Below are 57,671 nucleotides of genomic sequence, written 5' to 3'. Positions count from 1 at the left end.
GAAGACGCTGATCCTCAAGTACCAAGATTCCTTCTACAATAAAGACATCTTGAGGGTCTTGACGATAGGTTTTGTCAGAACGAGTGTGTTGGGTATAGTCATAAATCGGAATGTCCACTGCTCGACCTGCTAACAGTTCTCCTATATGATAAATCATGAGATCTGTGTCAAAAGCCAGTGGATGGTCGTAATTGGTTAAGATACGTTCTTCAAATGTCAGGTGAGATTGATTCTTATAGTAAGAATCATGTTCAATCATTGAAATTCGTGCATCAGGAAAATTATCCAAGATCGCGCGAGACACACTGGTCTTGCCGCCGCCCGATCCACCTGTTACGCCAATAATAATCGGTTTCTGTGTCATATCAACTCCTTCTCTTATCAATACTATTTTAACACGAAACGTGCTATAATGAAAAGAATAACACATAAAGAAATGAGATTTTATGCTTAAATTTGGAATTATTGGAACTTCATCCATTTCTCATGAATTTATTAAAGCGGCCCAAAAAAGTCAAGCCTATCAACTAAGCGCCGTCCTGTCTAGAAATATTGAGACCGCCAGAAATTTTTCTGCTCCTTATGAAAATGTAATTTTATACACAGGTATGCAAGAGTTTCTGGCATCGGACTTGGACCTGGTTTATATCGCCAGTCCCAATTCCCTTCATTTTGAACAGGCCAAGGCCGTGCTGGAGGCTGGTAAACATGCCATTGTCGAAAAAACCATGGTATCACGGCCTGATGAATTGGCTAGGCTGAGACAAATAGCCAAGGAAAAAGGTATCTTTCTCTTTGAAGCGGCCCGTAATTACCAGGAAGAGGCATTTGCCATTATTCGTGACTTCCTGGCTGATCAGACTATTTTGGGTGGCTACTTTGGCTATGCCAAGTATTCATCAAAAATGCCTGAGTTGCTGGCGGGCCAGACACCCAATATCTTCTCGACAGATTTTTCAGGTGGGGCCCTCATGGATTTGGGTGTCTATACTATCTATGCGGCTATCGGCTTGATTGGCACTCCCAAGTCTGCTCGCTACACAGCCCAGCAATTGCCGTCCAGCTTGGATTTGAACGGTAGTGGACAACTCATTTATGATGACTTCTTCGTGACCATTCAGGCTGGAAAAAATGTGACCAGTGACCTGCCAAGCGAAATCTATACAGCGGATGGTACCTTGGTCCTGGATGGTTGCCAACGGATCAGCTCTGCTATTTTCAAAAAACACGATGGTAGCCAAATTGCCCTACCTGTCCAAGTAGCTCCGCACCCCATGCTGGAGGAGGCGGTCAACTTTGCTCGGGTCATCCGGGAGCAAAACCATGAACTGGCGGACCAGTGGCTGGATGTGGCCCAGGCCGTCCACCAAACTCTTTACACCATGCGCAAGGACGCAGGAATCACCTTTAAGGCGGATACGATATGAAAACTAACTTCCCAACTAGCTGGCTGGACCAGCTGACACAGGCCGGATTTGAAGACTTCACTCCGGTTCAAACCCAGGCTTTCGAGCCTATCAAAAATGGACAGTCCCTGCTGGCTATCAGCCCAACAGGCACCGGCAAGACCCTGGCCTATCTCTGGCCTAGTTTGCTGGTCTTGACGCCCAAGAAAGCCCAACAATTGCTGATTTTAGCACCAAATACAGAACTAGCTGGACAAATTTTTGATGTCTGCAAGACCTGGTCGGAGACGATCGGCCTCACTGCCCAGCTCTTTTTGTCTGGCTCCAGTCAAAAGCGCCAGATTGAGCGACTGAAAAAAGGACCTGAAATCCTTATCGGAACGCCCGGTCGGATTTTTGAGCTCATCAAGCTGAAAAAAATCAAGTTAATGAATGTTAACACCATTATCCTGGATGAATTTGACCAGCTTTTTAGTGATTCCCAGTACCATTTCGTGGAAAAAATTATCAACTACGTCCCTCGGGACCACCAGTTGGTCTATATGAGTGCGACAGCCAAGTTTAACCGGGAAAAGATTGGTCCTGATGTGCTGACCTTGGACCTGTCCGAGAAGAAATTGGACAATATCCAGCATTGCTACATGATGGTGGACAAGCGAAATCGTCTGGAAGTCCTTCGCAAGTTTGCCAATATCCCTGATTTCCGAGCCCTTGCCTTCTTCAACAGCCTATCGGACCTGGGTGCTAGCGAGGATAAGTTGCTCTACATCGGTGCCAATGCTGTTTCGCTGGCATCTGATATCAACGTCAAGTTCCGCAAGGTTATCATCAAGCGGTTCAAAAACCATGAAATCAACCTCTTGCTGGCTACAGATATGGTAGCGCGTGGGATTGACATCGATAATCTGGAATGCGTCCTCAACTTCGAGGTTCCCTTTGACCAGGAGGCCTATACCCACCGAGCAGGTCGTACCGGTCGTATGGGCAAGGAGGGTTTGGTTATCACCCTGGTATCCAGCCCAAGCGAGCTCAAACAGTTGAAAAAATACGCCCAAGTGCAAGAAGTCATCCTAAAACAACAGGAATTGTATAAGGTCTAAGAACTAAGCTATAATAAACAGATACTCCCTAGCCAGATTGAAGCTAGGGAGTTTTGATTATTTCCACAGAATGCTGATTAAAATCAGGCTTAATCCTGCAACGATGTTCAGATAGGGATTGCCATACAGTGGACTCACTGCAATGAGAAAGAAACCAACCGAGAGCAAAAATGGATGTTTATTTTTCTTAAACATTATTCTGTTCCAGCCTTCACCTTGTTTGCTGAAATAACAAACGGTGTCCAGATCAGGAAGGCAATGAAGAGGTTGAAGAGTGATACAAGGGCTGCCATCACATTACCACCAGTTGCCAAGTAAGCATACAAGCCTGGAGGTGTAATCCATGGAACCGCTAAGAAGACAGGCGGAATCAAGCCCATAGAGGTCGCTAGATAGGCAATTGTTGCACAAACAGGCGGTACAATCAACCATGGAATAACAAAGAGTGGGTTCAGTACCATTGGAATACCAAATGTGATTGGTTCGTTGATATTAAAGATTCCCATTGGTGTTGAAAGACGAGCTACTGTTTTATATTCTTCTCGTTTAGAGAAAATGAAGATGGCAAGGATGAGCGCCAATGTAACCCCTGAACCACCCATTTGAGCGTAGGCATCAAAGGAACCACGAGTCCATAACCATGGTAAGTCTGCCGCGCTTCTTGTCGCTTCATAAACGGCAGTATTCTCATTGAGGGCAACCCCGTAGATACCATCCATAACTGGTGCCAAAACGTTGTGACCATGTAAGCCAAAGAACCAGAAAAGCTGAACCAAGAAGGTGAGCAAAATAACTGAGCCAATACCTTGAGATAGACCCATCAATGGCATCTGGATATAGGTTGAAATCACATCACTCAAGGCTTGACCAGTCGCAGCGTAGACTGCATAAGCCAAGATTGAAGATGCGTAAATAGCTGCTGTACCAGGGATGATGGCTACAAAGGCCTTGTTTACCGCAGGCGGTACTGTATCTGGTAACTTGATAGTAATATTCCGTTTTACCAGGCTGGCATAGACAAATGTTGATAGGAAGCCAATGAAGAGGGCGGTGAAAAGACCGGTAGCTCCCGCATATTTCAAAGCAATGGCTCCCCATTCACTTGTTTCAAGTACAGATGCACCATCATTTGTTGCTATTGTCAGCCCCAAGTCTTTCAAAGCTGTTATAACTGAATTATCTAGTCCATCGAGAGCTGTGGAGATTGTCAAGCTCTGTGGCATAGTAGAAATAAAGGAAGCAAAGGAAATCAAACCACCTGCCAAAGGGTTGACCTTGTGCATATTAGACAAATTGTAGCCTAAGGCAAATGAGAAAACGAGGGCCATTATACCAATGGTACCAAAATAGACATAACCATTGACATTTATCAGTGGTTGCATAGCCTCTGCAAAGCCAGTCCACCCCATATTATTTGGGATGTCCCTCAGAAAAACATTGAGCAAGACTGCTACTGAACCGGCCATGGTAACTGGCATCATAGAAATAAAGGAATCTCGAATCGCAACTAAATGCCTTTGCGAGCCGATTTTCCCAGATATTTCCATAAACTTATCAGAAATATTTGACATAATCTGTCTCCTTTTTATTTTTTTCTTCCGCTTTAAACGGTTTTGTGACAAATTTGTTAACAAAGAAAATCAAATCATGATTCATTCCTAAAAATAGTCTTTTGCAGAAAACCTACCTCTATGAAACTAGTGGGCAAATGATTTGATTTCTGAAAAATATTATCCGGCTTCTTGTGTGGCATAACGAACCAAGGCATCTAATTGTGCCTCTGTCTGCCGTTCTAGACTTTTTGCCATCAATTTTTCCATCAGGAAATAATTAGCCTTGGTAAAAAAATCCGCAGCTTCCACTCCATAAGAATACTGAATACTGGTATGTCCCTTATCTACAGGAGTCAATTGATAGGTCATCGTTTCCTTGCCTCGATTAGATGAGAATCGAACAGAATAGAGGGATGGACTGGCCAACTCCAGCAGGGTGACTTGGACACTATGCTGATGTTTCTCGCCAAATCGTTTTTGGTAGGTTAAGCCAGCTACCAAGTCAACTTCCGCCGGCTCCTCACAAGTATTTTGTCGATAATCTTCTTTTAAGGACGTCACTATCGCCTCGAAAAGTCGATCAATAGAAACCGGATAAGTTTTTGTGATTTCCATTCCTCCTCCTTTCTATATACCCGCAGATGGCTCTGTAGCATTGTTTAGCTGTCCAATCGTTCGTACAAACTAACAATCTCTTTGGCCATATCAATGAAGGTAATGGCATTCATCAGATGGTCTTGACCATGCACCATGAGCAAGGATACCTCAACATATTGTCCACCTGCTTCCTGAGCCAACAGACTTGTTTGTGACTTGTGGGCAATATTCAAGGAATCATTGGCCTGTTCAAGCTTTGCATGCGCATCTGCAAATTCGCCTTTTTTAGCAGCCTGAATGGCTTGGACAGCCAAGCCTTTGGCATCACCACCATACATGATTAAACCCATAATGGATTCTAAATTGCCTGAAGAATTCATATTATTCTCCCATTAACTTTAGCGCGGCATCTAAAACATTAGCACCATTCATAACACCATAGTCCATCATATTGATGGAATCCACCTTGATACCTGGCTCAAATTTTCCTTTGTATTCATTCAAGAGGAATTTGACCTGTGGTCCTAATAAGAGAACATCAATTTCCTTTTGAGCCACTTCGGAATCAGCTTCAGAAACAGGAACCGCCCAAATAGTAGCTTCAAGACCTTTTTCCTCTGCTGCTTTTTGCATCTTAGTTACCAACATACTTGTTGACATACCTGCATTACATACTAACATAATGTTTTTCATTATCTTTTCCTCCTATTTCTGTTTTTGTATTAAGGGAATAAAAATAGTTACTAATTCATCATAGGTTGGATTGTTCAACAACCGTTTTTGTAGGTCTTTGTCTTTGACAAACTCGACCAGACAGGGGGATATATATTTTATGTGAGAATTTCGCCCCGTTGAAGGGGATAGTAAGAATACAAAATGAACGATTCCCTCCTCACCCCAACGGATACCTTCTTTAGAAATACCTACTACAATCTGTTCTGAATAGCTCATTGCTACCGCAGGATGAGGGAAGGCCAACGTTTCTTCAAATACTACAGAGCTATAGGTCTCCCGCAGATGAACCTGGTCTAAAAATATTTCTACAAAACCTGGCTGACTAGCTTCATTCAGCTTCATTGTCAACTCTTCCAACAGGGTCATTCGTTCCCTATTTTCATCGACTACCACAATCCGACTCGGTCCAAAGACCGCCTCAGCAATCTGACGCGCTTGAGCATGGTCCATATTTTCCCCATGTTCCTCACCCATCGAAAAGGTCAAACCTTGTTGCAAATGTTGCTTTATCTTTGCGACATCCTCTCCGGATAGAAAAACGGAAACCGTGATAACCGGTGTCATAAAGATAAGATTGGATAGACTGACAGATGAGATAATCAACTCAATATCAGACAATCGCTCCTCGGTCACCTCGTAATAGCTGACCACATCTACAATTTCTATACTTGAAGAAAATTCTTTCTCCAGCCGATTTTTCAACATCAAGGCACTACCGACACCTGTTGAGCAAACGACCAATACCTTTGTCTTTCGCTGTGGATTGTACCGTTCAACTGCCGCCATCAAGTGCAGGGAAAGATAAGCCCATTCATCATCTGAAACTTTATAACCTTGAAAGAGGGGCATTTGTCCAAAGACCTCCTTTGTGAGGTCAAAGACTTCCGCATAATCCCTACGAATCTCCTCCGTCAATGGATTATCCAAGACAATCCCATTTTCCAGTCGGATTTTTAGGGGTAACATGTGGGCTAGAATTCCTTTAAACAACTGCTGATCGGCAGAAAGTTCTAAACCGATCTTACGAGACAAATGGAGCAAACTATCTTGAATTTGCTGTCTCAAGGCCACTTCTGCCTGGTCTATTTTGGCCAGATTTTCCGTCAGCTTAACCTTCAAATGAAGGGCAATATAATTTGCTTCTTCCTCAGGAATCAATAGGTCAAAGGCTCCTTCAATTTTCCTGAGAATTTTTTGGGCAACCTGATATTCCTTAGAGCGACTAATTTGTTCTGAAATGGGAAAGCGTTCAATTGCAGAGCCAGCCCGCATCCGCTGCAACATCAGGGCGATATGAAGGACCAAATTTTGCAATACAAAATCTGATAGACGAAGACTTGCATCCCGACATTCATCAATCACAATCCTCATAATTTCTGTGAAATTGATGGATGGAAGGAGGTTATTCTCAACGAGTCCATATAAGGTTTTCCCTAGCTGTTCGCTGAAAAAATAATCCATGATAAAATGCCGAATCGCCGTCTCTTTACCAGTGATTTCTAAACCTGCTTTTGTCATATTTAATTCCATATCGTAGGATGACAATAGGTTTCGGATATCAACAATCACCGAGTGCAGGGTTGTTTTACTGATAAATAAGTCCCTTTCCAATTCCGCCAATGTTGGCGACTGTCCTTCAAACAAGAGCTTATTGAGCACAAATCTCTGCCTGTCCACAGCTTCTTCCACCGAATGAAGATTGGTCAGCTGCCTTTTGGAAGAAAGGGAGGATTGCCAAAAGGTTTCAAATGCACGAGAATCATCCACTTGCAGATGATAACCGAGACCAGGCTTTGATAGCAATTGACTCCCGCTATTTTGTAGCGAAGCCGTTAACTGCTTCAGATAGGTTCTAGCCGTACGGTCGCTAATATGCAGCTGCTGAGCAATTTCCAAACTAGAAACGTAATCATCTGGATGGTCGATTAGAAATTCTAATAATCGAATCTCCTTTTTTGATAGCATCTCGTCCTCCTTTCCAAACTTACAATCTGTATTCAAAAGCCCTGTAGCTCTATAGATTTATAATAACATACACACAAGAAATTGACTATTCTTCTTTTTTCCTTAGCATTGATGAAAGATTGCGACTAAACTACTTTTAAGCGAAAGGCCTGCCATGGCTTCAAAAAGGAAACCAACGGCCAATCCTCAGGATGTATGGTTCCAACGATATTTGCCTTAGGGGATAGCTCCAGTTCCTTAATGACAATGTGGAGTTCTCCTTTGTAGCGACCGTAGAGGTCATTATCAATGATGACAGTCCCGGCTTCTACCTTGCGATATCCATCTGTCTGAGCAGGAATAGAGTTATCTTTATATACAATTCGTGGCATGGTTGAACGAATAACATAAGCAGAGATATCCCCACGATAATTGTGACTAAAATCAATAATCTCTCTCTCAATATCGGTCACGTGTTCTGCCAATTGCACTCTGAAAGTCAGAACATCTTCATCGAGCACCTCTTGAATAGACTCTAATTCTTCTTCTATCACGAACTGATTGGAAATCAATACCCAATCAATCAAACCAGTCGCTTTTATCCACGCAATTTGACGAGCTAATTCTTGATGACGGTGTTCTTCTAGAGTTGGTAACCCTTCAGACAAGGGCCATGGGCCCTCTGTTGCAGTCTGCGAGGAGACAAAGGCTGCCGATGTAATCCCCTCTTGTCTATAAAACTCTGACATTTCGAGAAAGTAATCTTCCGAAAGTGCCGTATATTCATGGGGATAAAAATTATGACAGGCAATTATATTCTCTCTATTAGCTCCTGCTTGCAAGAGATCTGTCAATAATCTCTTATCTGTACTCATGTTCAACTCAATTTTCAGCTGATAAGGATTTTGTGTCAGAGAAACAATTTCTTCCAAGGGCAGAGCTTCATCCAAGCGAATCCCTGCAACTCCGAATGCATGCGCTTTTTCAATAAGGGAATCTTTCCAACCACAGGATTCAATGAAGCCTGGACTGATATCTGCAATCACTAGCATCCCCTTTTGGTTGGCATAGGAAATAACTGAACGATACAGGTCAAACACCTCGGAATTATCTGGCCCAATCTGGAGCAAGCTGATAAAAATCCTCCTTGCACCATATCGTTCCATCAAATCGATGTAGCTCTGACATTTCTCCAAGCCATGTCGCTCCGGATAGATTGAAAATCCAAAGTTTGTCATATTCCCCCTCCTACCTACTAAAGCCGTTGGCTTGACTGACTTCCTTAAACCAATAACCTGATTTTTTGATGATTCTCTTTTGAGTGCTCAAATCCAGCTCAACCAAGCCATATCTATTTTTATAAGCATTTAACCAAGACCAGCAGTCAATAAAGGTCCAAAGCATGTAACCCTTACAATTGGCGCCTTCTTGAATGGCTCGATGTAGCTCAATCAAATGGTCTTGAATAAATTCAATCCGATAATCATCCTGAATATAGCCATCCTCTTTGAAGGCCTCTTCTCCTTCCACGCCCATGCCGTTTTCCGTGACCAGCCAAACGATATTGCCATAGTCCTTTTTCAAATTCATGGCAATGTCATAAAGGCCGCGTTCATAGATTTCCCAGCCACGGTGAGGGTTGATTTTCTTGCCAGGCATATCATAAGAGGCAAAGAAATGTTCCGTCGTCAACAAGTCACCCTCCTCAAAGATTACTTTCGGAGCCTGTACTCGGAGAGGCTGATAGTAGTTGACTCCAAGGAAATCAACCGTATTTTCCCTGATGATAGCAAGTTCCTCTTCTGTAACATCTGGTCTGAGCCCGTATTCATCGATAATGGCTACCAATTCTTCTGGGTAGGCCCCCAATACAGACGGATCCAAAAAGCTCTTGGTCTGGAAAAGTTCGGCAATGCGGGCAGCTTTCTGGTCTTCAGGACTGTCACTCCTTGGGTAGGCAGGAGTCAGATTGAGCACAATAGAAATCTGATGGTCTGGATGCAATTCATGACAGGCCTTGACTGCCAAGGAGCTGGCTAATTGAGTATGGTAAGCCACCGCTACTGCAGCCTTAGCATCAACTTTACAGGGATAATGGTAGGAGCCCAAATAGCCACACTCTACCGGCACAATCGGCTCATTGAAGGTCACCCAGTGGTCAACCAAATCCCCAAATAATTCAAAACATTTCCGAGCGTAGGCTTCATAGGCCCAAACCGTTTCCTTGGATTCCCATCCTCCTTTTTCCTGCAAAGCATAAGGTAGGTCAAAATGATAGAGATTGACCAGCAACTTGACACCCAAGGCATTGACCTGCTGAAAAACATCCCGGTAAAATTCCACAGCCCTTGGATTGACCTGACCGACACCGTCCGGGATTAAACGTGACCACTGGATAGATGGCCGAAAAATCGTATGCCCCGTTTCTTTCAAAAGCTCAATATCGGTCTGATAGTTTTTATAAAAAGTGGAGGTCACATCCGGACCAATCTGCCCATGGAAACGCTCCGGCTCAATCCCAAACCAGTAGTCCCAGTTGTTCAAGCCCTTTCCGTCACCTGGCTCTATCCCCTCACTCTGTGGACCAGAGGTGGATGAACCCCAGAGAAATCCTTCTGGAAATTGATAAAATGTCCCTTTTTCTGTCATTATACTTTCCTTTCTGCTTTGATGGCTTCAATGCTGGATGCAAATTGCGGTAAATAATCCGCATGTGCAAGCAATAGGTCTTTTAATAGTTCTTCTGCTTTAGGCCCGTTGGCAATCAAGGGATTGAGATAGAAGGCTTGCAAGAGCAAGTCATAATCACCTGTCACCGCAGCTTCTACCGTTGCTAATTCCATCTCCTTCATAAGCTTCAAATAAGCAGTCACCAGAGGTGGACTTGGCGGACAGCCGAGCGGAATAGCCCCATGAGCTGTAATAATAGCAGTCACCTCCACAACACAATTTTCTGGTAGATAGGGAATCACACCCCGATTGACCGTCGAAACGGTTAACTCCTGGTGGCTGTCATTGTAAATGGCCACAATCAACTGGCAGGCAATGTCGCTGTAATAAGCTCCGCCCCGTTTCTCCAACTGCTTGGGCTTTTCTTGTAAATGAGGGTCGGCGTAGAGCTGGAACAGTTCCTTTTCTACCTCTTGGACCACTGCGGCACGCACCCGCCCAGCCTGGTATTGCTGGAGGGCATCATCCAACATCTCCTTTTCCAAAAAATAATAGCGGTGATAGTCACACGGCAGCAGGCCAATTGTCCGAAGTAAGTCAATTGAAAATTCCAGATTACTGATATTTTTCACCGCATCTGCTGGACGGCTTGCCTGATTTCCATAGAGTTTCTCCATCACTTCCATGGTCCGATTTTTTCCAAAACGGTCCCAAACCTGATGAAAATGAAAATGATTCAAACCGATATGGCGGGTCATAACCTCAGATTCCTGAAGACCAAGCACCTCTGCGGCAGCTTTCTTTTGCCCAATCGGAATATTGCATAGACCTATCACCTTTTCCCACCCCAGGTAATTGACAATAGCCTCCGTCACCATGCCAGCAGGATTCGTAAAGTTAATCAGCCAGCCATCTGGACAGAGCTCTTTCATATCAGCAATGATGCTCTTATAGGCTTGAATGGTCCGCAGAGCCTTAAAAATACCTCCAGCTCCGTTAGTCTCTTGACCTAAAAATCCATGACTGAGAGGAATGGCTTCATCCAAGTATCGCGCCTGCAATTGACCGACCCGAAATTGAGAGGTCACAAAATCTGCATTTTTTAGAGCGCTTCTCCTATCCAAGGTCGCATGAATTTCCCAGTCAAGACCAGCTTTTTTGACCATGCGCTTGGCAAGTTCTACCACGATTTCCAATTTTTCTCGGCCATCTTCGATGTCTACAAACCACCATTCTTTGATAGGTACCTCGGTATGTCTTAGAATCATTCCTTCTACCAGTTCCGGTGTATAGCTTGAGCCACCACCTATTGTTACGAGTTTGACCATAGGCATTATCCTCCATTTTACTCTTACTAAAAGTATACTCTTAATATACTGGATTTGTAAACGGTTTCCAAGACCAAACTTTTCCTTTTCCCTACGGAAAATCCTTGGGTTCTGGGCAAAGAAAAACCTATGCTCATGGTGAACATAGGTTAGATATGATTTTATTTAAGCGCCGGGTCCGGCATCAAATTGATTGTAATAAATCAATTGAGGATTTAGTTCTTGCCCCAGTAATTCACTAGAAGTCACCAACTTGAAGCCTTGGCTCGCAAAATACTGGAGCGTTGGTTCGACACTTTCTACACTGGTAGGATGGATATCGTGGAGCAAAACGATAGATCCAGGAATCGTATTGGCCTTAATGGTTTCCAGAATGACCGCAGGATTCCGGCTGGACCAGTCATTGGAATCCACTGACCAATAGATAATGGGCATATTAATGATATTCATGGTCGCTTGATTGACTGCTCCGTACGGCGGCCGCATGAGCTTGGGCTTGTAGCCCAGAATCTTTTCCAGAGCAGCCTGGGTGTCACCAACTTCTGACTGAACAGCCTCTGGACTGATGCCTGTTAACTTCGGATGGTTCCAGGTATGGTTACCAATTTCATGACCTTCTGCCACCATTCGCTGGATAATATCCTCATTACCAGCAATATTTTTCCCTAAAATAAAGAATGTTGCCTTAACATTGTATTTCTTCAAAATATCCAAAATCTTTGGTGTCGTCTGGCGGTTGGGACCGTCGTCAAAGGTCAGAGCAATCCGTTTTTGATTGGCCAATTCTTCTTTTTCCTTTTGGTACTTGTCGTAGTTTTCCTGATCTGTGACTGTCAAATGCTGGCCGGACAAGCAATCATAGAGCTCTGAGATGGAAATGGCTAGGGTCTCCACTTGATAGCCTTCTGGCAGGTTTAACAGAAACTGACTCTCTCGGTAGCTGAAGGATAGATTTTCCACTTCTTCCTGGCCAAATTTCTGGAGAAGCTGGTCGATTTCTGCCTGCTCCATGCCTTGACTAGCCAATTCTCTCTGCAGGTGAGATGAGACAATGGCACGAAAAACTCCCTGGTCCTCAACTAAATGTTTCAAACTAAAGACCTCTTGCTCCGCTGTCAGTAAAATCTGCTCCACATCCTGTTTTTTCTGAGAAACCAACTTGGTTCCCCGTACCTTGTAAGGCCTTGTTCGAATCCGATAAGCTATGATGTCTTTGTACTCAGAGTTTTCCTTATCCACACTGAAAAAATGCAGTCCTGTCGTTCTAGATTGAGGCCCTTCCTGGCCGAATTGCTTTTTCACCAGTCCTAGGACCTCCTTCTGAATCACCGAAATCGGATTCCCAGCTTCATCTTCTGGAATGGCAACTTGAACAAATTCTGAACCGATTTTCCCAGCCTGACGATAGACATTGCTTTCCTTGGAATAGTTTAATTTTAGCTGTTTGACGTCATCTCTCAAGGCCTGTTCCTGGTATTTTCCATAAGCAAAGACCAACATGCCAAGGCACACTAAAAAAAGAATGCTATTGACAACCAACAGCGCAACATTTTGTTTTCTCATACAAGTAAATCTCTTTCATAGATATATATAACTATCATAGTATAAAAACGACTTTTTTTCAATCAATATTCGGTTTCTGAAAACAGTTACATAAAACAAAAAAGAGCCGAACTTTTTCGACTCCTTTTCATCTCTTAGTCTGCGCGGATAACTTCCACACGGTAGCCATCTGGATCCGTTACAAAATAGTAACGTCCTGGATTGCCTGGCAATCCACTGAGGTCTGTCGTTGGATAGCCAAGCGCCTTGTGCTTAGCATTGTCCCCTTCCAAATCATCGGAAGAGAGAGCCAGGTGTGAAAAACCATCCCCAACCACATAAGGACCATGATCGTAATTATAAGTCAATTCAATCTCAAACTCATCACCTGGAAGTGCCAAATACACCAAGGTAAACTTGTGGTCCGGATAATCCTTACGACGGGTTTCTTTAAATCCAAAGGCTTCTTCGTAGAACTTTTGAGAAGCTTCTAAGTTTTCAACACGCAAACAAGCGTGCAACATTTTTTTACTTGCCATGTTAGACTCCTTTTATTTGATACTTAAATTCTATCATAAAATACATGAAAAATCTGATATCTGATATGAAAAGTGGACCATCACAAGGACGGTCCACCTTATATAGTTGATGCTCAATTCCTATTGCCCCTGAGACCAATGGTCATGAACACTCCCTATCAACTATGTTTTCTTTTGCGAGCTACAAATCCTAGAAGACCCAGACCTGTCAGACCAATAAGAGCAAGGCCTGATTGACTATCTCCGGTATTTGGCAAGCTAGCAGATTCTGATTGAGTTGCTGAAGCTGGGCTTACTGACCCAGTTGGAACTGGGAGTTCAGAAGTTGAAACCGGTTCTGGACTAGCTACTGTTGAAGTAGTAACAGGCGCAGCTGGTACTTTGAACTCAAAGGCTGGCAGATAGTGATAAGCTGGTTCCCTTTTTCCGTTACCAATTCGTCTTCAGCAATTGGGTAAGAAGCTGGATCTGCATAGTCTGTACCTACTAGAAGTTCTGCTTCATTGCTGAATCCATCTTGACTAATTTCAAGGCTCAATCCAGTAATATTTCCATTACCAGCGTTATCACAAGGACGATAAATTAGGTGATCGACAGCTGTACTTTCTCCCAAATCAATAACTAGACTTGACGGAACAGCACGATTATTGTTCCAATCACTATGGTAAAGTGTATTATCATCATCATCGTAAAGATTGGTTAATGGTTCATTTGCTTGTTCTGCCGTGCTTGCAGTTGCATTGACAATTGCTACTTTCAAGCTTGGCTCTTTAGCAATTGTATCGGTTTCGAGAACCTCAGATGCTTCTGAAGAACCTAGTGGATTACGGGCTGTCACACGGAATCGATAACTTGTAGTTGGCAAAAGACTGTGCACATCAAAGTGAGCATTTTCTGTCCGACCAATCGCAACCGAAGCCATACCGACAGTAAAACGTCGAATAGAAAAACGTTGCCGCTTATCAAATAGTTGCTTTGAAATTTATTCATTTAACATAGACCTCTCTTTTTTATTATATTAATTATATTGTGTTCACTTTTGATGCATCCTCCTAAACCTACATCATCCATATTGGAACGCTTACAAAAAGAGTCTTTCATTGAATGATTTTAATCACAAGCATTTTGTGGATATATCCACTTGATAATTTATTGATATACGAATTCAGTTGTCATACAAACATAGTTATAAGTTGTGATAATTCTATCCGAGCATCAAAAAACACCTAGACCGAAGTCCAGGTGTCCAACCAATTACGCTTCCAAGTAGTACTCTTTCACGATGTTGAGGTTTTCGTCCAATTCGAACACAAGTGGTGGGAAGTTAGGGATTTCCACATCCATGATTTCATCGTCAGACAGTTGCTTGATGTGTTTTACAAGGGCACGGATAGAGTTACCGTGTGCACCTACGAAGACATTTTTGCCATCTTTCAAGGCTGGAGCAATCTTGTCTTCCCAGAATGGAAGAGCGCGCTCAAGCGTTACTTTTAAGTTTTCAGCATCTGGGATAACTGAGCCATCAAGGTGAGCATAACGACGGTCAGTGTGTGCTGAATGCTCATCGTCTTTTGCCATTTCTGGTGGCAATACATCGTATGAACGACGCCAGATGTGTACTTGCTCATCACCATATTCAGCAGCAGCTTCAGCCTTGTTTTTACCTGTTAAACCACCGTAGTGACGCTCGTTCAAACGCCATGATTTTTCAACTGGTACCCACAATTGATCTGCAGCTTCAAGAGCCAAGTTTGTTGTCTTGATCGCACGTTTCAATACTGAAGTGAAGGCCAAGTCAAACTCGATACCAGCTTCTTTGATCAATTTACCAGCGTCGATTGCTTGTTGTGTACCTTTGTCAGACAAATCAACATCAGCCCAACCAGTGAAAAGGTTAGCTTTGTTCCATTCAGACTCACCGTGGCGAGCAAAAACCAATTTTACCATTAATGGATTCTCCTTTTTATTTTGAGGTTTCCCTCTTATACTTCTCTATTTTACACGAATTGCGTAAAAAATGCTAGTTTTTCCACAAGCTGTTTACGCTTTCATTATTTTTTCTTGAAAATTCAGCCCTCAGACCTATCCTTCTTCTTATCCATTATGCCAAAAACATGATATAATAGTTAGGCTGAACACGACAGATCCAAGAGGAGATTCCGCACTCTAGAAATGCCGGACTTTTTTATCCTTTACGAACTGAACGATAATAATGAACACGGAGTACTCATGAGTAAAGTAGCTATCGTGTCTGCCTACCGCTCTGCCATTGGCAGTTTTGGAGGTAGTCTAAAAGATATAGAAATCGCCGACTTGGGAGCCCAGGTTCTCAAGCAGGCGCTAGAGAAAAAGAATATCCCAGCGGAGAGCATTGATGAGGTCATCTTTGGCAATGTCCTTTCTGCTGGTCAGGGGCAAAATATTGCCCGCCAAATTGCTGTCAAAGCAGGACTTCCGCAAGAAACTTCTGCTTATTCGGTTAATAAGATCTGCGGTTCCGGTCTCAAATCCGTCTTGCTCGCAACCCAGTCTATCATGCTAGGCGACAATGACGTCGTCGTTGCAGGTGGTATTGAAATCATGAGCCAAGCACCCTACCTGTCGAAGCACAGCCGATTCGGTGCTAAATTCGGACACTTGGAATTAGAAGATTCTATGCTGACTGACGGTCTGACGGATGCTTTTGAGGGCTACCACATGGGCATTACCGCTGAGAATGTTGCAGAGCGGTATCAGGTCACTCGTGAAGAACAGGACGCCTTCGCCTTTGCCAGCCAAGAAAAAGCTGCTCAGGCTATTGCCCAAGGCACATTCGTAGATGAAATTGTCCCAATTAGCCTACAAACCCGCAAGGGAGAAGTCATATTTGACACAGATGAATACCCACGATTGACCCCACTTGATAAATTAGCAACACTCCGCCCTTCTTTCAAAAAAGATGGTACGGTGACTGCTGCCAATGCCTCAGGTATCAATGACGGCTGTGCAGTTCTCGTTCTCATGTCAGAAGAGAAGGCTAAGGAGTTGAATGTCCAGCCTCTAGCCTTCATCGAGGCCTATGCGACTAGCGGATTGGACCCAGCCTACATGGGCTTGGGACCAATTCCAGCTAGCCAGAAAGCTCTACAAAAACTCGGAAAAACAGTGGACGACATTGATTTGTTTGAAATCAATGAGGCCTTCGCTGCCCAGTCCATTCCTGTTGTCAAGGAATTGGGCATCCCAGCAGATAAGGTCAACGTCAACGGAGGTGCAATCGCACTCGGACACCCTATCGGTGCCAGCGGTAGCCGCATCCTGGTGACGCTGATCCACGAACTAGAAAAACGCAATGGAAAACTAGGCCTCTGCTCACTCTGTATCGGAGGCGGTCAGGGAATTTCCCTCATCATTTCCAAGGCGACCACAAGATAAATCACTTGTAAACAAAGGAATTTTTATGAATATTGGTATTGATAAAATCGGTTTTGCGGCACCTGATTTTGTATTAGATTTGGCTGACTTAGCCCAAGCCCGCTCTGTTGATCCTAATAAATTTAAAATCGGATTGCTCCAGTCTGAAATGGCTGTGGCTCCTGTGACTCAAGACATCGTGACCTTGGGGGCACAGGCTGCGGCTAGCATCTTGACCGAAGAAGATAAAGCAACTATTGACATGGTCATCGTTGGTACCGAATCAAGTGTTGACCAGAGTAAGGCTGCAGCCGTGGCTATTCATGGACTCCTCGGTATTCAACCCTTTGCACGGTCTATCGAAATGAAAGAGGCCTGCTACGGTGCAACTGCTGGACTCAGCCTAGCCAAAAGCCACATCAACCAATTCCCTGACTCCAAAGTTCTGGTCATCGCCAGCGATATTGCCAAATACGGTATCGCATCAGGCGGTGAACCAACTCAAGGTGCGGGTGCTGTTGCCATGCTGGTCACTGCTGACCCACGCATCATGGTCCTCAACAATGACAATGTCTGCCAAACCCGCGACATCTACGACTTCTGGCGTCCCAACTATGACAAATATCCGCGTGTTGATGGCAAATTTTCAACCGAACAATACACTGATTGCTTGACTACTACCTTCGACCACTACCAAGAGAAAACTGGACAACAGCTCAGCGACTTCGCGGCTATGTGCCTCCATATCCCATTCTCAAAGCAGGGGCTCAAGGGCCTCCAAGCCATTGCCAAGGATGAGGAAACCCTGACCCGCCTCTCTGACCGCTTCCGAGAGGCCATCGTTTACAATAAGGTGGTCGGCAACATCTATACTGGCTCGATTTTCCTTTCTCTCCTTTCCCTTTTGGAAAATAGCAGAGCGCTCAAGGCAGATGACCAAGTCCTCTTTTATAGCTATGGTAGCGGAGCTGTCTGTGAAATCTTTAGCGGCCGCCTAGTCGAAGGCTACCAAGAGCACTTGGAAATGGACCGCCTAGACAAGCTCAACCAGCGGACACGCTTGAGCATGGACCAATACGAACAAATCTTCTTTGAAGAAATTGAATTGGACGAAACAGGCACTTCTGCTGACTTGCCTGCTGACCAAAGTCCATTTGCTCTAGCTAAAATCCAAGACCACAGACGAATCTATATCAAAAACTAATCAGTAACTGGCACCCTTGGCCAAGCCAGGGTGCTTTTCTCATATAGAAAGAGGAAATCATGTCCCATTTCTCAGGATATTACAAAAAAACGCGGCTTGAACGCATTGACTTGCTAGCTCAAGCTCGTCAGCTAGATGAGAAAACCATTGCAATTCTCCAGCAAGATGATAATCTCCCAGAAACCGTTGCAGGAAAAATGGCTGAGAACCACCTTGGAACCTTCTCCTTGCCCTTCTCGGTCGTACCAGAATTGCTGGTTGACGGTATCAGCTACAGTATTCCCATGGTCACGGAAGAACCCTCTGTCGTTGCCGCTTGCTCGCTAGGTGGAAAAATGATTGCCAAGTCGGGTGGTTTCAACACTACCGTCCACAACCGCCTTATGATTGGTCAAGTCGCACTCTACGACGTTCCTGACATAAACAGAGCTAGTCAGCTCATTGGTCAGGCGGAAGAAGAACTGCTCCAACTAGCCAACGACGCACATCCATCTATTGTCAAACGAGGCGGTGGCGCTAGAAAGATTACCGTCGAGCAAAAGGATGAATTTCTGATTGTTTACTTGCAGGCCGACGTCCAAGAGGCCATGGGCGCCAATATGTTAAATAATATGTTGGAAGGGATAAAAGAACATTTGGAAACTCTATCGCAAGGTCAGGCCTTGATGGGGATTCTGTCCAACTATGCAACGGAGTCCCTAGTGACCGCAGAATGTCGGATAGCCATCTCAAGTCTAGCAATCAGCTCTGCCATTGCCCAAGAAACGGCAAAAAAAATAAGCCTTGCCAGCAAACTGGCTCAGGTGGACCCTTATCGGGCAGCCACCCACAATAAGGGGATTTTTAACGGCCTTGACGCCCTTGTACTTGCGACGGGAAATGACTGGCGGGCGGTTGAGGCAGGCGCTCACGCCTATGCCAGTCGCGACGGACAATATCGCGGTCTTTCGACATGGACAATCCAAGGCGAGGAGCTGGTGGGTTCCATCACACTGCCCCTGCCTATCGCTACCGTCGGTGGTTCAATTGGCCTCAATCCTAAGGTTCAAGCAGCTTTTGCTATTTTGGGACATCCACAGGCGCGGCAACTAGCCTCTATCATAGCCGCTGTCGGTCTCAGCCAGAACTTCGCTGCTCTGCGCGCCTTGGTCACAACTGGTATCCAACAGGGACACATGAAACTCCATGCCAAATCCCTGGCCCTGCTTGCCGGCGCCCACGAAAAGGAGGTCGACCACCTAGCCCACCTCCTGCGCCAAAAAAAACACAGCAATCTGGAGACAGCACAGAAATTGTTAGAAGAAATGAGAAGAAACTAAAAAAAGAGGGGTGACTCTTTTTTTAGCCTCCACTAACCAGTCTAGCAGGCTCATCTTCTCGATACCGCCATAATTTGCATAGGGTTGAATAGTATCCATAGTCAGTATATACTTGGGGTAGTTGTCTGAAATCTTCTGCAGCGGACGCAATTCCCTTTCAAGTATTTCAGGCGCAAGAGTTGTTTCACTGACTTGGTAGTAGGCAAAATGCCCCTGCTCCGTGACGGCAATGAAATCCACCTCGTACTTATCGACATTGCCAACATAGACCTTGCTATAACGTCGACATAGCTCCAGAAATACAATATTTTCAATCATATTTCCAATATCTTCCTGATGATCTGGGAGCAATAGGTTTCTAAAACCAAGGTCTACTGTGTAGTATTTTTCTAGACGCTGTAAGAGACTACACCCTTTTACATCAAACCGAGGAACTGCGTAAAAGAGCAGGCTATCTGTAAGGCTGTTCAGATATTGTTCCAAGGTTGCATGTGCGATTTTTACACCCTGACTAATCAGGGTATTTTTTATACTAACATCAGAGGGGACTGTCAATCGCTCTACCCACTTCTTAAAAGTCAATGGGCGTTACCGCCTCATTACACCTATTGAAGCAGAACGACTGCATGACTTTCCAGACGATTGAACAGCTAAGAAAAAACTTTCTGACGGAACTATTGTTGACGTTTCTGATAAAATGCGAATGTTTTTCATGGGTAATGCCTTAGTAACAGAAATTGTTAAAAAAATAGGAGAATTTATAAAAGAACTCGACTGAAATAGTTGAGTTCTTTTATAATACTTCCTCCATCCGTATCTTCTGCGGTTTCAATTCTAGTTGCTCATAAAATGCGACTGACTTTGTATTATCCGCCCAAACATCCAACGTTATATTGTAGCAACCACTTTCCTTGGCATAAGAAAGAGCAAAAGCATAGAGTTCCTTACCAATTCCCTGACCGCGAACCTGCGATGACACACACAAATCATCTATGAAGAGCGTTTTTACAGGCTGTAATACCTGACTCTGGGCCTCTTGAATTTGGCAAAAGAGATGCCCAACTACCTGTCCCGCCGTTTCATAGACAAAAATTAGCTGGTCTGGATTTCCAATCATGGAGGTCAAGTCTGCCTGCGAATATTTTTGCCCACTTTCCCTAAAAATATCAGGTCTCCCCACATGATGAAACTGTAAAATCTCCTCAAGCAGGCTTTCCAGTGCTGGAATGTCTTGTAACTGAGCTTGTCTAATCATCTTTTTCCTCCTTCAAAAAAAATAATACAAATCGGTCCTAAGACCGATGAATATTCTGAAAATTCCTTTATACTATAAGTGTATCCTAAAATTTTTCATAAATCTCCTAAAAGTCAGTCCTCTGGGCTGATTTTTTGTGTTTAACGGATGATTTACAGAAAAATCCCCTTGTCCCGCAAATTGACCAGACATTCTTCCAAGTAAAATGCGTCGTGCTCTGGATAAATAGGACTGGTCAGTGGAATTTCTTCAACCTCACTATAAGACGCTTCCTTCTTCCCACGATAGGTCGACTCCTGCCATTCGGCCGACACCTTGTAACCTCTATTCTCCATCTCCTGCATGTTCATCTTATAATATTGAAACAATTTTATCGGAGAATGGGTAAAGACATAGTTGACCGTCGCATGAGGACGTCCCCAACCTGCACCTCGTAAGGCACAACATTTTCTATGCTGTCCCAACAATTGCTGGCGCGGAAGTACAGAAATTAAGTCTTGATGCCAAAGTCGCATTGGATACCCTCCTGTTATGGCACAGACCAATACATGTCAAACCACTGGCCGCCGCCAAACTGTGACTGGGATGGTCCCATATCCTCAAAGCCATTACGCTCATAATAGTTGAGCAAATATTCCTTACAAGTTAAAGCAATCCCCTCCATATCTCTTGACCTTGCGACTTCTTTCAAGGCAGCCGTGAGTAGGGTACCAAGCCCCTGACCCTGGTAGGCATTGTCCACTGACAGGCTAGCAATGTGCAAGTATCGTCCTTTCAAGTCAGCAGAGTTTGTCAGCTCAAAAATAGCATCCGTCACCAACTTCTCTTCTGCAGGACAGGCTAACAAATAAGCCGCTACTTCTCCCTCGTGAATCATAACGAGACTGGACTGGCTACTATTTGCAGCATAAGCCGCCAAAACAGGCTCTGAAATCTGCTCCTCAGGAATAAAATTTTCCCGCTCCAGCCGCAAAATACCAGGCAAGTCACCCGGCTGCGCAAAACGAATTTCCATGTTATTTCCCCCAGTATCAGAAAAGGGACTGCAGTCCCTTTTCTTATTGTACATTATGTGTCAAATTTGACAAGAGACGCTCAAATGAGTATTCATAGGACTGAATATCCCCTGCCCCCATGAAGACATAGACTGCATTGTCATGGTCCAAGAGTGGAGAAGTATTTTCAACCGTCACTAGCCCACCTTTTTTCTTTATTTTAGCTGCCAGATCCTCTACTTTGACCTCACCGTTATCTGTCTCACGCGCTGATCCATAGATTTGTGCCAAATAAACCGCATCAGCCCCATTCAAAGCCTCTGCAAATTCATCCAAAAGGGCAATGGTCCGCGTAAAGGTGTGCGGTTGGAAAATAGCCACCAATTCCTTGCTTGGGTACTTCTGACGGGCCGCATCAATGGTCGCAATGATTTCCGTTGGATGATGGGCGAAGTCATCAATGATAACCGTATCGTTGACAATTTTCTCCGTAAAACGACGCTTGACACCAGCAAAGGTCTTGAGGTGTTGAGCTACCAAGCTCAAATCAAAACCAGCAATATGGAGATTGGCAATAACCGCTGTCGCATTCATGACATTGTGCTTACCGAAGGTTGGAATTTGAAACTCACCCAATTCCTGGTCCTTGTAGCGCACCTTGAACTGCGAACCTGTGGTTGACGGACGCAAATCATAGGCTACAAAGTCATTCTCATCACCGAAACCATAGTAGTAAATCGGCGCATTGGCTGTAATCTTACGCAATTCCTCATCCTCACCATAGAGGAAAAGACCTTTTTTAACCTGCTTGGCATAGTCATTGAAGGCATTGAAGACATCCTCAAGGCTAGTGAAATAGTCCGGATGGTCAAAGTCAATGTTGGTGATAATGCTGTACTCTGGGTAATATGGAGCAAAATGACGCTCATACTCATCTGACTCAAAAACAAAGTATTGGGCATTGGCAGAACCACGACCTGTACCATCACCGATTAAGTATGAGGTATCCGTGATATTGCGCATAACATGGGCCAAAAGACCTGTAGTTGACGTCTTACCGTGGGCACCAGCCACACCTAGGCTAGTAAATTCCTTCATGAATTGGCCCAGGAACTCGTGGTAACGCTTGTAGCTGTAGCCATTCGCATCCGCATAGGCGATTTCCACGTTATTGTCTGGACGGAAGGCATTACCAGCAATCAGCTCCACATCAGCAGTAATATTTTTTTCATCGAAGGGCAGGATAGGAATTCCAGCTTGCTCCAGCCCACGCTGGGTAAAGTAATACTTATCTACGTCACTTCCTTGAACCTTGTGGCCCATTTGGTGGAGCATAAGAGCCAGCGCACTCATACCCGAACCCTTAATACCAATAAAATGATAGGTTTTTGTCATCTTAATCCTCTTCTATCTGTGTCAAATTGAGTTCTTGAGCAACCTGCTTTTCACGAAAGGCACGTCTTTCCGGATAATTGTAGACCTGACTTCTCTTGAGGAAATCAAAGGACTGGTTGCTTGATGTTTTTTCCTGCACCCGGTCCTCTTTTTTCAAAGAATAGACTTCTGGCAGATCTGCTAAAATATAGCTCTCTTGGCGCAAACGGTCAGCTAGATTGGCCAGAAGATCGCCAGTCGCTTCCTTGCGAGGAGTAGGCTGGACAGTTGGAACTTTTTTAGGCTTGCTTCCGATAAAATCATCCTTCAAATAGCTAGCTGAACGTTTCTTTTTAATATCTTCTTTGGCTACTTCCCTGGCTAACTGCCCCTGGGTCTTCCGCTCCGCATGCTGGACCGGTCTGTGAAGATTTCGGTCCCGTCTGGAATAATGCGACCTCTTGGTAGCAAATAAAGGGGGCAAGAGCTCGTCTTCCGTCTGCTCTGGAACAGGTTTCACCGCTGGTTCCTGACTGCCACTGGCTTCAAACACCTTGTCCTGATAAGGGCCCTTAATATTTGAAATCAAATCGCTCTCCTCATAGAGAAGCATCTGAGGGCTGGCCTCAATCAGGGGCTCATTGTCTGAAATGATGGGAAATCGAGTATCTTCTCTTATCATAGCACATTCCTTTCAACTACTCATTATATCATAAAGGCACAGGGTTTTACCACACAAGAGGAAGTCTGCTTCAGATTTTCAGCCTTATTCTGCGATACCAAGAATGTCACGAATATCTTCAACCGTCAGACTTGAACGACTTTCTTCGCCGTCCAGCACCGTCTTGACCAGATTTTTCTTACTTTCCTGCAGGGCAAGGATTTTTTCTTCAATCGTTCCCCTGGTAATCAATCGATAGCATTCGACCGTTTCTGTCTGCCCCATTCGGTGGGCCCGACTAATGGCCTGGGATTCCACCGCAGGATTCCACCAGAGGTCAACCAAAATGACTGTATCGGCACCAGTCAGGTTGAGCCCCACGCCACCTGCCTTGAGGGAAATGAGGAAGGCATCTCGGCTACCTGCGTTAAAGGCTTGGGTCATTTCTTGGCGCTGACTAGCAGGGGTCGAGCCGGTCAATTTGTAAGAGGTCAGGCCCAACTCATCCAGCTGCTGCTCAATCTTATCCAGCATTGTTCTAAACTGTGAAAAAATCAATACCCGATGCTCACCCTCTTTAAGCTGTTGCAGGAGCTCGCTCAGGCTATTGAGCTTACCACTTTCTCCGGTAAAATCATCCATAAAGAGGCTGGGAGTGTCACAAATTTGGCGGAGACGGGTAATGCCTGATAGGATTTCAATCTTATTGCGGTTAATCTGGGCATCATCTGCTCCCAACACCTTGGACTGCATTTGCTGGAGTTGCCCCAGATAGATGACCTTTTGCTCATCTGTCAATTCATTTAGGACATTGACCTCAATCAAATCTGGCAATTCATCCAGAACCTCTTCCTTATGCCGTCTGAGGACAAAGGGCTGGATCATACGGGCAATTTCCTGGGAAGTCATCTTGCTAAATTCCTGCTTACCTGGCAGGAGGCCTGGTAGGACAATCTGGAAAATAGACCAAAGCTCAGTCAGGTGATTTTCAATAGGCGTACCAGACAGGGCAAAACAATTCCCTACCTCAAACTCTCTCAGAAGCTGGGCAATTTTTGACTGAGAATTTTTCATGACCTGGGCTTCATCCAAAATCAAATAATCAAATTGCTCTTCTTTATAGAGGTCAAAATCCTGTCTGAAGGATGGGTAGGAAGTCACATAGACCTGATGGTCCTCATTGATAAGCTTTTCCCGGTGGTCCTTATTGCCATAGACCACTGCCACTTCCAAGTCCGGCGCAAATTTGGCACATTCTTCCTGCCAGTTATAAATCAAACTAGATGGAGCCAAAATCAAAACCTTGGAACTTGACTTCAGATGGCCTGACAGGAAGGCAATAGTTTGCAGGGTCTTCCCTAGACCCATATCATCTGCCAGAATGCCCCCGAAACCATAATGGTTGAGCATGGAAAGCCATTTGACGCCTGTCTCTTGGTAATCCCGTAGTTGCTGATTAAGGGGCTGTTGGGGAAGAGGAAAGGTATCTGGTGCCGCCAAATGAGCCGCCATGGTTTGAAATTCTTCCGAAAAATGAACCTGGTCCAAGCCTGACAATTGCTGAGCCAATCGGAAACCATTCAAGGCATCCAAATGAAGGGTCTGCCCCTTTCCAAATTTAGCTCGGAGATTGGTCAGAGTCTGGCTGATGCGCAAGGCCTCTTCGTCGAAGACCAGCAACTTGCCACTTGGGCTGGTATAGTGGTCCTCCTGGTTTAAGAGGGCCTGGATGGCCTGATCCACCTCAGATTGATCAATGCCTGTCAAGTCAAAGGAAATGTCCAACAAGGAACCATTTTTCACGATTTCAAGACTTGGCTTGGCCTGAATAAGATTATTTTCTAACTGCTGGTCCAGGTAAACCTTACCCATTTTTTCCAACAGGGCTAGATGTTCCTTGTAGAAGGTATACCATTCGGTCTGGACCAAGGGCTGGCGGTAGGCCAGGAATTTCCCATGAAAGCCTGCTAGCTTGATCGCCTGGTGGACAGCTTCCAGATGTTGAAAATGACTTGTAAAAGGTAGTAAGTCCAGCTCCTCTTGCGAGGCAACCTTGCGACCTAAAAAATCCAAGACCAGCTGCAGGGTCAAGCGACCACTTGCCTCCATGCCCAGATGGAATTCCGGCTGAAAATCCTCAATGGCAAAGCGTTTGGGTGCCTTGACTTTCCCCAATTTTTGCAGTTCCAATAAACTGAGGGCCAATTTGCCCTGATCTTGAAAATCCACTTGAACCTTGCGTAGGCCTGATTCAGTCGGAACCAGATCATTGATCCGCATCAGCAGATTTTCCTGCTGGCGATTCAGGCTATAGATAGTACCATGTTTGAGCAGATAACTTCCATAAAAGAGCTGGCGGACAGGCTCTTCATGAATCACCATTTCAATCATATCCATATGAACCGTTACTTCAAAACAAAAGAGACCGTCTTCTGGCGTTAGGTGTTTAATAGTCAACTGTGAGTAGCTGGTCTGCTGGTGGGTCAGTTGAAATTCATCCAAGTCCCCCAGCAATTCCAGCCCCTCCTCAAAGTGAGACTTGGGCAGGCGAAAATGACGACCGAAATGAACCAAGACTTCCGAGTCCAGGCGGGCTTTTTCAGGCACCAGGACCCATAAAAATTCCAGAAGAGCCTGACTTGCCGGGTCAAAATGATCAAAGGACACATGCTCAAAGTATTTTTTACCGATTTGATACTGGCCATTGGTTTTGACCACCTTCAAAAAGGCCCCAATATCGCGAATAATATAGTAACGCTGGTCTGGCAAACGACCGATTTTGAGGGTCCAGTCAATCTGGCGGTCATAAGCCACTAACTGCCCCTCCACCGCCAATTGGTATCGGATACCCAAATCAAGCGGAAGCGGTAAAATTTCATCCAAAAACAAGCCGCCAAAGTAGGTTCGCCTAGCGGTCTCCTTCTGATGGCTGCCCTCCTCCTTGAGGGTCTGACCAGCCTTATCATTCTTCAAAAAATACTCCGTAGCAGCCAAATGCTGGCAGTAACCCTTGTTTTGAAATAGCAGACAGCTACAATTAAGCTCACTATCGTCATCGCTATAGGAAAACAACTCCCCGGCAATTTCCAGCGTCATCTTTCCCAGCTCGCTCTCAACGACTCTCAACTGACCCGATTCGTATAAATCAATTCCTTCCTGGCGAGTCCGCCCCGGCATCATCCTACTCATCCATGCTCCTATTCAACATTCATTCCTAACAAATATTATCTCTCTATTATAGCATAATTGAAACCGAATTTCCCTCCCCAGGCATCAAAAAAACACCAGCTCAAGCTGATGCTTTCTATTTCCTCTTCCAATAATAGTTGGTTGCGCGACACATCCTGACCAGGTATTTGCCAAGTCGCCAAAGCGAAAAGAGCGCAAGCCCAAGGAGGAAGGTAGCAAGAATCATATGGCCCAGATGAAAGTCTTTCAGCAGCTTAGCTAGGCTAAAGAAACTGATAAAAGCAAGCAAGCCGACCAGGACCAGATGAAACAAGATTCCGAGCCAGCCCAACCAGTAACGACTGCCAAAGGGCGCCTGTTTTTCTGGCTCAAAAACTGGCAATTCCAAGAGCCACCCTCCAATTAATTCTGCTAAAAACTGCATAGCTAGTCCTTTCGTCACCCGTCATGGCAAAAGAGAGAAGGTTGCCCTCCTCTCCTATTCGTTTATATAAGAAACAGTATTTACAAGTAAGGTAGATTTAGATGAGAGATAGTTTTTTTTACAAATCAAGACCGTTTTTTGATGGAATACTGACTGTATTTCGAGAAAAACGAACGATGAGTGGCAGAAAACTAGTCTTAGCTAAAGATACTGAACTGTGAATACAAGTTCTGAGAATTACTGACGCACTTCCAAGAGTCCCAAATCGCCATCTTCACGTTTGTAAAGGACATTGGTAGTACCATCATTGGCATCTGTGTAGATAAAGAAGTCATGTCCAAGCAATTCCAATTGAAGAACCGCCTCTTCCATATCCATTGGTTTCAAGTCTACCTGCTTAGTACGAACTACTTTTACTTCTTCTTCAGCTTGCTCTACCAACTCGTCTGTAAAGACTTGACCAGTAGCCACTTTTTGACGGTGTTTGCGCTCGATTTTTGTCTTATTACGACGGATTTGACGTTCAATCTTGTCTACGACAAGGTCGATTGAGCCATACATTTCTTGTGAAATGTCTTCTGCACGTAGGGTTACACCACCAACAGGGATAGTCACTTCAACCTTAGCACGCTTGTCACGGTAAACCTTCAAGTTTACCTTGGCATTCAACTCTTGGTCTGCACTAAAGTACTTCTCAATCTTAGCAACTTTCTCTTCTACATAGGCACGGAGTGCATCTGTAACTTCAAGGTTTTCTCCACGAATACTGAATTTAATCATATTAGTACCTCTTTCTTGGCTTTCGCCTTTCTTCACTATCATTATAACATATTTATAAAATATTGCAACCGTTTTCTCAACGTGAAAGTGAAAATGTTTTGATTTCTTTCTGACCAGTTTTCATGAAAAGTCCCGCAGCAAGCTGGATTGTGGCACCTGTTGTGTAAATATCGTCAACTAAAATTATTTTTTCTGGAAGCTCATCTTCCTCCAACAAATAAAAGACCTGTTCTGCATCAAGACGCTCCTCCCGACTTTTTGAAGACTGTTTCTGGCTATCAATTTTGCCCAGGAGCTCTTTATATGGAAGACCAGCCGCATCAAGTAGCCCCGTTACCTGATTGAAGCCTCGCTCCTCCAACCTCTCTGGACTAAGGGGAATGGGAACTAAGGTATAGTCCGAATAAGCTGACAGGGCTACCTTGATTTGCTGGGCAAAGACCTGTCTGAGCAGATAGTCCCCTTGAAACTTGTACTTGCTGAAATAATCTGCCATGGCTGGATTGTATTGGAAAATGGCCCTGTGGTCAATGTGTTTGCCCCTGGCCTGCCAGTGCCGACAATCACTGCAAATATCGGAAGTTCCTGACTTATAACAAGACGGACAGTGGAGCTCTGCTATTTCCTTAAAAGAAGCCTGACAGCTGGAACAAATCCCTAGCTTTTCCTGCTGGAAAAAGAGGATAGAGCTAAATGTGGTGCGGGTCCGCAGGCTTTCCACACAGAGTAGGCAGTTAGACATAGCCGGCCTCCTTGTTCATAAATTTGATTTCAGCGATTGCTTTTTCAATGGCACGGGTCGAACCCTCATGGAAAAAGAGGAGCAAGCCTGTGGGACGATCCATGGACCGCCCGACTCGACCCCCAATCTGCACCAAACTGGACGACGTATAGAGATAGTGGTTGGCCTGGACTACCATGACATCAACCATGGGAAAGGTCACACCTCGCTCCAGAATCGTTGTTGAAACCAGGATGGTAATGGTGCGGTCGCGAAAACCTTGAACAATCTCCAGTCGATTTTCCGTCTGACTAGAAACAAAACCGATTTTCTCATCAGGAAATTCTCTCTCCAAAATCGCTACAAATTCCTGGCCTTTGGAAATTTCTGGCAGAAAAATCAGCAAGGGAAAACTTGTTTTTCGCTGCTTTCTGATAGCTTGCTTGAGCTTGACAACCAGCTTGTTCTTTTTCAGGCTCTGGTCAAATTGGCTGAACCAGACCTTTTCTGGCACAATCAAGGGATTGCCGTGAAAGCGTCTGGGCAAACTGAGCCGTTCTAATTGGCCGGATTTTACCTTCCTATCCAGCTCATCCGTCGAGGTCGCTGTCAGGAAAACCTGGAGCCCGTCTGCTTTGACGGCATTGTCTACTGCCCGGTAGAGCATGGGATTGTCCGCATAGGGAAAGGCATCCACCTCATCGATTAAGACCAAATCAAAGGCCTGGTAGAACTTGAGCAACTGGTGGGTGGTAGCGACCACAAGCGGCGTCCGAAAATAAGGATCCGACTGGCCATGAAGGAGACTGATGGGAACAGCGAAATCTTGTTGCAGCCGCTTATAAAGCTCGATACAGACATCAATTCTGGGACTGGCCAGACAAACTGCTCCGCCCTGGTCAATGACTTGCGCTACTGCATGGTAAATCATCTCCGTCTTTCCAGCCCCCGTCACGGCATGAACCAAGGTCGGCCGCCTTTTTTCAATATTGGCACAGAGCCCGTTTGAAATCTTCTGCTGCCAATCAGTCAGCTGACCAGACCACTTGAGACAGGCATTTTCTGGGAAATCCTGCTGGGGAAAATAATAGAGTTCCTCATCTGACCGCACCCTGCCTAGCAGGATACATTCTCGGCAATAGTAGGCCCCGTTTGGTAAACGATGGCGGTCCGAAAATGCAGTCGAACAACGAAAACAAGCGCCCCCCTCTGTCATGCTAGGTAAGGTCTGAGCTGCTTGGCGCTCTTCAGCCGTCAATTGATACTTGGTAAACAGTCGTCCATAATAATTTTCTAGTTCTTTCATCACTTATTTATTCGGAAATTTTTGTCAGTTTTTGGAAAAACGTGTATAATTTTGGTATGAAAGAATTTAAGACCATTAAAGAAGACGGTATTGTCGAAGAAGAGATTAAGAAATCCCGCTTTATTTGCTTTATGAAACGGGTGACAACCGAGGAAGAGGCCAGGGAATTTATCAACGGTATTAAGAAAGAGCACTACAAGGCCAACCATAACTGCTCTGCCTTTATCCTTGGCGAAAATATGGAAATCAAGCGATCATCGGACGACGGCGAGCCTTCTGGTACAGCGGGTGTTCCCATGCTGACAGTGCTGGAAAATCATGAACTGACCAATGTCGCAGCGGTTGTGACCCGCTATTTTGGAGGTATCAAATTGGGTGCCGGTGGGCTGATTCGGGCTTATGCTGGGGCCGTGTCCAAGGCTGTCAAGGAAATCAGCATTGTTGAAGTCAAGGAGCAAAAAGGCATTTCTATCACCCTTTCCTATGCCCAGTACCAGGAATTTGCCAACTGGCGGGCTGAGTTGGGACTGGAAGAACACGATACCCAATTTACAACGGAAGTTCAAACCATGATCTATGTTGACAAGGAACTGGTTGCGCCGACTCTGACTAGTCTGACCGAATTTTACCATGGCAAGGTCACAAGCCAAGAGACTGAGCCAAGAATTGTCGAAGTTTCTGTTCATTAAAAAAAGCTATCATAATGATAGTTTTTTTATATTATACATTGGCTGGGACTTGGTATATACTAGAAGTAACTATATTTGGAGGTATTAGCAATGGCTATTTATCAATCGATTACAGAACTTGTCGGAAAAACACCGATTATCAAACTCAATAACATTGTTCCTGAAGGTGCTGCGGATGTCTATGTCAAACTGGAGGCCTTCAACCCTGGTTCTTCTGTCAAAGACCGCATTGCTCTGGCAATGATTGAAGATGCTGAAAAGGCCGGCACTATCAAGCCTGGTGATACGATTGTTGAGCCTACAAGCGGAAATACTGGTATCGGTTTGGCTTGGGTTGGAGCTGCAAAAGGTTACAAGGTCATCATCGTCATGCCTGAAACCATGAGCATTGAGCGTCGTAAAATTATCCAAGCCTATGGAGCTGAGCTAGTTCTCACACCAGGTAGCGAGGGGATGAAGGGTGCCATTGCCAAGGCCAATGAAATCGCTGAAGCACAAAATGGCTGGGTACCTTTCCAATTTGCCAACCCGTCCAATCCAAAAGTTCATGAAGATACAACAGGACAAGAAATTTTGGAGGACTTTGGACCAACTGGTCTGGATGCATTTGTGTCAGGCGTGGGTACTGGTGGTACCGTCAGCGGTGTCTCTCATGTCCTCAAGGCAGCCAATCCCGATGTAAAAATTTACGCTGTGGAAGCAGATGAGTCTGCCGTCCTCTCTGGTGAAGCACCTGGTCCGCACAAGATTCAAGGAATTTCAGCTGGCTTCATCCCAGACACCCTGGATACCACTGCCTACGATGGCATTGTCCGCGTCAAATCAGATGATGCTCTGGCAACCGGCCGCGCTATCGGCGGACAGGAAGGTTTCCTGGTCGGCATTTCATCTGGCGCTGCTATTCATGCTGCGATTGAAGTCGCTAAGGAACTAGGAGCTGGCAAAAAAGTCTTGGCTATCCTGGCTGACAACGGTGAACGCTATCTGTCAACTACCCTCTATGAGTTTGAAAACTAATATACCAAAAGAGCCTGGATTTCCAAGCTCTTTTTACTATTGGAAAGCTAGACTAGCAACTAGTCTAGACCTTTCCTTCTTTCATTTCCTTCAAATACTCCTTGGATTCAGCAATCCAGATTGGGAGAGCCTTGGCCAGAGGCTCAAAGCCAATCTTATAGCGGTCGTTGGTAAAGCGGTGGTGTCTTGGGATTTTTTGGCGTTCTTCTTCCAAGGTCCGCATAGATAGACTAGCCTTGTGCGAATATTCATCATAGTCAACGACTTGGACCAGAACTTCCTGGCCCATTTTAATAAAATGGTGGATATTATCAACAAAGCCTGTCTTGATTTCAGAAATATGGATAAGCCCAATCTGGCCGTTCTCTAATTCAACAAAGGCACCGTAGGGCTGAATGCCCGTCACTTTTCCTTTGACTTTATCACCAATATTCATCTTAGTCCTCGATTTCAATACTTTCGATGACAACATCTTCATTCGGACGGTCTGAACCATCTGTCTCTACAGCCGCAATGGTATCCAATACCCTATAAGATTCTTGGTCCATCAAATGTCCAAAGACCGTGTGGCGTTGATCCAGGTGCGGTGTTCCACCATTTTCAGCATAAAGAGCCGCAATTTCCTCAGGCCAGCCACCGCGCTCCAATTCCTTGGCATTGTAAGGGAAATTCTGGTTCTGCACGATGAAAAATTGACTGCCGTTGGTATTGGGACCTGCATTGGCCATAGAAAGAGCACCACGCAGGTTGAAGGCCTCCATAGAAAATTCATCCTCAAAGGACTCACCGTAGATAGACTCACCGCCCATACCTGTACCAGTCGGGTCGCCACCTTGAATCATGAAATCCTCGATAATACGATGGAAAATAATGCCATCATAGTAACCATCTTTTGACAGGGCAACAAAGTTCGCCACTGTTTTTGGTGCAATTTCTGGGAAGAGCTTGATGGTCATGCTACCGTGATTTGTCTTGATGCGGGCAACTGGTCCCTCTACATTTTCCAAGTCTAATTGTGGGAAGTATTTTTCTTTTTCTACCAAACCTAATTTCTCCAAGGCATCAAAAATGCCGTCTTCTTCTACAGTTTTTGTAATATAATCTGCATGTTTTTGCAGTTCTGGGTGGGAATGCCCCATGGCAATACTGATGCCAGCATATTGGAAGAGCTCTATGTCATTAAGACCATCGCCAAAGACCAAGACATTTTCTGGTTTGAGACCAAGCTTTTCAACGATTGCGGCTACCCCTGCTGCCTTAGAGGCAGACTTGAGGACAATGTCTGATGAAATGGCATGCCAACGGACACTGCGTAAGTCGCTCTGCAATTCCTCCGGTAAGACCACTTCCTGACCTTCCTGCTCAAAGGTCCACATTTGGTAAATATCCTGGCCCTTGTAAAAATCAGGGTCTGTCTCCAGATTATCATAAATGGGGTCAATGGCCTGACTAATCCGCTGGTCACGGAAGGACAGAGTGGCTTTTTCAGCGCTCATAACCCCATAGTCAATCCCCACTTGCTTGGTCCAAGCAATATATTTCTCAATCAAATCCGGTGCAATCGGAGCCTTACGAATGACATTGCCTTTGGCATCTTCTACATAAGAGCCGTTTATCATAGCAAAGTAATCCGGCTGCAAGGCCTGGATTTCTGGCACAACACCATATTTGCCCCGACCAGAGGCAATCCCTGTCAAGATGCCTTTTGCTTTCAGTGATGCAAAGACCGTCGGAATAGTGTCCGGAATAAATCCAGTCTCCACCAAGCGCAAGGTATCATCAATATCGAAAAATACCAACTTAATCTTCTTGGCCTTGTATTTTAATTTTGCGTCCATCTATTCTCCCCCACTTTTGTTTTTCATTGAGTATGACTGCCTACCATTATATCACTAATCTTCATCCTGTGCCACCAGTCCATGTTGAAAGGCATAGACGACAGCCTGGGTCCGGTCGCTGACAGCTAGTTTAGACAGGATATTGGAAACATGGGTTTTCACCGTTTTGAGGGAAATGAAGGATTCATCCGCAATCCGCTGATTATCATAGCCCTTGGCAAGCAGGGCCAAAATCTCCCGTTCACGTACGGTCAAATCATCATGCAGGTCTGGATAACGCTTGTGGTGCTCGACCTTCTTCTCCACTTCTGTTTCAATGGCAAATTCCCCACGCGCCACCTTGCGAATGGCAGAGAGAATCTCGTCTGCACTAGAGGTTTTGAGCATATAGCCCTTGGCACCAGCCTCAAGAACTGGATAGATTTTTTCATTGTCCAAATAAGAAGTCAAAATCACAATCTTGACATCCGACCATTCCTTCAAGAGGGCCAGAGTCGCCTCTACCCCTGTCATCTTGGGCATGACCAGGTCCATAACAACCACATCTGGACGCAAATCCAGTGCCTTAGCCAAGCCTTCCTCGCCATCGCTGGCTTCTGCGACAACCTCCACATCAGCCTGTAAATTTAAATAACTTTTCAATCCTAGTCGGACCATCTCGTGGTCATCAACCAGCATCACTCGAATCGTCTTCATCTTCTTTTCCTTTCAGTAGTGGGATACGAATATCAATGGCAACCCCCTTGTTAGGAGCCGTCCGAATCTTGATAGTCCCTGCCATATCTTCCACCCGCTCGCGGATGTTTTGGAGGCCATAGCTGAGCTCCCCATCATCTTCCTGCTGGAAACCAATGCCATCATCTGTCATTTTAAGCTGTAATTCTGTCTCCTTCTGAATCAAGTAGACATCCAGTTGCTTGGCCTTGGCATGGCGCAAGGTATTGGAAATAATCTCCTGGGCAATGCGGAAGAGGTGCTCTTCTATCAGCTTAGGCAATTCTTCCACTTCATGCTGGAAGTGGACCTGGATACTACTCTTGTCGCTGACTTCCCGCAGAATCACATCAAAACCTTCAACCAGGGTCTTACCTTCCAGCTCACTAGGTCGTAAGTGCAGGAGCAAAATCCGCAAATCCCGCTGGGCCGACTCAATCATGTCCTTGACCAAGACCAGCTGCTCTTGCAGGGTTTCTTTCGGTATGGTGGACAGATTTGATGCCAGACCTGATAAAATCATGCTGGTCGCAAAGAGTTCCTGGCTGACCGTATCATGCAGGTCACGGGCAATTCGCTTGCGCTCCCCCTCGACAATTGCTTCCCGTTTGACTAGGTCCTGGTTGTCAATCAATTGGACCTGCCTGGTCAAACTGCGCATTTTCTCAGATAGGTGTAGGAGCAGTTGGTCCTCGTCGCTATCAACCCTAATGGGCTGGTGATTGCTGATTTGCTTAATCTTCATTCTCATGGTCTGCGTGGATAGGAAACTGACCGTCTGAACTAAGATAGATAGAAAGATTGTCAAGAGTATCAGGAGCGAAATCAAGGTCACATAGAGCTGGTCATTGGCCGTCCAAAAGGACATGTCAAATAAGGAATAGCCCAACAAGGGAAGGACTGAGGCAAGGATGACGATAACAATCAGCCCGGCATACCAAATGAGAAAAAATAGCGTTCCTTTCTTCATCATACCCGCACGACCTCCACATCGCCATAGAGGCTATTGATGACAACCTTGACCCGCTTATTGGCAGAAGAATAGTCAGGGGTCGCAATCGAAAAACTCTCATTTCGCAAATCCCAATGTGCATCGCCTAAAAAATAGACACGTCCATACAGACTAGAGGCAGACAGGGATAGCTCGACATCAATAGGAATGATAATTTTAGTCTTACCAAAAGTCTTACGGATAACAACCACATTATCCCGACCAATTAGAACCGTCTGATCCAGGTCAACAACGTCATTGCCAAACAGGCGGATAATATTGATATCCTCAAAACCATACTGGTCCTGGGAATGATCTTTATGACCAAACCACTGGGACTTTTGATGCTGGGATTGAATATGCTGGTCCCCCAGAACTATCTGGGAATACTGGTACTGCTTCTCATAGCGTGAAAAGAAATTAACCAAAATATAGACCACCATCAGCAAAACACCGATAATGAAATAAATATTGAGGAAAAAGACTAAAAATATGAGAGAAAGGGCCGTTGTTAGTAGGGCATTAAGCCCCTTTCTGCCTGTGATATACCAGAATAGAATTAGTATCACTGCGATTAGGAGAAGAGTCCGTGCCGTCTCACTGGCTAGGGTATCAAAAAAGGCCAGCGTAAACAAAATACTCTCTATCAGTATAAAAAATTGGATTTTTTTCATGTAAGGATCCTCTCCCAATATTCTAACAGATTTTAGCAGGATTTGTCTCCTACCCGGGTAGGAATTTTAAGAAAAAAGAGAGGACAATGCCCCTCTTAGTCTGAATTATTTGATGAAGACGTACTAGTCGTCGTTGATTCTTCTGTCGAGCTAGTGCTGCTACTGCTGGACTCTGGTGTCACAGTAGGAATGGATACATAAATTGTGACAGAGTCAGTAATAGGTTGACCTGGCAGAGGACTTTGTCCTACGACCAGATTTCGCTCACTAGTCGAATAACTCGAATCTTCCACGCGCTCAATACTTTTAATTCCCAAAGCTTCCAGCTGTTTTCTAGCATCTGAGTAGGAAGTCGTCAAGATACCAAAATCTGGCATGAGTGGTCGTTGACCTTTTGAAACAATGAGAACCAGGCTAGAACCCTTAGAAACACTGGTATTGGCTGCAGGGTCTGTTCCGATTACCTGACCAGCTTCTAAGTAGTCGCTGTATTCTTCCTTGGTCGAAGAAACCTTCAAACCGACAGCTTCTAGGGCATGGGTAGCATCATTCACACTACGTCCAGATACATCCGGTACATCAACTGGCTCAGCCCCTCTGGAAACAACCAAGACAACGGTTGAACCTTTTGGCTGACTGGTCTCCCATTCTGGCTTAGTCCGAATCACCCGGCCCTGTTTAACCTTCTCGCTATACTCTTCTTCCACTTCCACTTTGAAGCCAAGAGCCTCTAGTTTTTCCTGGGCTTTTGCCAATTCATCACCAGACAAATCAGGAATGTTGACACCTTCTTCCATGGCAATGACAATATTGACACGGGAACCTTCTTTGCGCTTGGAATTAGCAGCAGGTGTTGTCCGAATAACTTGACCTTCTGCGACTTCCGTCGAAGCTTCATTGGTCACCGTACCCACGCGCAATCCGGCTGTCTCAATCTCCTCCGTCGCAACTTCCAAGGTTTGCCCCACAACATTCGGCACTGTCACTGTGGCTGGAGTGTTAAAAAGAATGGCGAAGAAGGCCGCCAAGAGAAGGCCAATAGCAATCATCAACACCTTATAGCGGGTACGAATCCTCTTTTTTGCCTTGGGCTTCTTGGCTGATGACGTCGGCTTAGTTTTTGGAGCAACTGCTACTGGAGCTGGTGAAGACTCCACTGGTGTATCTACTTTTTTCTCTGAAGCAACCTGGGATAATTTAGGCAGGGTTTTTGAATCCACCTTGTTTTCATCCAACACCACCCGCTGCTCATTGCGGCGATTGTAGGACAAGGCTGAAGCCATATCCGTGTACATTTCCGCAATGGACTTGTAGCGGTCTGTCAATTTCTTGGCTGTTGCTTTTAAGACAACATTTTCCAGAGCCTGCGGTACGTTTGGATTGGCCTCGCGAACAGATGGCATGGGCTTTTGAAAATGCTGGAGAGCAATGGTTACAGCGCTATCGCCATCAAAAGGAATTCGTCCTGTCAACATCTCAAAGAGAATGACCCCCATGGCATAAATATCACTTTGCACTGTAGCCTTGGACCCCCGCGCCTGTTCTGGCGAGAGATAGTGAACCGAGCCCAACATCGAATTTGTCTGGGTCAAACTGGTCTCTGCAAAGGCAACCGCAATCCCGAAATCCGTTACCTTGGCCACGCCATCTTGCGTTAGAAGGACGTTCTGAGGTTTCAAATCCCTATGGATAATACCGCGGGTGTGGGCCATACGGATAGCCAGCAAGATTTGCCCCATGATACGGACCGCATCATCATTATCCAAGGGTGAATTTTCCTGGATATAGCGCTTCAAGTCCAGGCCATTAACATATTCCATGGCCAGGTATTGCTGACCATCTTCCTCACCAATATCCGTAATCCGTACGATATTTGGGTGATTGAGATCAGCCATGGCTCTGGCTTCACGCTGAAAACGTTGAACAGCAATTTGATCTGTCTGGTAATTGGTCCGGAGAACTTTTACAGCAACCTCCTCACCATCCAAAATCAGATCCTTTGCCAGGTAGACATCAGCCATTCCTCCTCGGCCTATCTGCCGAATGACCCGATACCGACCGGCAAAAATCTTACCGATTTGGATCATTAGTTAGCCTCCTCCGTGATATGAAGGATGGCAACCGTGATATTGTCCAAACCGCCAGCATTATTAGCGAAACGAACCAGGGTCTCTGCCTTGCTTTCCAACGAAACATCACTCAAGAGGATATCGCGAATATCCTCTGTCGAGACCATATTGGTCAAGCCATCACTGTTGATTAACACGTAATCCCCAACTTCCAAGGTCTTCAAGGCAATATCTGGTTCAACCGGGTCCGCCTGACCAATGGACTGGGTCACAATATTCTTCTGAGGATGGTTCTGCGCCTCTTCTTCTGTCAATTGACCCGCTCGCATAAGAGCTCCAACCAAGGAATGGTCACTGGTCAAGCGTTCATATTCTTCATTATGAACGATACCGATTCTAGAGTCCCCGATATGGGCATAAATCATCTGATTGTCAATAACCACAACCGCTTCTAAGGTTGTTCCCATGCCCTTGTATTCTTCGGTCTGACCCAATTGATAAATCTTTTGATTTTCCTGCTCAATGATGTCAACCATCCATTCACGGACTTCGTTGAGGGTCATAATTTGAGTATCTACCCAGGCAGCACCAAGGTCTGTGGCTGTCATTTCACTAGCAATATGGCCTGCGCGATGACCTCCTAGTCCATCTGCTAGAATAATCAAATCAATTCCTGCTCGGTTGACATAACGATTGACATAATCCTGGTTATTTGATCGTTTTTGTCCAACATCTGTAAGTAATGCAATTTCCATAAGTTTCTTGTTGCTAAGCAACAGCCTCCTTTTCTAGAATCGTCTTCTCAGCTGACCAATGAAAAAGCCATCTGTCTGAAAAAGTTCAGGGGTAATCAGTATCATTCCATCTGTCACAATTGATGATTCTGGATGTGTTAATGCAACTTGTTCAAAATCAGGATGACTGTCTAAAAATTCTCGAAGAACTTCCTGATTTTCTTTTGCAATAATGGTACATGTGCTATAGGTTATTATACCACCTTTTTTAATGGTTTGGCAAACGCTGTCCAGTATCTGCAGCTGTATTTTTTTCAATGCTTCAAAATCCTGACCAGCCTTATTATAGCGAATGTCTGGCTTACGACGGATAAGCCCGATGCCGGAGCAGGGAGCATCCACCAAAATCTTGTCAAAACTATCTGGACCAAAGACTTCATGCACCCGACTGGCATCCAATTTTTGAGTTTCAATCTTATCGGAAAGGCCCAGGCGGTCCGCATTTTCCTGGATAAGAGCCAGCTTGTGGTCATATAAATCCAAGGCCACCACTTTCCCACTATCCAGGTAAGACGCCATGTGGCAGGTCTTACCACCAGGTGCCGCACAAGCATCCAGTACGACTTCATGGCCCTCAAGTTGCAAGGTCGGAGCCACCAGCTGGCTGGTCTCGTCCTGAATGGTCAAAAGACCGGACTTGAAAGCCTCCGTCCCAGCAAAATGTCCATGGGACTTGACTAGGCCAACAGGAGACAAGTGCGACCGCTCCGCTCCCAATGCTGCCTGCAAATCATCCAGACAGCTAGTATCTGTTACACGGACACTAGCCTTATTACGCTGGTGCAGGCTGGCAAAAATCTTCTCCGCCCTCTCATCACCATATTCCGCAACCAAGGTCTGAACCAGCCAGACTGGGACAGAATATTGAACTGACAAACGCTTGTTCTTCCGCTTAATACTAGCTGGGTCAGGCAGGTCCACCTGGCTGATTTTCCGCAAGATGGCATTGACAAATTTGTCCGTTCCCTTGCTACGCTTGGCTAACTCTACCGCCTCATTGACCACGGCATGGACAGGCAATTTGTCCAAGTAAAGCAGCTGGTACAAGCTCAGCATGAGCAAGTAATAGACCCAGCTGTCCAGCTTGTCCCGGTCATCGATAAAGTGGGCCAGATACCATTCCAGCGTAATTTTTCGTGACACCGTACCATAGATCAATTCCGTAGCCAGCCCCTTGTCCTGGGCTGACAGGTTGGTTCCTTCCAAGGCCTTGTTGAGGGCGATATTGGAGTAGGCTCCCTGTTCAAAGACCTCTGTCAAGACCGCCAGAGCCAGTCCACGCGCTGTTTGCTTATTGTTCACCAAAGACATCTCCTACCTCAATCTCACGGCCAGCCCCATTCAAAAAGTCCGTAATCGTCATCTTAGGCTTGCCCGCTGGCTGAACGGTTTTTAGGGAAATAGCAGAGCTGCCACAGGCGATGACCAGTGTTTTCTTAGTCTTTTCAATGACCTGACCTGGTCTGCCAGACCCTTCCACTTCCAAAGCCTCCTGAATTTTAAAGCGCCCTCCCTGCCAATAGGTATGGGCAACCGGCCAAGGATACATACCACGAATCTGATTAAAAATCTGGCGGGCAGACTTGGCCCAGTCCAAAACTTCCTCCTCAGGCTGAATATTGGGCGAGAAGGTCACCTGTTCAGGGTCTTGTGCCACCGGCTTGATGTCGCCAGCCATATAACCCGGTAAGGTTTTCAAGAGCAGGTCACGACCGACCACCGCTAGTTTTTCAAAAAGGGTGCCGACATTATCTGTCTCTTCAATGGCAATGCTGTCGCTTGAAATCATATCGCCCGCATCCATTTCCTTGACCATTTCCATAATAGTCACTCCGACTCGCTCATCTCCGTTGATAAGGGCATAATGAATGGGCGCGCCACCGCGGTACTTGGGCAAGAGCGAGGCGTGGACATTGACCGCAAAGTCAACAGAGGCCAGCAGCTTGGTCGGTAAAAATTGACCAAAGGCCGCTGTCACAATTCCGTCCGCTCCCAATTCCATAATGTCCGCCATTTCCTGGCTGCCTGATAATTTTTCCGGCTGGTAAACAGGCAAGTCGTACTCCAAGGCCACCTGCTTGACCGGTGTCATTTGGATGGTTTTCTTGCGCCCAACCGCTCGGTCAGGCTGGGTCACCACCGCCAAAACCTCATAGGAGCCCTCTGCCAAAATACCTTTCAAAACAGTCGCTGAAAACTCAGGCGTTCCCATAAAAATCAATTTTGTCATCTCTGCTCCTTCATCCTCTATTTAGTATCCCTTAATTATACCATTTTTATGGATAATTGCCTTAACTGGGACTTGAAATCTAGATAGCAAAAAGGCTGGACACACCTGTCCAACCTCATATATTGTAACTCAAGAACGGATACTGTCGATGTTCAAAGAGTATCACATCATATTTTGCGGTTCATTATCAATCACCAAGCGCAAGTCCTGGTTGTCCCGCTCCTGGGTCCAGTCCAAAATCCGATTGAGGACCTGCTCCAGCTGCTCCTCCCGCCGGTACTTGAGAATGATTTGATAATGGTAAAGATTATGGGTACGGGCGATAGGCTTGGGCGTCGGCCCCAAAATCTGAATCTGCTCCGTCAAGTTCTCCCGCAAGAGCTGCACCGTCTCATAGGCCTTTTTGATGACAAGATCCTCCGACTTATGAGAAAAGGTCAAGCCCACCGTGAAATAGTAAGGCGGATAGCCCAGACTTTTCCGAATGCCCATCTCATACTGATAGAAGCCCTCGTAGTCCTGGTTCTTGGCAAAGGCAATGGCATAATGATTGGGATTATAGGTCTGGATAATGACCTCCCCCTCCTTGTCTGCCCGACCTGCTCGACCAGCCACCTGGGTCAATAATTGGAAGGTCCGCTCGGATGACCTGAAGTCTGGCAAATTCAGCGCCGTATCCGCATTGAGCACCCCTACCAAGGTCACATTTGGAAAGTCCAGTCCCTTGGCAATCATCTGGGTCCCCAGCAAGATATCTGCCTCCTGTCGACCAAATTTCTCCAAAAGGGCCTCATGGGCACCTTTTTTCTTGGTCGTGTCCACATCCATCCGAAGGATACGAGCATTCGGCAGCAATTCCTGCAACTCATCATAGGCCTTCTGGGTCCCCGTACCGTAGTAACGAATGGCCCGACTCTGACAGTTAGGACAGACCTGGGGAATGGGCTTTTGAAAATTGCAATAGTGGCAATTCATAGACCGGCTGTCCATGTGCAGGGTCAAAGAAATATCACAGTTTGGACACTGGTCCACCGTCCCACAATCCCGACACATGACAAAGGAAGAATAGCCACGGCGATTGAGCATGAGGACCACCTGCTCCTTACGAGCCAGCTTTTCCTGGATTTTTTCTATCAAAACCGGCGTAAAATTACTAGCCTCATGCTGGCCGATATAATCTCTGAAATCAATGACCTGGACCTCTGGTATCCTGGCCTGCGGATTGGCTCGCTGATTGAGGACCAGCCTACCGTAAAGACCGCGACTGGCACGGGCACGAGTTTCTAGGCTTGGCGTAGCCGACCCCAAAACCAGGACAGCCTGGTTGTAGTCCGCCCGCAGCTTTGCCACGTCTCTGGCATGGTAGCGAGGATTGGAGTCCTGCTTATAGGTCGCCTCATGCTCCTCATCGATGATAATGGCTCCTAGATTTTTTAAGGGAGCAAAAATCGCCGACCTGGCACCGACCACCACCTGGGCCTCCCCCCGCTCAATCTTACGCCACTCGTCGTACTTCTCCCCGTCTGACAGGCCTGAGTGCAGGATGGCCACCTGCTGGCCGAAACGCGCGATAAAACGATTGGTCATCTGGGGCGTCAGCGAAATCTCCGGCACCAGCATGATAGCCGTCTTACCCATCTTGAGGACCTGGTCAATGACCTGCAGATAGACCTCTGTCTTGCCAGAGCCTGTCACCCCCTGCAGCAGATAGGTCTGGCTCTCCTGGCCGACCTTGGACAGGATTTCCTTGACCGCTATGGCCTGCTCTGGATTGAGGGAAAGCGCCTGGCTGACCCCTACCTTATCAAAGAGAGCTTGGGTCCGCGAGACCTCCTCCTCCCAGACTTCTATATAGGCATTTTCTTGGAAATAGCGGAGCGTATCAGCTGAAAAGTCCTTTTTCAAGCTGGCTAGAGGCTGTTCATCAGAATGTTCCAGTAAGTAGGCCTTCAAAGCCAGCCGTTTCTTGGCACGGGCGGGTATCTCTGCTTGCATGAGCTGGTCCCGATTTACCCGGTACCATTTTTCAGTCTTGATTTGCTTTTTGTCCTTGGCCACATAGTCTACCAAGATTTTGCCTGCCTGGGCAAGCCGCATGATGCGGGCCTGCTCAGACACATCCAGGTCTGAAAAACGGACCTGGTCCCTACCGCCAAACAGGCTTTCCTGCTCTGCTATTTCCAAACCAAGCCCAGGACGGAGAATTTTGTCATAGGTCGAGTTGAGGAGGCTGGGTAGCATGGCCTTGAGCAGGGTGATTTTGTAGGCGAATACCGTTTTGCGCATCTGGTCTGCCAGCCAAAATTGCTCCTGGTTGAGGACTGGCGAATAGTCCAGCACTTCCACAATGGGCTTGATGTCCTGGGTCCCCTCTGGCAATTCCTCAGTCAAGCCGACCACGATGCCCTGAATCAGCCGATTACCCTTTCCAAAGGGCACATGGACTCGGATACCAGGTACAATTCCCGCCTCAAATTCTTCAGACACTAGATAGGTATAGGCTTGGTCCGTCTGCATGAGCGGCACGTCTACGATAATCTGTGCGTACATAGGTCCTCCTTTCGTGATGGTTTGGATAGGTTTTACTCTCTTATCAATGGTTCAATAAATACTTCAAAAGACTGTCAAATGGAAAAGAAACCCGGATGGTCCCCCAGCCGAGTTTTGAATTTAGATTTTCTCGCCGTCTTCTTTTTCTTTGGCGATTTGTTCTTTGATTTTGCGCTCTTCTTCTTCAGCCAAGCGTTTTGCTTCTTCAGCCTTGCGACGAACAGCCTCACGTTTCGCTTCTGGGTCTGGATGGATGACCACATTGCCTGCCTCGATTTCTTCCAAGGCACGGAGGGTTGATTTTACAGAAGTAAATTCTTGCGTTGGCTTAGCGCCTGCCTCCAATTCGTGAGCACGCTTAGCCTCTAAAATAACCAATGAATACTTAGATGGTACCTTATCCAGCAAGGTATCAATAGACGGTTTTAACATCATAGGACTTATTCTCTTTTCTAACTTAAATATTTTTAATCATGTCGTTGTACTTGCCAATCACACGGTCCACACGGAAATGTTCCGCCTCAATCACGCGCTTGACCAATTCCGCTGCCTTTGGCACCTCATCATTGACAATGGCATAGTCATACTCACGCATGAGAGCAATCTCTTCCTTGGCACGCTCAATCCGCTGGACAATAACCTCTTCCGAGTCTGTCCCACGACCGACCAAACGGTCTTTGAGCTCTTCCAAATCTGGCGGAGTTAGGAAAATAAAAACTGCATCTGGCACTTTTTTCTTGACCTGGAGGGCACCCTGAACCTCAATCTCAAGAAAGACATCGATTCCCTTGTCCAGGGTTTCATTGACATAGGTCAAGGGTGTACCGTAGTAGTTGCCAACATACTCAGCGTATTCCAGCATTTGTCCCTGACGAATCAACTCCTCAAACTCCTCTCGGCTCCGGAAATGATAATCAACCCCGTCCACCTCACCTGGACGCTGAGCCCGGGTCGTCATAGACACCGAATACTCAAATTTATTACCTGGATGGCTAAAAATTTCCTGCCGAACTGTTCCTTTCCCTACACCAGAAGGACCGGAAAATACGATGAGTAAGCCTCTTTCCTGCATGTTATCTCCTTTAAATCTTTCATTCTAGTGTAGCAAAATTCTCAGCAAATATCAACTGATTTTAAATCTGGAAACCAGATTTTTCCGGCTCTTGAAGAACAACAAAAAGAGCCGAAGCTCCTTCTGTCTTATTTTGCAATGTCAGTTGCTCGTGTTTCACGGATGACCGTAATCTTGATATTTCCTGGATAATCCAGATTATTTTCAATTTTCTCACGGACATCATGAGCCAGAATCGTAATCTTATCATCACTGATTCTATTTGGATGAACGATAATCCGAATCTCACGACCTGCCTGGATAGCATAAGCCTGCTTGATGCCGTCAAAGCTATTAGCAATTTCTTCCAGGTCTTGGAGACGCTTGATATAGGCCTCCATCGATTCACGACGTGAACCTGGACGAGCTGCACTCAAGGCATCCGCTGCTGCAACAATCACAGCAATAGTGCTAGTTGCTTCCACATCACCGTGGTGGCTGGCAACCGTATTGACAACCACTGGATTTTCCTTGTATTTCTTGGTCAATTCTGTACCAATCTCAACGTGGCTACCGTCCACCTCGCGGTCAATCGCCTTACCGACGTCATGCAAGAATCCAGCACGGCGGGCCAAATTAACATTCTCACCCAACTCTGCAGCCAAAATACCTGACAACTTGGCCACCTCAATCGAGTGACGGAGCACATTCTGACCGTAGGAGGTACGGAAATGCAGACGTCCCATAATCTTAATCAAGTCAGGATGCAGGTTAGGAGCGCCTACTTCATAGGCAGCCGCTTCACCATATTCACGGATGCGGTTATCCATCTCAACACGGTATTTCTCCACCAACTCCTCGATACGAGCCGGGTGGATACGACCGTCCTGAAGCAGGGTCTCCATGGTCATCCGCGCGATTTCCCGGCGAATCGGGTCAAAACCGGAAAGGACAACTACCTCAGGCGTATCATCAATGATAACGTCAATCCCTGTCAAGCTTTCAAAGGTGCGGATGTTGCGACCTTCGCGACCGATAATTCGGCCCTTCATGGCATCATCCGGCAGATGAACCGAGGTAATAGTTTGTTCCGCAACATATTCACCCGAAATTCGCTGCATGGCCTGCGCTAGAAGGTCTTTGGCCATCTTATCAGACCGCTCTTTGACCTCTCGCTCAGCCTCCTTGATACGGGTTGCAATCTCGTGGGTCAATTTATCACGAGTCGCTGCAAGAATCTGCTCTTTGGCTTCTTCCTGGCTCAGCGAAGCAACGCGTTCCAACTCAAGAGCTTTCTGCTCTTCTAATTTCGCGACTTCTTGCTCACGCTCATCAATATGTTTAGTTTTATCTGTCAGGCTTTGTTCTTTTTGCTCCAAAGCCTTCTCTTTGTTTGTTAAATTATCATCTTTACGATCTAAGCTACTAGCACGTTCAGTCAATCGTGACTCAATTTGCTTTAATTCTTGTCGTTCTGACTTAAATTCATTTGCTACTTCTTCTCGATATTTACGAGCCTCTTCCTTGGCCTCCAAGAGTAATTCTTTTTTCAAGGTTTGGCGATCACGCTCAGCTGTTTTTAAAATAGCTTCAGCTTGATCTTCCGCACGACCACGAACATTACTTGCTTCTTGTTCAGCATTCAAAAGTGTCAATTCTGCAGTTTCTTTTGCAGCTTTCATCTTCAAAGAAATGGCAAAGTAACCAATTACTAAACCAATGAGAGCAGAAATCAAGGTCACTACAAGTGTAATGATATCCATCTTCCTACCTCTTTCAATTTTATTTTGCATTACACAAAATCTGAATCTATTTTACCATAATTTAAACGATTTCACAATTGCAAATTGACAAATATGGTATAATGTTTTCATCAACCCAAATGGAGGAAATTATGACCAAAGAAGTTATTGTAGAAAGTTTTGAACTGGACCACACTATCGTCAAAGCCCCGTATATCCGCTTGATTTCTGAGGAGATTGGACCAAAGGGTGATGTCATCACCAACTTTGATATTCGCCTCATCCAACCCAATGAAAATGCCATGGATACAGCGGGGTTGCACACCATTGAACACCTGCTGGCTAAGCTGATTCGCCAACGGATTGACGGACTCATCGACTGCTCACCTTTCGGTTGCCGAACCGGTTTTCACATGATTATGTGGGGCAAGCAAGATTCTGTCCAAATCGCTGAAGTCATTAAATCTAGTTTGGAAGAAATCGCAGACGGCATTAGCTGGGAAGATGTTCCTGGGACAACCATCGAGTCTTGTGGTAACTACAAGGACCACAGCCTCCATTCTGCCAAAGAATGGGCCAAACTAATCCTTTCTCAGGGCATTTCGACAGATGCCTTTGAACGAAAACCCATTTAAGGAGCTTGGTCTGAAGAAAATCTTTCTTACTGGTCTGGCACTGGCTAGCCTGATGATGCTGTCAGCTTGCGGTAACAAGACAGTTTTTGACACCAACTACACCTTCAATTACGCCCAGGTCAAACTTCCCGATGGAAGCGTCAAGACTGGTAAGGTCAAAGAGTGGACTGATTACAGCGATGGCGACCAATTGCAAATTCGCTTTGAAGACGGAACGACCTATCTCGTCCATTCCAGCCAGGCAGTTTTGTCTGTAGATGAAATTGAAACCACACCATAACATCAAAAAAGCGGTCTCCCGCTTTTTTCTTATATTCCTAATAATCTAAGGCATCCGCATTTCCACGCGCATTTCCGACAAAGTAACCGGTCTTAGCATTGATAGAAAAGAGATAGGTACCATCTGGTTTAAACATATTGTAGTAGCCATTACCATTGATGATATTGACCTTCTCCAAGATATACTGATTACCTGTGATATAGCCACGTTTTTGAGATGTTTCGACAATTTTTTCCAAAATACCTGGGTTAAAGGTCCAAGCAGGATTGTTAACGTCATCAATCATGGCTTGGTTATAAGGCACGCGGCTCAAGTGACGTTGCAAGGTCACACCAGGAGGAACTGGAATCCCGAATTGGGATGCTGCATTTTGCACTTCGGCAGGACTTGTTGACGCGCTGGCAAGCGCTGATGCTGCACTTGATTCTGCGGGAGCTGGTGCTGGAGTTCCAGCCTGGGCAGCTGGCGCTGCTTGTTCAGCCGGTGCAACCGCTCCAGCAACAGCCTGTTGGTTTTCCTCTTGTGATCGAGCAAAGTTAACAGCTGAAGTGATCGTCGCATCAACACCGCTGATTCCAGTCGCAACCGCTTCTAGAGTTGCTCCAGCCTTAACAGTCGCCGTGGTATCCAATTCGCCATCAACAAGAATCGGCTTATCAAATTGTTCATTGATGCCGTTGACAGCTGCGATAGCTTTTTCTAATTTATCATAGTTGGCCTTGGCTTCCTTATAAGCATCACTGTCTGGATCAATCTTGTCCAAGAGTGCCTTTAATTCCTCTAATTTACCAAATTCTGAATTCTTCAATTTAGACAAGCTCGAATCCGTAAAGAAGCTCTCGTACAGCTTGGTAAAGTCTGTAAACTCGGATGGAGTTGAGCTTGATGAGGTTGTACTAGAAGACTGTTTGGTCGAACTTGATGACGAAGTGCTAGAAGCTGTCTGACCTGCATTATTTTGGTTCATCCAGAAAAAGAGGGAAGCCAAAATAGCAATCAATGCCGCCAAGAGGGTTCCAAAAATCCAGAATCCTTTTTTCTTGGGCTTTTCTTCGGATCCATCTGTCAAATCAAAATAAGCGACTTCTTCTGCAGGAGTTTTTAGAGGCTCAACAACAGGGCTTGACTCAACTGGCTTCGGTTCTTCTTGTGAATGTGCTGCCACAGCTGCAGCTGCCGTTTCCAACTCATCCGAAGTCAAGCTAGCTGATTCAACCACCGGAATAACAGTCGAATCCTTGATGACAGGGATTGTTCTTGTCTCAAATTTTTGAGATTCAATCTCATCTCGGTGTTGCTTGATGTAGCGGTCTAAAAGGCCATCCGTATCGGTAATGCCAGCCTCAATTTCCTGCTGTTTTTGTACTGCCTGACCGATGGTCATATCTTTTGCTGCTTCAAAGTCCAGAATCTGCTCGTCCTTAACTGGCTCTGCTTGTGCCTTCTCATGTTTCTTTGACATATCTACCTCACTTTATTTTATGAACGTTTTACTCGTTGACCAAAGAATTGATACAAGTCAACCTTCAGCGTACCATTGTATAATTTCCGTTTTTTATCTGCTTGTTTTCCAAACCGCTGCTCAAATTGCTCGTCGCTGGTCAAGATAAATTTAGACCATGTTTTTAAAGGCTCAAAGGTTTGCCCCATTTCTTGGTAGAGCTTGATAATGGCCTCATCATCCAACAAACGCTCACCGTAAGGTGGGTTTGAAATAATAACACCATTTATCTTGTCTGTATGCAAGTCCTGCAGGCGCATTTGCTTAAAGACAATATCTTGGTCTACTTCGGCCGCAAAGGCATTTTTCTTGGCCATTTCAACCATACGGGCATCGATGTCTGAACCGGAAATGTCCAAGACTAGGTCAGATTTAACCGCTGCCTGCGCATTTTTGCGAGCTTGTGCAACCAGCTCCTCATCAACCCAAGGCCATTCTTCAAAGGCAAAACTGCGTTTGAGCCCCGGAGCCATATTCTTAGCCAACATGGCCGCCTCAATACAGAAAGTGCCCGAACCACAAGTCGGATCAATCAAAGGCTTGTCTGGGTACCAGTTAGACAGCTGTAAAATGGCTGCCGCCATATTTTCCTTAATGGGCGCGCCACCTTTTTCAACGCGGTAGCCACGTTTGAAGAGGCTGGAACCCGTCGTGTCAATCAATACCGTGGCCACATCTTTCAGGATGGAGACTTCAATCTTAAACTCTGCCCCAACTTCCTGCAAGGGAACGCCTTCTGGACGCGAAAAATGCTTTTGCAACTTTTTCACGACAGCCTTTTTAGAAATGGCCTGTACACTCGGCTCATTGTGGAGCTTGGATTTGACACATTTGGCTTTTGAAATAGGAAATTTACTGCCCAAGGGTAGATAGTTTTCCCAGTCCAAGGCAAAGACCCCCTGGAAGAGTTCCTCAAAGGTGCGTGCGGGAAAACTCCCCACGATAATTTTAATCCGGTCTGCCGAACGCAACCAAAGGTTGGTTTCAATGATAGATTTGACATCACCTTGGAAACGCACGCGCCCATTTTCAACCTGACAGTCGTAGCCCAGTTCTCGAATTTCACGACCAACGACCGCCTCTAAACCAGCCGCCGCTGTCGCAATCAATTCAAATTGTTTTTTCATCTTTTTCCTCTATAATAAAAGCTAGCAAAGCTAGCCACCTATTATGTAATTTTCTATAAGCCATGTTTTGTTCCAGTGGTACTAGGTCCTACCACCTTCGATAATCATCTGTCTACCGCTTACGCAGTCAGGATTTCTGTTCTACTCTGGGAGTACCGTTCCATCCATCCCATGCCCCGACCAAAGTTTGGGTTGCTAGCTTGAGGGGTTTACCGCGTTCCATTTTTTACGTTTCCATAAAAACTTCGTCACTGTGGCACTTTCAGGCCTACTCTGGCATATCCAAGGACGTAGCCATTTTAACCGCCGTAACGTCAAAGACGTCCCTAGGCTTATTGGTTCGCCTAGCACAAACACTACCAGCATTGCAGCTGGTGCTAGCATGGACTTTCCTCATGGTAGATTACTACCACGCGATTATCCGAAAATTACACATGTCTATCTACTACTCTTGGGCAATCTGTTTACCAAAGACTTCTTTCTCCAGACGATTGATGCGACGGAGAATATCAAAGTTTGTGGCTGAACTCATCCGCTCTGCACGGAAAGCTTCTGGCTCCTCTGCAACAGGGGCTGGTTGACGAGAAGCATTTGCCAGCTGGGCTTTAAGCCTAGCGATCTCGCCCTTCAATTCCTTTACAATGGCTTCATAGGCATCGTAATCCTTCATGATTTCATCAAGAAAATCATTGACCTCGTCTTGATCATAACCACGAAAACCAATCTTAAAATCCTGCTCAAAAATATCCTTTGTCGTCAACTTAATACTCGCCATCTGTCTCATCCTTTTCTTTAAACATCACTACTTCTATTATATTAAAAAAAATAAGGAAAAATCAAGCCAAATCACTCAGAATTAGAAAAATTTTCCGCTACTTCATTTAAATCATCAAAACTCAGTACCTTAACAGTATAATCTTCTTTGTTTACGATTGAAGTATAGAGATATTTCAAGTTTGTTTCATTTTCAGGATCATAGAATAAATAGGCTCCCTCCGTATGGTCCAACAAGAACTGGTTAATCAGCTTAAATTGCCCAGGATTTTCATAGCGAACATAGAGGTATTTAACAAAATCCACCTGCTTAAATCGGGCTAGCTTGACTTGGTTAGCTTCGTTCCAATTCTCTCCATGGCTTTCAAAGGAAAAAATGGTAGCCATCTGAAAGTCATAGCCTTCCTGCCTCAAATCCAACAAAACTTCCAAACACCAATACTCAAAGCCCAGATTTCCAGTCAGAATAAACCACTCTACCCCATCATTTTCTAAAAACTTGATCAGGTCTCTGCGAATAGCCTCTTTGATGATGACTAATTTTGTATCCTTATCTGAAAAAATTCCCAAATCAGTATGACGATAGCCTGTTACTAAAAAGCTCTTAATGTGCATTTCTTGTACTCTTTTCCCTAATTATGGTATAATATGCTGATATTATTTTATCAGTAAGGAGTTCTATGGTCAATTATCCTCATCAGATAAATAGGAAAATCACTAGAACAAAAAAAGATTCTGCAAAGGAAACGGTTAATTTTGCCAATCGTGGGATGTCCTTTGAAGCTGCTATCAATGAGAGCAATGCTTACTACCTTTCACATGGAATTGCGGTCATTCATAAGAAACCAACACCTGTCCAGATTGTCAAGGTAGACTACCCAAAACGAAGTCGGGCCAAAATTGTCGAAGCTTATTTCAGACAGGCCTCAACAACGGACTATTCCGGCGTTTTCAAGGGACATTACATTGACTTTGAAGCCAAGGAAACCCGTCAGAAGACCTCCATGCCCATGAAAAACTTTCATGCCCACCAGTTGGAACATATGCAGGAAGTTGTCAAGCAAGGCGGTATCTGCTTTGTCCTTCTACACTTTTCAGAATTAAAAGAATCTTACTTACTCCCGGCAAAAGAGCTGATAGATTACTATCAAGCTGTTCAGGGCAATAAATCCATGCCCTTGCACTATGTTCGCGAGCATGGCTATGCCTTTCAGTTAGGGACCCATCCCAGCGTCCCCTATCTGACCATTGTCGAAGAAAAACTATTAGGTGGTGACTCAGTTGAAAAATCCAACCCTTAAGAAAGCACTCTTGCTTATCACAAACGTCGGAATTATCGCATTCTTAACAACGGTAATTATCGGTGGTCTTGTGACCCTATTCTTTATCTTTACAGCTCCTAAACTGACAGAAGACTCTCTTACTGCGACCGTGTCGAGTAAGATTTATGACAAGGACGGGGCTCTAATTGCAGACTTGGGGGCAGAAAAACGTTCCAATGCTACTACTGCTGAAATTCCGACCGACTTGGTCAACGCTATCGTAGCCATTGAAGACCAGCGTTACTTCAACCACCGCGGTGTAGACGTCATTCGTATCGCTGGCTCCTTCCTCAATAATCTACGAGGAGGACGTCTTCAAGGGGGGTCGACACTGGATCAGCAGTTGATTAAGTTGACCTACTTCTCAACATCTGCCCAGGACCAAAATATTAAGCGGAAAATCCAAGAAGCCTGGATGGCTCTACAGTTGGAAAGACGAAATACCAAGCAGGAAATTTTGACGTACTACATCAATAAAGTGTATATGTCAAACGGAAACTATGGTATGAAGACGGCTGCCAAGACCTTCTACGGAAAAGAACTCAATCAATTGACCCTTCCTCAATTGGCTCTACTGGCAGGTATGCCCCAGGCTCCTAACCAATACGACCCCTACACTCAGCCAGAAACTGCAAAAGCACGTCGGGACTTGGTTCTAGGAGAAATGTTAGAAGAAAAATACATTACGGCTGAACAGCACGAGCAGGCAGTCCTATCACCGGTGACAGACGGTCTCCAGCCCCTGTCAAATGCACCCGCCTATCCAGCCTACATGGACAACTACCTGAAAGAGGTTATCAATGAAGTCGAAGAAAAAACCGGCTACAATCTCTTAACCACAGGTATGGAGGTCTACACCAACGTTGACTCAGCTGCCCAACAACAGCTCTGGAATATCTATAACACAGACATGTACGTGGCCTATCCAGATCCAACCTTCCAGGTAGCTTCAACTGTTATCGATGTTACCAACGGACACGTCGTTGCCCAGCTCGGCGGGCGTAATCAAAACAGTAATTCTTCATTCGGTACCAACCAAGCCGTTGAAACCAACCGCGACTTTGGTTCTACTATGAAGCCAATTACAGACTACGCACCTGCTATTGAAGAGGGTATTTATAAATCGACTGCTGACACTATATTGGATGCGCCTTATAATTATCCCGGCACTACCACTCCAGTCAATAACTGGGATAATGCTTACTTCGGCAATGTGACCCTCAAAACAGCCATCCAATCTTCTCGTAATACCACTGCCATCAAGGCACTACAGGCTGTTGGTTTTGAAAATTCATTAAAATTCTTGAACAAGCTCGGTATCGACTACCCAGAAATGTTCTATTCTAATGCTATTTCCAGCAACACAACCAATCCTGATAAAAAATACGGTGCTAGTAGTGAAAAAATGGCCGCAGCCTTTGCTGCCTTTGCTAACGGTGGTACCTACTACAAACCACAGTATGTCAACAAGATTGTCTACACCGACGGAACAACTACTGAGTTTGAACCTGAAGGCAGTCGTGCAATGAGCCCTGAAACAGCCTACATGATGGTCGATATGTTGAAGAGCGTATTGACATCTGGCCCAGGTACTAATGCTGCCATCTATGGCATTCCTCAAGCTGGTAAAACCGGTACTTCCAACTACCCAGACGATGAGATGAAGGAAATCATTGCCTCTACTCCTGGAGCAAGTTATAGTAGTATAGTTGTTCCTGACGAGAACTTCGTTGGCTTCTCTACTAAATACTCTATGGCTGTCTGGACAGGATACAGCAATCGTAAGATTCCAGTATTGGATAGTGGCATGCGTGTCGCAACCGATGTCTATCGGAATATGATGACTTATCTAAATCCTGTTGGAACTGCAGATTGGGAAATACCTGACGGTCTCTACCGTTATGGAAACAACGTCTACATAAACGGCTATACTGGTCCAGTTTATAACTACTATAGCTATAGCAGGACAACCAGTGAGACGAGCGAAGAGTCCTCAACGGAACCTACAACTAGTGAGGATACGAGTACTGAAAATTCTAGCGATGCTCAATCAACAGAAACTGGTTCCGAAACAGGCAATTCTTCTGAACAACCAACCACTCCATCTGCTGACTCACAAGGTCAGTAAGACTCAACCTTGAAAGGCAACTATCGCCTTCCAAGGTTTTTCTTTTGTTGAAAATTATGATAAGATAGGACTATGAAACCCGAAGTATTTTACAAGACCTTGGCAGACCAAGGAATTCAATTAACAGAACAGCAGAAAAACCAATTCCACCGCTACTTTGAACTCCTAGTAGAATGGAACGAAAAAATCAACCTGACAGCTATTACCCAGGAAGAGGACGTTTATCTCAAGCACTTTTATGATTCTATTGCACCAATCCTGCAGGGTCATATTCAAAATCAAGCACTCAAACTCTTGGACATCGGGGCTGGTGCAGGTTTTCCTAGCCTGCCCATGAAAATTATCTATCCTGAACTGGACGTGACCATCATTGACTCCCTCAACAAACGAATCAATTTCCTGCATCTTCTGGCTGAGGAGCTGGGCTTGGACAAGGTCCATTTCTACCATGGACGAGCAGAGGATTTTGCCCAGGACAAGAAATTCCGGGCCCAATTTGATATCGTGACCGCTCGCGCAGTAGCCCGCATGCAAATCCTATCAGAATTGACCATCCCCTATCTCAAGCTCAATGGCAAGCTGATTGCCCTCAAAGCATCCAGTGCCGAGGACGAATTGACCCAGGCCAAAAATGCTCTCAACCTCTTGTTCGCAAAGGTCTTGGAGAATCATGATTATGAGCTGCCCAATGGCGACCCGCGTACCCTAACCATTGTCGAAAAGAAAAAGGAAACCCCGAACAAGTTTCCACGCAAGGCAGGCATGCCCAATAAACGACCACTATAAGAACCGGCATTCACAGCACGGTGCCTGAGCACTTATCTACATGTACCTTACTTGTGAATATAATTTCAAAAACGAGTTTCGCTATCGAAACTCGTTTTTTCTTATCTTATGCCCAAGGGTTGTAAAACCTACCATCATTGATAAAGAATAGGCTAATCGTTACTAGAACCAGTAGAGCGATGATGGATAGGACCAGATAGTCCATTTTTTTCAGGGGCTGGTAAGTATACCAGGTCCGCTTTTTATTTTTTCCGAAACGGCGCAATTCCATGGCAGTTGAAATGGTATCAATCCGACCAAGTGAGCTGAAAATCAAAGGGATAACCAAGGCTAGATTACCCTTGATCCGGTCCATCAATTTGGCTTTCTTGGACAATTCCAGGCCACGCGCCTCTTGAGACATGCGAATGGCATAAAATTCTTCCTGAATATCTGGTATGTAGCGCATGGTCAGACTGACAGCGTAGGCAACCTTATAGGGCACCCCGATTGTATTCAAGCTGGAGGCAAATTGACTAGGGTGGGTTGTCATCAAAAAGATAATGGCCAGAGGAACTGTACAAAAGTACTTGAGCAATAAATTCAGCAAGTAAAACAATTGCTGGCTAGTCACGGAGTATTGCCCCAAACCTTTGAAAAGGACAGTCTCCGCCCCATAGAGTTCTACCCCATACTTAGGCGCAAAGACATACACCATGGTCGCATTCAGGAGGGCAAAAATGGTCGTGAAAATCAGAACGAAAGACACCTTCCTGTAATCAATGCCCGATAGCTTGAAAAGACTGAGGGAAAAGAGGGCGATGAAAATAATCAGACGCGTATCGTAGGTAATCATGGCCAAGATGGACACAATCAAGAAAAAGAGGAGCTTGCTGACAGCAGATAGTTCATAAATAAAGCCCCGTCCCTGCTGGTAGCCGATAAGTGCTTGCTGGCTCATAGCTTTCTCCTTTCTTCCTGCATGTAGTAGTTGGTCAAGGCCAGAGGGTCCACTCCCATTCTCTGAGCCAAATGGAAAATAGAGGTCTCTTTCAAATTAGCCTGGTCAATGATAGCAGCATCCGAAAGGATTTCCGCTGGGGACTGGTCCGCAATAATCTGACCATCCACCACAACAAGGGCCCGGTCCGAATAATCCAGCATCAGCTGCATATCGTGGGTAATCATGACAATGGTATGACCTTGTCGATTGAGCTCGTCTAAGAAATCCATCATCTCACGGTAATGACGCTCATCCTGCCCAGCTGTTGGCTCATCCAGCAGAATAATTTCCGGCTCCAGTACCAAAATGGAGGCAATGGTCACCCGCTTCTTCTGACCGTAGGATAGGGCTGAAATCGGCCACTTACGGAATGAATAGAGACCACAAACTTCCAGAGCCTTATGCACCCGCTTTTCGAGTTCTTCTTGACCCACTCCACGCATTCTCAAACCGAGAGCCACTTCATCAAAAATCATGGTCTGGCTGATCATCTGATTGGGATTTTGCAGGACATAGCCAATCCGCTCGGCCCGTTCTTTGACCGAATCGTCCTTGATGGATTGCCCCTGCCAGATAAAGTCTCCTTCCACATCCAGAAAACCACAGAGAGCCTTGGCTAGGGTCGATTTTCCGGCTCCATTTTTCCCGACAATAGCCAGACGTTCCCCCTTATAGAGGGTGAAATGGATGTCCTTGAGGGCCTGTTTCTGCGGATAGGAGAAGTTCAGGTTTTTAACCTCTAGCAAGCTCGGCTTGGCAAGGACCTCTTCTCGGTCTAAGAGCAAATCCACTGATTGAAGTCCTGTCAAATCAAGACCTGACAGGCTTGATAAAGAATTTGCCTGCTCCAGAGGGTAGCCCATAGCCCGTAGGGTTGCCAAATAGAGTGGCTCGCGGATGCCATTTTCCACCAAGAGCTTGGTCTGCAAGAGTTGATCCGGCTGACCGTTGAATAGGATTTGTCCCGCATTGATGAGAACGATGCGGTCCACCTGTCTATAAAGAACATCTTCCAAGCGATGCTCGATGATAATGGTGGTCGCTCCCTCCTGCTGGTGCAGGCGATCAATCAAGTCAATGGTGTCCTGTCCAGACTTGGGATCCAGATTGGCCAGTGGTTCATCAAAGAGCAAAATCGGACTTTCATCAATCAGGACACCTGCCAGACTGACCCGTTGCTTCTGTCCACCAGACAGGTCCTGGGGACGGTGGTTGAGAAGCTGGTTTAATTCCAAACGATTGGACCAATCAGCCACTTTTTGCTGCATCAGTTCTTGACTTTCCATGTCATTTTCCAAGGCAAAGGCCAAATCCTCTGCCACAGACAGACCGATAAACTGACCGTCCGTATCCTGCAAAACAGTCGATACTAGCAGGGATTTTTCATAAATAGACAGGTCAAAAGCCTCCTGACCATCTATCAAGAGCTGGCCGCTATGACTACCTTGGTAAATATTGGGAATAATGCCGTTAAGACATTGACCCAGTGTTGACTTACCAGAGCCCGAAGGTCCAACAATCAAGACTTTCTCACCTTTATATATGCTTAAGTTGATATCCCTCAATGTCGGCTCCTGCTGGGCCTTGTATTGAAAGCTAAAATCCTTGAATTCAATGAGTTTTTCCATAGTACCTATTATACCAAAAAGATGATTGAAAATCGGCCCCGCGTTGTAAAATGAAGTGCAACAAAAAAGACATGTTCGTCTGATATACTAGAATTCCCCAACTCAGTATAGAAA

At 45.5% G+C, this 57,671-nt stretch carries 55 protein-coding genes, 1 other RNA gene and 2 pseudogenes (1 of these 58 running past the window's edge); 13 read left to right on the top strand and 45 right to left on the bottom strand.

The genetic code is table 11. The features are described 5' to 3' along the window. On the bottom strand, positions 1–364 hold the 5' portion of the coding sequence (gene udk, locus ACHBID_RS07205; protein WP_105123473.1) for a uridine kinase. Its footprint begins 266 nt before the window's first position; only the first 364 of its 630 coding nucleotides appear in the window; its start codon is at positions 362–364; its stop codon lies off the left edge, out of view. Positions 365–446: 82 nt separating this feature from the next. Here udk and ACHBID_RS07200 point away from each other — a divergent pair, with 82 nt between their 5' ends. Continuing rightward, the gene (locus ACHBID_RS07200) at positions 447–1,427 is read left to right on the top strand and encodes a Gfo/Idh/MocA family protein (RefSeq protein WP_394732087.1); all 981 of its coding nucleotides are present in this window, start codon (positions 447–449) and stop codon (positions 1,425–1,427) included. Further along, on the top strand, positions 1,424–2,506 hold the full coding sequence (locus ACHBID_RS07195) for a DEAD/DEAH box helicase (protein ID WP_394732086.1): 1,083 nt from the start codon (positions 1,424–1,426) through the stop codon (positions 2,504–2,506). The genes ACHBID_RS07200 and ACHBID_RS07195 overlap by 4 nt, the downstream gene beginning before the upstream one ends. Positions 2,507–2,700: 194 nt before the next feature. On the opposite strand, the gene ACHBID_RS07190 is transcribed toward ACHBID_RS07195, so the two are convergent. The 13 genes from ACHBID_RS07190 to ACHBID_RS07130 all read right to left on the bottom strand — a co-directional run bounded on the left by ACHBID_RS07190 (position 2,701) and on the right by ACHBID_RS07130 (position 15,361). Further along, positions 2,701–4,077, bottom strand: coding sequence for a PTS sugar transporter subunit IIC (locus ACHBID_RS07190; protein ID WP_105111257.1), 1,377 nt, complete (start codon positions 4,075–4,077; stop codon positions 2,701–2,703). Positions 4,078–4,236: 159 nt separating this feature from the next. After that, positions 4,237–4,674, bottom strand: a complete 438-nt coding sequence (locus ACHBID_RS07185; RefSeq protein ID WP_394719137.1) for a DUF3284 domain-containing protein — start codon at positions 4,672–4,674, stop codon at positions 4,237–4,239. Between the two features lie 44 nt (positions 4,675–4,718). Next, positions 4,719–5,036 carry a PTS lactose/cellobiose transporter subunit IIA gene (locus tag ACHBID_RS07180; protein WP_394732085.1) on the bottom strand — a complete coding sequence of 106 codons (318 nt, stop codon included), beginning with the start codon at positions 5,034–5,036 and terminating at the stop codon, positions 4,719–4,721. A gap of 1 nt (position 5,037) precedes the next feature. Continuing rightward, positions 5,038–5,349, bottom strand: coding sequence for a PTS sugar transporter subunit IIB (locus ACHBID_RS07175; protein WP_105111254.1), 312 nt, complete (start codon positions 5,347–5,349; stop codon positions 5,038–5,040). 12 nt (positions 5,350–5,361) lie between these two features. Then, positions 5,362–7,356 (bottom strand): BglG family transcription antiterminator, encoded by a 1,995-nt coding sequence (locus ACHBID_RS07170; protein WP_394732084.1) that lies wholly within the window; start codon positions 7,354–7,356, stop codon positions 5,362–5,364. Between the two features lie 125 nt (positions 7,357–7,481). After that, positions 7,482–8,573, bottom strand: a complete 1,092-nt coding sequence (locus ACHBID_RS07165) for a DUF871 domain-containing protein (protein ID WP_105111252.1) — start codon at positions 8,571–8,573, stop codon at positions 7,482–7,484. Positions 8,574–8,583: 10 nt separating this feature from the next. After that, entirely contained in the window at positions 8,584–9,984 is a 1,401-nt protein-coding gene (locus ACHBID_RS07160) for a glycoside hydrolase family 1 protein (RefSeq protein ID WP_105111251.1), read from the bottom strand. After that, positions 9,984–11,339 (bottom strand): 6-phospho-beta-glucosidase, encoded by a 1,356-nt coding sequence (locus ACHBID_RS07155; protein ID WP_394732083.1) that lies wholly within the window; start codon positions 11,337–11,339, stop codon positions 9,984–9,986. The genes ACHBID_RS07160 and ACHBID_RS07155 overlap by 1 nt, the downstream gene beginning before the upstream one ends. 159 nt (positions 11,340–11,498) lie before the next feature. Then, the gene (locus ACHBID_RS07150; RefSeq protein WP_105161276.1) at positions 11,499–12,896 is read right to left on the bottom strand and encodes a polysaccharide deacetylase family protein; all 1,398 of its coding nucleotides are present in this window, start codon (positions 12,894–12,896) and stop codon (positions 11,499–11,501) included. A gap of 134 nt (positions 12,897–13,030) precedes the next feature. Next, a complete protein-coding gene (locus ACHBID_RS07145) occupies positions 13,031–13,414 on the bottom strand; it encodes a VOC family protein (RefSeq protein ID WP_105111248.1) in 384 nt (127 codons plus the stop codon). Positions 13,415–13,572: 158 nt separating this feature from the next. Continuing rightward, positions 13,573–13,815, bottom strand: coding sequence for an LPXTG cell wall anchor domain-containing protein (locus tag ACHBID_RS07140; RefSeq protein ID WP_394732090.1), 243 nt, complete (start codon positions 13,813–13,815; stop codon positions 13,573–13,575). Beyond that, positions 13,761–14,396 (bottom strand): discoidin domain-containing protein, encoded by a 636-nt coding sequence (locus ACHBID_RS07135; RefSeq protein WP_269089479.1) that lies wholly within the window; start codon positions 14,394–14,396, stop codon positions 13,761–13,763. Before ACHBID_RS07135 ends, ACHBID_RS07140 begins: the two co-directional genes overlap by 55 nt. A gap of 272 nt (positions 14,397–14,668) precedes the next feature. Continuing rightward, the gene (locus ACHBID_RS07130) at positions 14,669–15,361 is read right to left on the bottom strand and encodes a phosphoglycerate mutase (RefSeq protein ID WP_105161274.1); all 693 of its coding nucleotides are present in this window, start codon (positions 15,359–15,361) and stop codon (positions 14,669–14,671) included. A gap of 282 nt (positions 15,362–15,643) precedes the next feature. Here ACHBID_RS07130 and ACHBID_RS07125 point away from each other — a divergent pair, with 282 nt between their 5' ends. From ACHBID_RS07125 to ACHBID_RS07115, 3 genes are read left to right on the top strand one after another with little or no spacing between them, the layout of a single operon-like run. Then, on the top strand, positions 15,644–16,828 hold the full coding sequence (locus ACHBID_RS07125; RefSeq protein WP_105161288.1) for an acetyl-CoA C-acetyltransferase: 1,185 nt from the start codon (positions 15,644–15,646) through the stop codon (positions 16,826–16,828). A 25-nt stretch (positions 16,829–16,853) separates the two neighbouring features. Further along, positions 16,854–18,011, top strand: coding sequence for a hydroxymethylglutaryl-CoA synthase (locus ACHBID_RS07120; protein ID WP_105123461.1), 1,158 nt, complete (start codon positions 16,854–16,856; stop codon positions 18,009–18,011). A gap of 59 nt (positions 18,012–18,070) precedes the next feature. Further along, positions 18,071–19,330, top strand: a complete 1,260-nt coding sequence (locus tag ACHBID_RS07115; protein WP_105161273.1) for a hydroxymethylglutaryl-CoA reductase, degradative — start codon at positions 18,071–18,073, stop codon at positions 19,328–19,330. Here ACHBID_RS07115 and ACHBID_RS07110 read toward each other — a convergent pair. Beyond that, positions 19,307–19,861: pseudogene (locus ACHBID_RS07110) on the bottom strand (DUF4143 domain-containing protein); the annotation flags it as partial. The gene ACHBID_RS07115 and the pseudogene ACHBID_RS07110 overlap by 24 nt on opposite strands. Between ACHBID_RS07110 and ACHBID_RS07105 the strand changes: the two are divergent. Continuing rightward, positions 19,860–20,108: pseudogene (locus ACHBID_RS07105) on the top strand (DNA cytosine methyltransferase); the annotation flags it as partial. The pseudogenes ACHBID_RS07110 and ACHBID_RS07105 overlap by 2 nt on opposite strands. 15 nt (positions 20,109–20,123) lie before the next feature. On the opposite strand, the gene ACHBID_RS07100 reads toward ACHBID_RS07105, so the two are convergent. The 10 genes from ACHBID_RS07100 to ACHBID_RS07055 all read right to left on the bottom strand — a co-directional run bounded on the left by ACHBID_RS07100 (position 20,124) and on the right by ACHBID_RS07055 (position 30,035). Then, on the bottom strand, positions 20,124–20,585 hold the full coding sequence (locus tag ACHBID_RS07100) for a GNAT family N-acetyltransferase (protein ID WP_394732082.1): 462 nt from the start codon (positions 20,583–20,585) through the stop codon (positions 20,124–20,126). 152 nt (positions 20,586–20,737) lie between these two features. Further along, on the bottom strand, positions 20,738–21,100 hold the full coding sequence (locus ACHBID_RS07095) for a TIGR02328 family protein (RefSeq protein WP_394732081.1): 363 nt from the start codon (positions 21,098–21,100) through the stop codon (positions 20,738–20,740). Positions 21,101–21,114: 14 nt separating this feature from the next. Then, the gene (locus tag ACHBID_RS07090; RefSeq protein WP_394732080.1) at positions 21,115–21,600 is read right to left on the bottom strand and encodes a GNAT family N-acetyltransferase; all 486 of its coding nucleotides are present in this window, start codon (positions 21,598–21,600) and stop codon (positions 21,115–21,117) included. Positions 21,601–21,643: 43 nt separating this feature from the next. Beyond that, a complete protein-coding gene (murC, locus tag ACHBID_RS07085) occupies positions 21,644–22,975 on the bottom strand; it encodes a UDP-N-acetylmuramate--L-alanine ligase (RefSeq protein ID WP_394732079.1) in 1,332 nt (443 codons plus the stop codon). A gap of 1 nt (position 22,976) precedes the next feature. Further along, positions 22,977–23,636 (bottom strand): hypothetical protein, encoded by a 660-nt coding sequence (locus tag ACHBID_RS07080; protein WP_394732078.1) that lies wholly within the window; start codon positions 23,634–23,636, stop codon positions 22,977–22,979. Positions 23,637–23,720: 84 nt separating this feature from the next. Then, the gene (locus ACHBID_RS07075; RefSeq protein WP_394732077.1) at positions 23,721–26,804 is read right to left on the bottom strand and encodes a DEAD/DEAH box helicase; all 3,084 of its coding nucleotides are present in this window, start codon (positions 26,802–26,804) and stop codon (positions 23,721–23,723) included. Between the two features lie 115 nt (positions 26,805–26,919). After that, a complete protein-coding gene (locus ACHBID_RS07070) occupies positions 26,920–27,246 on the bottom strand; it encodes a hypothetical protein (RefSeq protein ID WP_105161269.1) in 327 nt (108 codons plus the stop codon). A 219-nt stretch (positions 27,247–27,465) separates the two neighbouring features. Next, positions 27,466–28,008: a ribosome hibernation-promoting factor, HPF/YfiA family gene (gene hpf / locus ACHBID_RS07065; RefSeq protein ID WP_105111237.1), complete on the bottom strand. Its 543-nt coding sequence runs from the start codon at positions 28,006–28,008 to the stop codon at positions 27,466–27,468. A 76-nt stretch (positions 28,009–28,084) separates the two neighbouring features. Next, the gene (locus ACHBID_RS07060) at positions 28,085–28,750 is read right to left on the bottom strand and encodes a ComF family protein (RefSeq protein ID WP_394732076.1); all 666 of its coding nucleotides are present in this window, start codon (positions 28,748–28,750) and stop codon (positions 28,085–28,087) included. Further along, the gene (locus tag ACHBID_RS07055) at positions 28,743–30,035 is read right to left on the bottom strand and encodes a DEAD/DEAH box helicase (protein WP_394732075.1); all 1,293 of its coding nucleotides are present in this window, start codon (positions 30,033–30,035) and stop codon (positions 28,743–28,745) included. The genes ACHBID_RS07060 and ACHBID_RS07055 overlap by 8 nt, the downstream gene beginning before the upstream one ends. Positions 30,036–30,091: 56 nt before the next feature. Between ACHBID_RS07055 and ACHBID_RS07050 the strand changes: the two genes are divergently transcribed. After that, entirely contained in the window at positions 30,092–30,724 is a 633-nt protein-coding gene (locus ACHBID_RS07050) for a YigZ family protein (protein WP_394732074.1), read from the top strand. Between the two features lie 90 nt (positions 30,725–30,814). Further along, complete coding sequence (gene cysK, locus ACHBID_RS07045) at positions 30,815–31,741, top strand: cysteine synthase A (RefSeq protein ID WP_105161266.1); 927 nt, start codon at positions 30,815–30,817, stop codon at positions 31,739–31,741. A 64-nt stretch (positions 31,742–31,805) separates the two neighbouring features. Here the strand turns inward: cysK and ACHBID_RS07040 are convergent, their stop codons facing one another. The 13 genes from ACHBID_RS07040 to ACHBID_RS06980 form a co-directional block, all read right to left on the bottom strand. After that, the gene (locus tag ACHBID_RS07040) at positions 31,806–32,177 is read right to left on the bottom strand and encodes a S1 RNA-binding domain-containing protein (protein WP_105161265.1); all 372 of its coding nucleotides are present in this window, start codon (positions 32,175–32,177) and stop codon (positions 31,806–31,808) included. A 1-nt stretch (position 32,178) separates the two neighbouring features. Beyond that, positions 32,179–33,579, bottom strand: a complete 1,401-nt coding sequence (locus ACHBID_RS07035; protein ID WP_394732073.1) for a bifunctional Cof-type HAD-IIB family hydrolase/peptidylprolyl isomerase — start codon at positions 33,577–33,579, stop codon at positions 32,179–32,181. A 54-nt stretch (positions 33,580–33,633) separates the two neighbouring features. Further along, a complete protein-coding gene (locus ACHBID_RS07030; RefSeq protein WP_105111231.1) occupies positions 33,634–34,275 on the bottom strand; it encodes a response regulator transcription factor in 642 nt (213 codons plus the stop codon). Continuing rightward, a complete protein-coding gene (locus tag ACHBID_RS07025) occupies positions 34,247–35,263 on the bottom strand; it encodes a sensor histidine kinase (protein WP_105123555.1) in 1,017 nt (338 codons plus the stop codon). Before ACHBID_RS07025 ends, ACHBID_RS07030 begins: the two co-directional genes overlap by 29 nt. Then, the gene (gene liaF / locus ACHBID_RS07020; protein ID WP_105123453.1) at positions 35,263–35,958 is read right to left on the bottom strand and encodes a cell wall-active antibiotics response protein LiaF; all 696 of its coding nucleotides are present in this window, start codon (positions 35,956–35,958) and stop codon (positions 35,263–35,265) included. The genes ACHBID_RS07025 and liaF overlap by 1 nt, the downstream gene beginning before the upstream one ends. A gap of 95 nt (positions 35,959–36,053) precedes the next feature. Continuing rightward, entirely contained in the window at positions 36,054–38,045 is a 1,992-nt protein-coding gene (gene pknB, locus ACHBID_RS07015; RefSeq protein WP_105123452.1) for a Stk1 family PASTA domain-containing Ser/Thr kinase, read from the bottom strand. After that, complete coding sequence (locus tag ACHBID_RS07010; RefSeq protein ID WP_105111228.1) at positions 38,045–38,782, bottom strand: Stp1/IreP family PP2C-type Ser/Thr phosphatase; 738 nt, start codon at positions 38,780–38,782, stop codon at positions 38,045–38,047. The genes pknB and ACHBID_RS07010 overlap by 1 nt, the downstream gene beginning before the upstream one ends. Positions 38,783–38,815: 33 nt before the next feature. Continuing rightward, positions 38,816–40,132: a 16S rRNA (cytosine(967)-C(5))-methyltransferase RsmB gene (gene rsmB, locus ACHBID_RS07005; protein ID WP_394732072.1), complete on the bottom strand. Its 1,317-nt coding sequence runs from the start codon at positions 40,130–40,132 to the stop codon at positions 38,816–38,818. Further along, positions 40,113–41,051: a methionyl-tRNA formyltransferase gene (fmt, locus tag ACHBID_RS07000; protein WP_394732071.1), complete on the bottom strand. Its 939-nt coding sequence runs from the start codon at positions 41,049–41,051 to the stop codon at positions 40,113–40,115. The genes rsmB and fmt overlap by 20 nt, the downstream gene beginning before the upstream one ends. A gap of 162 nt (positions 41,052–41,213) precedes the next feature. Continuing rightward, complete coding sequence (locus ACHBID_RS06995; RefSeq protein ID WP_172063249.1) at positions 41,214–43,601, bottom strand: primosomal protein N'; 2,388 nt, start codon at positions 43,599–43,601, stop codon at positions 41,214–41,216. A gap of 120 nt (positions 43,602–43,721) precedes the next feature. Then, positions 43,722–44,036 (bottom strand): DNA-directed RNA polymerase subunit omega, encoded by a 315-nt coding sequence (rpoZ, locus tag ACHBID_RS06990; protein ID WP_105111224.1) that lies wholly within the window; start codon positions 44,034–44,036, stop codon positions 43,722–43,724. Between the two features lie 22 nt (positions 44,037–44,058). Beyond that, positions 44,059–44,673 (bottom strand): guanylate kinase, encoded by a 615-nt coding sequence (gene gmk / locus ACHBID_RS06985; RefSeq protein ID WP_172009478.1) that lies wholly within the window; start codon positions 44,671–44,673, stop codon positions 44,059–44,061. Between the two features lie 128 nt (positions 44,674–44,801). Continuing rightward, positions 44,802–46,415 (bottom strand): ribonuclease Y, encoded by a 1,614-nt coding sequence (locus tag ACHBID_RS06980; protein WP_105111222.1) that lies wholly within the window; start codon positions 46,413–46,415, stop codon positions 44,802–44,804. 131 nt (positions 46,416–46,546) lie between these two features. On the opposite strand from ACHBID_RS06980, the gene ACHBID_RS06975 reads away from it, so the two are divergent. Together ACHBID_RS06975 and ACHBID_RS06970 are read left to right on the top strand one after the other, a co-directional pair. After that, a complete protein-coding gene (locus ACHBID_RS06975) occupies positions 46,547–47,029 on the top strand; it encodes an S-ribosylhomocysteine lyase (RefSeq protein ID WP_105123447.1) in 483 nt (160 codons plus the stop codon). After that, positions 47,004–47,309: a hypothetical protein gene (locus tag ACHBID_RS06970; protein WP_394732070.1), complete on the top strand. Its 306-nt coding sequence runs from the start codon at positions 47,004–47,006 to the stop codon at positions 47,307–47,309. Before ACHBID_RS06975 ends, ACHBID_RS06970 begins: the two co-directional genes overlap by 26 nt. Before the next feature lie 37 nt (positions 47,310–47,346). Here ACHBID_RS06970 and ACHBID_RS06965 read toward each other — a convergent pair whose 3' ends face one another. The 5 genes from ACHBID_RS06965 to ACHBID_RS06945 form a co-directional block, all read right to left on the bottom strand. Then, positions 47,347–48,771: a cell division site-positioning protein MapZ family protein gene (locus tag ACHBID_RS06965; RefSeq protein ID WP_394732069.1), complete on the bottom strand. Its 1,425-nt coding sequence runs from the start codon at positions 48,769–48,771 to the stop codon at positions 47,347–47,349. A gap of 17 nt (positions 48,772–48,788) precedes the next feature. Next, positions 48,789–49,937 (bottom strand): class I SAM-dependent RNA methyltransferase, encoded by a 1,149-nt coding sequence (locus ACHBID_RS06960; protein WP_172059477.1) that lies wholly within the window; start codon positions 49,935–49,937, stop codon positions 48,789–48,791. Between the two features lie 51 nt (positions 49,938–49,988). Next, an RNA gene (gene rnpB / locus ACHBID_RS06955) (RNase P RNA component class B) lies at positions 49,989–50,366 on the bottom strand. 16 nt (positions 50,367–50,382) lie between these two features. Then, positions 50,383–50,712 (bottom strand): cell division regulator GpsB, encoded by a 330-nt coding sequence (gpsB, locus tag ACHBID_RS06950; protein WP_105111217.1) that lies wholly within the window; start codon positions 50,710–50,712, stop codon positions 50,383–50,385. Positions 50,713–50,783: 71 nt separating this feature from the next. Next, positions 50,784–51,320, bottom strand: a complete 537-nt coding sequence (locus ACHBID_RS06945) for a DUF1273 domain-containing protein (protein WP_394732089.1) — start codon at positions 51,318–51,320, stop codon at positions 50,784–50,786. A 71-nt stretch (positions 51,321–51,391) separates the two neighbouring features. On the opposite strand from ACHBID_RS06945, the gene recU reads away from it, so the two are divergent. The 3 genes from recU (at position 51,392) to rsmG (ending at position 54,947) form a co-directional block, all read left to right on the top strand. After that, complete coding sequence (gene recU, locus ACHBID_RS06940; RefSeq protein ID WP_105111215.1) at positions 51,392–52,012, top strand: Holliday junction resolvase RecU; 621 nt, start codon at positions 51,392–51,394, stop codon at positions 52,010–52,012. Between the two features lie 31 nt (positions 52,013–52,043). Next, positions 52,044–54,161, top strand: a complete 2,118-nt coding sequence (pbp1a, locus tag ACHBID_RS06935) for a penicillin-binding protein PBP1A (RefSeq protein ID WP_394732088.1) — start codon at positions 52,044–52,046, stop codon at positions 54,159–54,161. Between the two features lie 72 nt (positions 54,162–54,233). Next, positions 54,234–54,947 (top strand): 16S rRNA (guanine(527)-N(7))-methyltransferase RsmG, encoded by a 714-nt coding sequence (gene rsmG, locus ACHBID_RS06930; protein ID WP_394732068.1) that lies wholly within the window; start codon positions 54,234–54,236, stop codon positions 54,945–54,947. Positions 54,948–55,053: 106 nt separating this feature from the next. On the opposite strand, the gene ACHBID_RS06925 is transcribed toward rsmG, so the two are convergent. Continuing rightward, positions 55,054–55,887, bottom strand: a complete 834-nt coding sequence (locus tag ACHBID_RS06925; protein WP_105111212.1) for an energy-coupling factor transporter transmembrane protein EcfT — start codon at positions 55,885–55,887, stop codon at positions 55,054–55,056. Beyond that, a complete protein-coding gene (locus ACHBID_RS06920) occupies positions 55,884–57,557 on the bottom strand; it encodes an ABC transporter ATP-binding protein (RefSeq protein ID WP_394732067.1) in 1,674 nt (557 codons plus the stop codon). The genes ACHBID_RS06925 and ACHBID_RS06920 overlap by 4 nt, the downstream gene beginning before the upstream one ends. Positions 57,558–57,671: the final 114 nt, after the last annotated feature.

This window comes from Streptococcus sp. A25, assembly GCF_043674095.1.
GTDB lineage: Bacteria > Bacillota > Bacilli > Lactobacillales > Streptococcaceae > Streptococcus > Streptococcus suis_V.
The sequence above is the reverse complement of the archived record's forward strand: the minus strand, read 5'-3'. Positions and strand labels throughout refer to the sequence as shown.

Bases quoted from the DNA above. Each gene is read 5' to 3' on its own strand.
- ACHBID_RS07200 (WP_394732087.1), top strand. From the start codon at position 447: ATGCTTAAATTTGGAATTATTGGAACTTCATCCATTTCTCATGAATTT.
- ACHBID_RS07195 (WP_394732086.1), top strand. From the start codon at position 1,424: ATGAAAACTAACTTCCCAACTAGCTGGCTGGACCAGCTGACACAGGCC.
- ACHBID_RS07190 (WP_105111257.1), bottom strand. From the start codon at position 4,077: ATGTCAAATATTTCTGATAAGTTTATGGAAATATCTGGGAAAATCGGC.
- ACHBID_RS07185 (WP_394719137.1), bottom strand. From the start codon at position 4,674: ATGGAAATCACAAAAACTTATCCGGTTTCTATTGATCGACTTTTCGAG.
- ACHBID_RS07180 (WP_394732085.1), bottom strand. From the start codon at position 5,036: ATGAATTCTTCAGGCAATTTAGAATCCATTATGGGTTTAATCATGTAT.
- ACHBID_RS07175 (WP_105111254.1), bottom strand. From the start codon at position 5,349: ATGAAAAACATTATGTTAGTATGTAATGCAGGTATGTCAACAAGTATG.
- ACHBID_RS07170 (WP_394732084.1), bottom strand. From the start codon at position 7,356: ATGCTATCAAAAAAGGAGATTCGATTATTAGAATTTCTAATCGACCAT.
- ACHBID_RS07165 (WP_105111252.1), bottom strand. From the start codon at position 8,573: ATGACAAACTTTGGATTTTCAATCTATCCGGAGCGACATGGCTTGGAG.
- ACHBID_RS07160 (WP_105111251.1), bottom strand. From the start codon at position 9,984: ATGACAGAAAAAGGGACATTTTATCAATTTCCAGAAGGATTTCTCTGG.
- ACHBID_RS07155 (WP_394732083.1), bottom strand. From the start codon at position 11,339: ATGCCTATGGTCAAACTCGTAACAATAGGTGGTGGCTCAAGCTATACA.
- ACHBID_RS07150 (WP_105161276.1), bottom strand. From the start codon at position 12,896: ATGAGAAAACAAAATGTTGCGCTGTTGGTTGTCAATAGCATTCTTTTT.
- ACHBID_RS07145 (WP_105111248.1), bottom strand. From the start codon at position 13,414: ATGGCAAGTAAAAAAATGTTGCACGCTTGTTTGCGTGTTGAAAACTTA.
- ACHBID_RS07130 (WP_105161274.1), bottom strand. From the start codon at position 15,361: ATGGTAAAATTGGTTTTTGCTCGCCACGGTGAGTCTGAATGGAACAAA.
- ACHBID_RS07125 (WP_105161288.1), top strand. From the start codon at position 15,644: ATGAGTAAAGTAGCTATCGTGTCTGCCTACCGCTCTGCCATTGGCAGT.
- ACHBID_RS07120 (WP_105123461.1), top strand. From the start codon at position 16,854: ATGAATATTGGTATTGATAAAATCGGTTTTGCGGCACCTGATTTTGTA.
- ACHBID_RS07115 (WP_105161273.1), top strand. From the start codon at position 18,071: ATGTCCCATTTCTCAGGATATTACAAAAAAACGCGGCTTGAACGCATT.
- ACHBID_RS07100 (WP_394732082.1), bottom strand. From the start codon at position 20,585: ATGATTAGACAAGCTCAGTTACAAGACATTCCAGCACTGGAAAGCCTG.
- ACHBID_RS07095 (WP_394732081.1), bottom strand. From the start codon at position 21,100: ATGCGACTTTGGCATCAAGACTTAATTTCTGTACTTCCGCGCCAGCAA.
- ACHBID_RS07090 (WP_394732080.1), bottom strand. From the start codon at position 21,600: ATGGAAATTCGTTTTGCGCAGCCGGGTGACTTGCCTGGTATTTTGCGG.
- murC (WP_394732079.1), bottom strand. From the start codon at position 22,975: ATGACAAAAACCTATCATTTTATTGGTATTAAGGGTTCGGGTATGAGT.
- ACHBID_RS07080 (WP_394732078.1), bottom strand. From the start codon at position 23,636: ATGATAAGAGAAGATACTCGATTTCCCATCATTTCAGACAATGAGCCC.
- ACHBID_RS07075 (WP_394732077.1), bottom strand. From the start codon at position 26,804: ATGAGTAGGATGATGCCGGGGCGGACTCGCCAGGAAGGAATTGATTTA.
- hpf (WP_105111237.1), bottom strand. From the start codon at position 28,008: ATGATTAAATTCAGTATTCGTGGAGAAAACCTTGAAGTTACAGATGCA.
- ACHBID_RS07060 (WP_394732076.1), bottom strand. From the start codon at position 28,750: ATGTCTAACTGCCTACTCTGTGTGGAAAGCCTGCGGACCCGCACCACA.
- ACHBID_RS07055 (WP_394732075.1), bottom strand. From the start codon at position 30,035: ATGAAAGAACTAGAAAATTATTATGGACGACTGTTTACCAAGTATCAA.
- ACHBID_RS07050 (WP_394732074.1), top strand. From the start codon at position 30,092: ATGAAAGAATTTAAGACCATTAAAGAAGACGGTATTGTCGAAGAAGAG.
- cysK (WP_105161266.1), top strand. From the start codon at position 30,815: ATGGCTATTTATCAATCGATTACAGAACTTGTCGGAAAAACACCGATT.
- ACHBID_RS07040 (WP_105161265.1), bottom strand. From the start codon at position 32,177: ATGAATATTGGTGATAAAGTCAAAGGAAAAGTGACGGGCATTCAGCCC.
- ACHBID_RS07035 (WP_394732073.1), bottom strand. From the start codon at position 33,579: ATGGACGCAAAATTAAAATACAAGGCCAAGAAGATTAAGTTGGTATTT.
- ACHBID_RS07030 (WP_105111231.1), bottom strand. From the start codon at position 34,275: ATGAAGACGATTCGAGTGATGCTGGTTGATGACCACGAGATGGTCCGA.
- ACHBID_RS07025 (WP_105123555.1), bottom strand. From the start codon at position 35,263: ATGAAGAAAGGAACGCTATTTTTTCTCATTTGGTATGCCGGGCTGATT.
- liaF (WP_105123453.1), bottom strand. From the start codon at position 35,958: ATGAAAAAAATCCAATTTTTTATACTGATAGAGAGTATTTTGTTTACG.
- pknB (WP_105123452.1), bottom strand. From the start codon at position 38,045: ATGATCCAAATCGGTAAGATTTTTGCCGGTCGGTATCGGGTCATTCGG.
- ACHBID_RS07010 (WP_105111228.1), bottom strand. From the start codon at position 38,782: ATGGAAATTGCATTACTTACAGATGTTGGACAAAAACGATCAAATAAC.
- rsmB (WP_394732072.1), bottom strand. From the start codon at position 40,132: ATGTCTTTGGTGAACAATAAGCAAACAGCGCGTGGACTGGCTCTGGCG.
- fmt (WP_394732071.1), bottom strand. From the start codon at position 41,051: ATGACAAAATTGATTTTTATGGGAACGCCTGAGTTTTCAGCGACTGTT.
- ACHBID_RS06995 (WP_172063249.1), bottom strand. From the start codon at position 43,601: ATGTACGCACAGATTATCGTAGACGTGCCGCTCATGCAGACGGACCAA.
- rpoZ (WP_105111224.1), bottom strand. From the start codon at position 44,036: ATGATGTTAAAACCGTCTATTGATACCTTGCTGGATAAGGTACCATCT.
- gmk (WP_172009478.1), bottom strand. From the start codon at position 44,673: ATGCAGGAAAGAGGCTTACTCATCGTATTTTCCGGTCCTTCTGGTGTA.
- ACHBID_RS06980 (WP_105111222.1), bottom strand. From the start codon at position 46,415: ATGGATATCATTACACTTGTAGTGACCTTGATTTCTGCTCTCATTGGT.
- ACHBID_RS06975 (WP_105123447.1), top strand. From the start codon at position 46,547: ATGACCAAAGAAGTTATTGTAGAAAGTTTTGAACTGGACCACACTATC.
- ACHBID_RS06970 (WP_394732070.1), top strand. From the start codon at position 47,004: ATGCCTTTGAACGAAAACCCATTTAAGGAGCTTGGTCTGAAGAAAATC.
- ACHBID_RS06965 (WP_394732069.1), bottom strand. From the start codon at position 48,771: ATGTCAAAGAAACATGAGAAGGCACAAGCAGAGCCAGTTAAGGACGAG.
- ACHBID_RS06960 (WP_172059477.1), bottom strand. From the start codon at position 49,937: ATGAAAAAACAATTTGAATTGATTGCGACAGCGGCGGCTGGTTTAGAG.
- gpsB (WP_105111217.1), bottom strand. From the start codon at position 50,712: ATGGCGAGTATTAAGTTGACGACAAAGGATATTTTTGAGCAGGATTTT.
- recU (WP_105111215.1), top strand. From the start codon at position 51,392: ATGGTCAATTATCCTCATCAGATAAATAGGAAAATCACTAGAACAAAA.
- rsmG (WP_394732068.1), top strand. From the start codon at position 54,234: ATGAAACCCGAAGTATTTTACAAGACCTTGGCAGACCAAGGAATTCAA.
- ACHBID_RS06925 (WP_105111212.1), bottom strand. From the start codon at position 55,887: ATGAGCCAGCAAGCACTTATCGGCTACCAGCAGGGACGGGGCTTTATT.
- ACHBID_RS06920 (WP_394732067.1), bottom strand. From the start codon at position 57,557: ATGGAAAAACTCATTGAATTCAAGGATTTTAGCTTTCAATACAAGGCC.